Source organism: Bythopirellula goksoeyrii, assembly GCF_008065115.1.
GTDB classification, from domain to species: Bacteria; Planctomycetota; Planctomycetia; order Pirellulales; family Lacipirellulaceae; genus Bythopirellula; species Bythopirellula goksoeyrii.
In genome coordinates this window covers 412,911-470,581 of the sequence record NZ_CP042913.1, presented here as the reverse complement: position 1 = coordinate 470,581, position 57,671 = coordinate 412,911, and the positions used below count along the sequence as shown (strand labels likewise).

General features: G+C 53.5%; 45 protein-coding genes (2 of these 45 cut by a window edge). 25 read left to right on the top strand and 20 right to left on the bottom strand.

Annotated elements, in window-relative coordinates; all coding sequences use genetic code 11:
- The 3 genes from Pr1d_RS01865 to Pr1d_RS01855 form a co-directional block, all read left to right on the top strand.
- On the top strand, positions 1–897 hold the 3' portion of the coding sequence (locus tag Pr1d_RS01865; protein ID WP_148071930.1) for a YheT family hydrolase. It extends 135 nt beyond the left edge of the window; 897 of the gene's 1,032 nt are visible here — the last part of the coding sequence; its start codon lies beyond the left edge, outside the window; its stop codon occupies positions 895–897.
- Between the two features lie 199 nt (positions 898–1,096).
- Positions 1,097–2,272 (top strand): hypothetical protein, encoded by a 1,176-nt coding sequence (locus Pr1d_RS01860; RefSeq protein ID WP_148071929.1) that lies wholly within the window; start codon positions 1,097–1,099, stop codon positions 2,270–2,272.
- A 138-nt stretch (positions 2,273–2,410) separates the two neighbouring features.
- On the top strand, positions 2,411–3,778 hold the full coding sequence (locus Pr1d_RS01855; protein WP_148071928.1) for an SLC13 family permease: 1,368 nt from the start codon (positions 2,411–2,413) through the stop codon (positions 3,776–3,778).
- Between the two features lie 24 nt (positions 3,779–3,802).
- Here Pr1d_RS01855 and Pr1d_RS01850 read toward each other — a convergent pair whose 3' ends face one another.
- Together Pr1d_RS01850 and Pr1d_RS01845 are read right to left on the bottom strand one after the other, a co-directional pair.
- Positions 3,803–4,228 (bottom strand): DoxX family protein, encoded by a 426-nt coding sequence (locus Pr1d_RS01850; protein WP_148071927.1) that lies wholly within the window; start codon positions 4,226–4,228, stop codon positions 3,803–3,805.
- Positions 4,225–5,124 (bottom strand): ZIP family metal transporter, encoded by a 900-nt coding sequence (locus Pr1d_RS01845; RefSeq protein WP_148071926.1) that lies wholly within the window; start codon positions 5,122–5,124, stop codon positions 4,225–4,227. The genes Pr1d_RS01850 and Pr1d_RS01845 overlap by 4 nt, the downstream gene beginning before the upstream one ends.
- A 78-nt stretch (positions 5,125–5,202) precedes the next feature.
- Between Pr1d_RS01845 and dtd the strand changes: the two genes are divergently transcribed.
- Positions 5,203–5,649 (top strand): D-aminoacyl-tRNA deacylase, encoded by a 447-nt coding sequence (gene dtd, locus Pr1d_RS01840; RefSeq protein ID WP_148071925.1) that lies wholly within the window; start codon positions 5,203–5,205, stop codon positions 5,647–5,649.
- A 66-nt stretch (positions 5,650–5,715) separates the two neighbouring features.
- Here dtd and Pr1d_RS01835 read toward each other — a convergent pair whose 3' ends face one another.
- Positions 5,716–6,594 (bottom strand): metal-dependent hydrolase, encoded by an 879-nt coding sequence (locus tag Pr1d_RS01835; protein WP_148071924.1) that lies wholly within the window; start codon positions 6,592–6,594, stop codon positions 5,716–5,718.
- Between the two features lie 308 nt (positions 6,595–6,902).
- Between Pr1d_RS01835 and Pr1d_RS01830 the strand changes: the two genes are divergently transcribed.
- Positions 6,903–7,610, top strand: a complete 708-nt coding sequence (locus tag Pr1d_RS01830; RefSeq protein ID WP_148071923.1) for a CvpA family protein — start codon at positions 6,903–6,905, stop codon at positions 7,608–7,610.
- 303 nt (positions 7,611–7,913) lie between these two features.
- A complete protein-coding gene (locus Pr1d_RS01825; protein ID WP_238476614.1) occupies positions 7,914–9,230 on the top strand; it encodes a BNR-4 repeat-containing protein in 1,317 nt (438 codons plus the stop codon).
- 220 nt (positions 9,231–9,450) lie between these two features.
- Here Pr1d_RS01825 and Pr1d_RS01820 read toward each other — a convergent pair whose 3' ends face one another.
- From Pr1d_RS01820 to Pr1d_RS01805, 4 genes are all read right to left on the bottom strand, one after another.
- Complete coding sequence (locus tag Pr1d_RS01820) at positions 9,451–10,440, bottom strand: acetyl-CoA carboxylase carboxyltransferase subunit alpha (protein ID WP_148071921.1); 990 nt, start codon at positions 10,438–10,440, stop codon at positions 9,451–9,453.
- An 18-nt stretch (positions 10,441–10,458) separates the two neighbouring features.
- Complete coding sequence (locus Pr1d_RS01815) at positions 10,459–11,352, bottom strand: serine/threonine protein kinase (RefSeq protein ID WP_148071920.1); 894 nt, start codon at positions 11,350–11,352, stop codon at positions 10,459–10,461.
- Positions 11,353–11,449: 97 nt separating this feature from the next.
- Positions 11,450–12,196 (bottom strand): tRNA pseudouridine(38-40) synthase TruA, encoded by a 747-nt coding sequence (truA, locus tag Pr1d_RS01810; RefSeq protein WP_148071919.1) that lies wholly within the window; start codon positions 12,194–12,196, stop codon positions 11,450–11,452.
- Positions 12,197–12,298: 102 nt separating this feature from the next.
- Positions 12,299–13,312, bottom strand: a complete 1,014-nt coding sequence (locus Pr1d_RS01805; protein ID WP_148071918.1) for an aspartate-semialdehyde dehydrogenase — start codon at positions 13,310–13,312, stop codon at positions 12,299–12,301.
- A 227-nt stretch (positions 13,313–13,539) separates the two neighbouring features.
- Here Pr1d_RS01805 and Pr1d_RS01800 point away from each other — a divergent pair, with 227 nt between their 5' ends.
- Together Pr1d_RS01800 and Pr1d_RS01795 are read left to right on the top strand one after the other, a co-directional pair.
- Positions 13,540–14,175 carry a GNAT family N-acetyltransferase gene (locus tag Pr1d_RS01800; protein WP_148071917.1) on the top strand — a complete coding sequence of 212 codons (636 nt, stop codon included), beginning with the start codon at positions 13,540–13,542 and terminating at the stop codon, positions 14,173–14,175.
- Positions 14,176–14,463: 288 nt separating this feature from the next.
- Entirely contained in the window at positions 14,464–15,141 is a 678-nt protein-coding gene (locus Pr1d_RS01795) for a hypothetical protein (protein WP_148071916.1), read from the top strand.
- Between the two features lie 699 nt (positions 15,142–15,840).
- Here Pr1d_RS01795 and Pr1d_RS01790 read toward each other — a convergent pair.
- On the bottom strand, positions 15,841–16,464 hold the full coding sequence (locus tag Pr1d_RS01790) for a transposase (protein ID WP_148071915.1): 624 nt from the start codon (positions 16,462–16,464) through the stop codon (positions 15,841–15,843).
- A 1,322-nt stretch (positions 16,465–17,786) separates the two neighbouring features.
- Here Pr1d_RS01790 and Pr1d_RS01785 point away from each other — a divergent pair.
- A complete protein-coding gene (locus Pr1d_RS01785) occupies positions 17,787–19,064 on the top strand; it encodes a PQQ-dependent sugar dehydrogenase (protein WP_148071914.1) in 1,278 nt (425 codons plus the stop codon).
- A gap of 289 nt (positions 19,065–19,353) precedes the next feature.
- Here the strand turns inward: Pr1d_RS01785 and Pr1d_RS01780 are convergent, their stop codons facing one another.
- The gene (locus tag Pr1d_RS01780) at positions 19,354–20,790 is read right to left on the bottom strand and encodes a DUF1501 domain-containing protein (RefSeq protein ID WP_148071913.1); all 1,437 of its coding nucleotides are present in this window, start codon (positions 20,788–20,790) and stop codon (positions 19,354–19,356) included.
- A 10-nt stretch (positions 20,791–20,800) separates the two neighbouring features.
- Positions 20,801–23,188, bottom strand: a complete 2,388-nt coding sequence (locus tag Pr1d_RS01775; protein ID WP_210417855.1) for a PSD1 and planctomycete cytochrome C domain-containing protein — start codon at positions 23,186–23,188, stop codon at positions 20,801–20,803.
- Positions 23,189–23,500: 312 nt separating this feature from the next.
- Between Pr1d_RS01775 and Pr1d_RS01770 the strand changes: the two genes are divergently transcribed.
- The 7 genes from Pr1d_RS01770 to Pr1d_RS01740 all read left to right on the top strand — a co-directional run bounded on the left by Pr1d_RS01770 (position 23,501) and on the right by Pr1d_RS01740 (position 33,728).
- The gene (locus tag Pr1d_RS01770) at positions 23,501–25,867 is read left to right on the top strand and encodes a multiheme c-type cytochrome (RefSeq protein WP_148071912.1); all 2,367 of its coding nucleotides are present in this window, start codon (positions 23,501–23,503) and stop codon (positions 25,865–25,867) included.
- Positions 25,868–25,878: 11 nt separating this feature from the next.
- A complete protein-coding gene (locus tag Pr1d_RS01765; protein ID WP_148071911.1) occupies positions 25,879–27,834 on the top strand; it encodes a hypothetical protein in 1,956 nt (651 codons plus the stop codon).
- A 237-nt stretch (positions 27,835–28,071) separates the two neighbouring features.
- On the top strand, positions 28,072–28,518 hold the full coding sequence (locus tag Pr1d_RS01760) for a hypothetical protein (RefSeq protein WP_148071910.1): 447 nt from the start codon (positions 28,072–28,074) through the stop codon (positions 28,516–28,518).
- A 316-nt stretch (positions 28,519–28,834) separates the two neighbouring features.
- Positions 28,835–30,355 (top strand): arylsulfatase, encoded by a 1,521-nt coding sequence (locus Pr1d_RS01755; protein WP_238476613.1) that lies wholly within the window; start codon positions 28,835–28,837, stop codon positions 30,353–30,355.
- 136 nt (positions 30,356–30,491) lie between these two features.
- Entirely contained in the window at positions 30,492–31,862 is a 1,371-nt protein-coding gene (locus tag Pr1d_RS01750) for a GntP family permease (protein ID WP_148071908.1), read from the top strand.
- A 40-nt stretch (positions 31,863–31,902) separates the two neighbouring features.
- Entirely contained in the window at positions 31,903–32,934 is a 1,032-nt protein-coding gene (locus Pr1d_RS01745; RefSeq protein WP_148071907.1) for a galactitol-1-phosphate 5-dehydrogenase, read from the top strand.
- Between the two features lie 8 nt (positions 32,935–32,942).
- Positions 32,943–33,728 (top strand): SDR family NAD(P)-dependent oxidoreductase, encoded by a 786-nt coding sequence (locus tag Pr1d_RS01740; RefSeq protein WP_148071906.1) that lies wholly within the window; start codon positions 32,943–32,945, stop codon positions 33,726–33,728.
- Between the two features lie 62 nt (positions 33,729–33,790).
- On the opposite strand, the gene Pr1d_RS01735 is transcribed toward Pr1d_RS01740, so the two are convergent.
- Both Pr1d_RS01735 and Pr1d_RS01730 read right to left on the bottom strand, forming a co-directional pair.
- Positions 33,791–35,797 carry a hypothetical protein gene (locus tag Pr1d_RS01735; protein ID WP_148071905.1) on the bottom strand — a complete coding sequence of 669 codons (2,007 nt, stop codon included), beginning with the start codon at positions 35,795–35,797 and terminating at the stop codon, positions 33,791–33,793.
- Complete coding sequence (locus tag Pr1d_RS01730; protein WP_210417854.1) at positions 35,794–36,579, bottom strand: hypothetical protein; 786 nt, start codon at positions 36,577–36,579, stop codon at positions 35,794–35,796. The genes Pr1d_RS01735 and Pr1d_RS01730 overlap by 4 nt, the downstream gene beginning before the upstream one ends.
- Positions 36,580–37,222: 643 nt before the next feature.
- Between Pr1d_RS01730 and Pr1d_RS01725 the strand changes: the two genes are divergently transcribed.
- Together Pr1d_RS01725 and Pr1d_RS01720 are read left to right on the top strand one after the other, a co-directional pair.
- On the top strand, positions 37,223–38,716 hold the full coding sequence (locus tag Pr1d_RS01725) for a S41 family peptidase (RefSeq protein ID WP_148071903.1): 1,494 nt from the start codon (positions 37,223–37,225) through the stop codon (positions 38,714–38,716).
- A gap of 80 nt (positions 38,717–38,796) precedes the next feature.
- A complete protein-coding gene (locus tag Pr1d_RS01720; protein WP_148071902.1) occupies positions 38,797–39,921 on the top strand; it encodes a hypothetical protein in 1,125 nt (374 codons plus the stop codon).
- Positions 39,922–40,118: 197 nt separating this feature from the next.
- Here the strand turns inward: Pr1d_RS01720 and Pr1d_RS01715 are convergent, their stop codons facing one another.
- The 3 genes from Pr1d_RS01715 to Pr1d_RS01705 are packed head-to-tail and all read right to left on the bottom strand — an operon-like array spanning position 40,119 to position 44,153.
- Positions 40,119–41,864 carry a cyclic nucleotide-binding domain-containing protein gene (locus tag Pr1d_RS01715; protein WP_148071901.1) on the bottom strand — a complete coding sequence of 582 codons (1,746 nt, stop codon included), beginning with the start codon at positions 41,862–41,864 and terminating at the stop codon, positions 40,119–40,121.
- A 15-nt stretch (positions 41,865–41,879) separates the two neighbouring features.
- A complete protein-coding gene (locus Pr1d_RS01710) occupies positions 41,880–42,923 on the bottom strand; it encodes a cytochrome c family protein (RefSeq protein WP_148071900.1) in 1,044 nt (347 codons plus the stop codon).
- The gene (locus tag Pr1d_RS01705; protein ID WP_148071899.1) at positions 42,924–44,153 is read right to left on the bottom strand and encodes a 2Fe-2S iron-sulfur cluster-binding protein; all 1,230 of its coding nucleotides are present in this window, start codon (positions 44,151–44,153) and stop codon (positions 42,924–42,926) included.
- A gap of 327 nt (positions 44,154–44,480) precedes the next feature.
- Here Pr1d_RS01705 and Pr1d_RS01700 point away from each other — a divergent pair, with 327 nt between their 5' ends.
- Complete coding sequence (locus tag Pr1d_RS01700; RefSeq protein WP_168205002.1) at positions 44,481–45,878, top strand: adenylate/guanylate cyclase domain-containing protein; 1,398 nt, start codon at positions 44,481–44,483, stop codon at positions 45,876–45,878.
- Positions 45,879–45,980: 102 nt separating this feature from the next.
- Here Pr1d_RS01700 and Pr1d_RS01695 read toward each other — a convergent pair whose 3' ends face one another.
- Entirely contained in the window at positions 45,981–47,213 is a 1,233-nt protein-coding gene (locus Pr1d_RS01695; protein WP_148071897.1) for a hypothetical protein, read from the bottom strand.
- 55 nt (positions 47,214–47,268) lie between these two features.
- The gene (gene aroC / locus Pr1d_RS01690; protein WP_148071896.1) at positions 47,269–48,408 is read right to left on the bottom strand and encodes a chorismate synthase; all 1,140 of its coding nucleotides are present in this window, start codon (positions 48,406–48,408) and stop codon (positions 47,269–47,271) included.
- Between the two features lie 278 nt (positions 48,409–48,686).
- Here aroC and Pr1d_RS01685 point away from each other — a divergent pair, with 278 nt between their 5' ends.
- Positions 48,687–49,415, top strand: coding sequence for an ISAs1 family transposase (locus Pr1d_RS01685; RefSeq protein ID WP_168205001.1), 729 nt, complete (start codon positions 48,687–48,689; stop codon positions 49,413–49,415).
- Positions 49,406–49,816: a transposase gene (locus tag Pr1d_RS01680; RefSeq protein ID WP_168205000.1), complete on the top strand. Its 411-nt coding sequence runs from the start codon at positions 49,406–49,408 to the stop codon at positions 49,814–49,816. The genes Pr1d_RS01685 and Pr1d_RS01680 overlap by 10 nt, the downstream gene beginning before the upstream one ends.
- A gap of 92 nt (positions 49,817–49,908) precedes the next feature.
- Here the strand turns inward: Pr1d_RS01680 and Pr1d_RS01675 are convergent, their stop codons facing one another.
- Complete coding sequence (locus Pr1d_RS01675) at positions 49,909–50,799, bottom strand: phosphoribosylaminoimidazolesuccinocarboxamide synthase (RefSeq protein WP_148071893.1); 891 nt, start codon at positions 50,797–50,799, stop codon at positions 49,909–49,911.
- Positions 50,800–51,067: 268 nt separating this feature from the next.
- Between Pr1d_RS01675 and Pr1d_RS01670 the strand changes: the two genes are divergently transcribed.
- Positions 51,068–52,549, top strand: a complete 1,482-nt coding sequence (locus Pr1d_RS01670) for an endo-1,4-beta-xylanase (RefSeq protein WP_148071892.1) — start codon at positions 51,068–51,070, stop codon at positions 52,547–52,549.
- 1 nt (position 52,550) lies between these two features.
- On the opposite strand, the gene Pr1d_RS01665 is transcribed toward Pr1d_RS01670, so the two are convergent.
- Positions 52,551–53,756, bottom strand: a complete 1,206-nt coding sequence (locus Pr1d_RS01665; RefSeq protein ID WP_148071891.1) for a 2,3-bisphosphoglycerate-independent phosphoglycerate mutase — start codon at positions 53,754–53,756, stop codon at positions 52,551–52,553.
- 138 nt (positions 53,757–53,894) lie between these two features.
- A complete protein-coding gene (mobA, locus tag Pr1d_RS01660) occupies positions 53,895–54,500 on the bottom strand; it encodes a molybdenum cofactor guanylyltransferase (RefSeq protein ID WP_148071890.1) in 606 nt (201 codons plus the stop codon).
- A 160-nt stretch (positions 54,501–54,660) separates the two neighbouring features.
- Here mobA and Pr1d_RS01655 point away from each other — a divergent pair, with 160 nt between their 5' ends.
- From Pr1d_RS01655 to Pr1d_RS01645, 3 genes are all read left to right on the top strand, one after another.
- Positions 54,661–55,785, top strand: coding sequence for a C45 family autoproteolytic acyltransferase/hydolase (locus Pr1d_RS01655; protein WP_148071889.1), 1,125 nt, complete (start codon positions 54,661–54,663; stop codon positions 55,783–55,785).
- 164 nt (positions 55,786–55,949) lie between these two features.
- Positions 55,950–56,786 carry a glycosyltransferase gene (locus Pr1d_RS01650; protein ID WP_168204999.1) on the top strand — a complete coding sequence of 279 codons (837 nt, stop codon included), beginning with the start codon at positions 55,950–55,952 and terminating at the stop codon, positions 56,784–56,786.
- Between the two features lie 206 nt (positions 56,787–56,992).
- Positions 56,993–57,671: the 5' end (the start) of a sialate O-acetylesterase gene (locus Pr1d_RS01645; RefSeq protein WP_148071887.1), read on the top strand. The gene runs 845 nt beyond the window's last position; 679 of the gene's 1,524 nt are visible here — the first part of the coding sequence; the start codon lies at positions 56,993–56,995; the stop codon falls past the right edge of the window.

The window sequence follows — 57,671 nt, the reverse complement described above, 5'->3', positions numbered from 1 at the left end:
GAGGATGGCGACCAACTCGCATTGCATGAAGATGCCCCTTTCGGCGACGCGGAAGAGGCGCCCAGTATCTTGTTGTTGCATGGGCTCTCCGGAGGCTACGATAGCTCCTACATGTGTCGGCTGGTCGAAAGACTCACTCCCCGAGGGTACCGGGTTTTCCGCCTCGATATGCGAGGTTGCGGAGCAGGGGAGGGGATCGCGCGTAAACCGAACCATTGCGGTCGCTCTGAAGATGTCGCATCGGCGTTAAACTATATCGCCGAGTTGTACACCGATTCGCCGACGACTCTTATTGCGTTTTCAATGGGTGGCACACTCGCGTTGAACATGCTCGCCGAGGCAGGTGAGATGCGGGTCGGAAATTTCGAACGGGCCCTGATGATTTGCCCTCCGATCGATCTCTTTTCCGTCGAACGCCATTTCCGCACACTCCTTGGTCGACCCTACGACAAATTCTTCGTAAAGAATATTTGGGCCCAAGTGTTGAGGCGGTGGAAAGAGTTTCCAGATACGGCCCCCAAAACGATTCCATCACGCCCGAAACGGTTGCGTGACATCGACGACATGGTGATCGCACCTACCGGTGGCTTTGATTCGGCTGAGCAGTACTACACCAAAACACAACCCGGTCCCAAGCTCGAAGCGATTCGGCAGCCGGTAACGATTTTGTTTAGCAAAGATGACCCGGTGGTGCCGTTCGCCCCCCTGTTTGATTATCCTCACAGTTCCTCGGTCGAAACGATCGTTACCTCCCACGGTGGACACCTTGGGTTCTTAGGCCAACCGGGGCTTGATGCCGATATCCGCTGGATCGATTGGCGAATTCTAGAATGGCTCGAAGACCCTTCATGCTCCTTCGCAGATAGCAAAGCGATTGAACAGGCGTGTTCGCGCTGAATGCGAATAAGATGTGGAACATTGGGGCGATCATCTGGCACTACCGCTAGGACCGGTAGAATCCGGTTGCCTCAGCGAGTCATAGTGTAAAGCCATCCCTGCGCACATTCCTCTGGCAACCTATTCTAGTGTAAATACCACCAGATCTGGGCCAAGTGATTGTCGGTCCGCTCAATCTAAATCACCAGAGGTTCACTCGATGAGCTACGAAGAATTGCCCAGCGAAGAAGAGACTGCTATTAGCGTAGATACAGAGGAAACAGAAAGCGTCGATTCCTCGCTGCCATCTTGTGAAAAATGCGGTGCTCTGATTGATGCCCATGATTCGCTAGTCTGCCGGAAGTGTGGTTGGTATGCCAGTATCGGCTCGTTTGTGGAGATTGACCAGAACTGGGAAGAGAACAGCGACGGCGATGTCGAGCCAATGGTGGCAAGTGAGGACGCGTCGTCATTCCATATGCCAGAGTGGGTTTGGTTGATGATAGGGTGTGTCGCAGTAGTGATCGCTGAGAGCATCGCTGCTCGCTTCCTTACTTCCGCAGGGAGTATCGCACGTACACGTTGGTCGCTCATCCAGCTTTTGATCGGAGGGATTTCAGTAGCCGTTTGTCATTTCGCTGCATTCATATTGCTCATTCGCGACGACAGCGAAGTTGGTTTGCTCGATATCCTTCTCAAGCCAATTCGACCTTGGCTTCTACGAATCCATGAATTACCCGCCAAGCAATGGGTCTGTCACACCGCTGTGAGCGGCGTGGTGGCAGTCTTGATGTCGGTGCTGGTGATCGGGGGAATTCCCTACGAGAGACTTTGGGATTGGGGATTTGCCAAGCCCGTCGATCAAGACCTGATGGGAGCAATTGCGGAGCAAGCTCAGAAAGGCGAGGGAAAAGATCAGTCGCTCGAGGAAGCCGTGGAGGAATTGGGAGGCACTCAAAACTTGACCGATGAAGAGGGGAAAAAGAAAAAAATCACCAAAAAGCCCACCGAGCGGTCTGAAACCGATTGCGTTATCATCGGCTATCGAGCGAACGAAGCGGGAATCGTCTACTATTTGGTGCTCGCTGGGGAGAACTTCGGTCGTCTACAGCATGTGGGGCAAGTCGTTCCCCAAATGAAGGTGCGGGAACTGAAAGCATTGGGAGATCAACTCTCAGAATACAAGATCTACGAACCCTTCGTTCCCGTGCAGATGGATGATGTAACCTGGGTGAAGCCCAAACTCGCCTGTCGTGTGAGTTATTCCAGAAAGGGTAAGAAGGGCGGATTATTTGGCACCAAGCTGGAGAAGATGCTCGGTGCAATCAATGTTGCGACTGCTGAGCAAACACCGCCAGAGCAAAACGCTCAAGAGCTTACCAACGAGGATTCTTAATGACCAGTGAGTCAGTGATTTGCTGATTCAAGAATTGGTCATTGGCCATTAGAAATTGGTCCTTTCCTCTTCTAGATGGTTCAATTGCCCGCCGGCTGACGCTAGACTAGTGCAAAAAACCATCTCAGGAGGAAATCGATGAAACAATGGGCACTCTGGCTCGGACCAGTTGTCGCTGTCTTGCTCGGGTACCTGCTTTATTGGCAAGGATTGCCTTCTGCCGCTGCTTGGACGGCCGGCATTACCGCGCTCACTGCCCTATGGTGGGTTCTTGAACCGATTCCTATTCCAGCAACTTCGCTGATTCCATTGGCTATGTTCCCGTTGGTCGGTGTACTTACAGCCGACGAGGTGGGAGCCGCCTACGGTAATCCGATGATCCTACTATTAACCGGCGGCTTCATGTTGTCGTCTGCCATGGAACGCAGCGGAACACATCGCCGGATTGCCTTGGGAATGGTTTCTATCTTGGGGGGAACCAATGGCCGACGGCTGGTGCTGGGATTCATGTTGGCATCTGCATTCCTGAGTATGTGGATTTCCAATGCGGCGACGACGCTGATGCTGTTGCCTATCGTGGTTGCTGTCATTGAAAAAGTATCTGACGAACGACTCTCGCTGGCGTTGCTCTTGGGATACGCCTACGCTGCCAGTGTGGGAGGCATTGGCACGCCCATCGGAACCCCTCCCAATTTGATCTTCATGCAAAATTACGAATCGCTCGTGGGCGAAGAGATAAGTTTTCTGACGTGGATGAGTTGGACTCTGCCCATCGTGCTGATAATGATCCCCTTGATCTGGCTGTGGCTCACCAGACGGATCGAATCAACGACAAGAATCGAACTTCCTCCCGTCGGCGAGTGGCGGAAAGAGGAAATTCGTACTCTCGCCGTGTTTGCCACCACAGCCCTCTTGTGGATCACCCGCTCTGATCCGTTTGGTGGCTGGCGAGAGTTATTGAACTTGCCCGGGGCCAACGATGCCAGTATTGCCTTGCTCGCAGTCGTCGCGTTGTTTTTGATTCCAAACGGCAAGGGGGAGCAGCTGCTCGATTGGGAAACAGCGGTGAAGATTCCCTGGGGTGTCTTGTTGCTCTTCAGCAGTGGCATTGTCATCGCTCAAGCATTTATTCAGTCCGGATTGAGCCAAGAGATTGGCGACCAACTCGCTTCTTTGTCGACGTTGCCTGTTCCCCTGTTAATCGGTTTCTTGTGCTTGACGATAACCTTCATGACCGAAGTGACAAGCAACACTGCCATCGCCAGCCTCATGATGCCAATACTGGCAGCAACGGCAACTGCGACGGACATCGATCCAAAGTTGCTCATGGTCCCCGCCGCGCTGACCGCCAGTTTTGCGTTCATGCTCCCAGTCGCAACAGCGCCGAATGCAGTGGTGTTTAGTTCGGGGCGCGTGACGGTTCGTCAGATGGCAAGGGAAGGTTTTGTATTGAATCTGATGGGAGTGGTTGTAGTGACGATTTATTCTTCGTTGGTGTTTGGGTGAATTTTTTGGATCTTCAAATGCTCTTCATACAGAAGGATGCGTAGCAAGTAATAACGCGGCTGCTGCAGCGGTCCAAACAGAGTAGGACAAGGGGCCTTCTGCTCCGGTACTGAATGTCATCGATAGTGCGAAAGAGAGCAACAATAGGCAGCTGGCCAGCGCGACAAGTCGCAGCCGGTATCCGATGAGCAGTCCAATCGCCAACAGGCCTTCAAGCATCGTTGCTATCCAGGCGGAGACGATTACCAACGACTTCGGAAGAAACCAAAGCAGCATCCCTGTGTATTCGACGAATGCAGGAAAACTGCCCCAGGCAACTTCGCCGGAGCCTGCTTCACCCCACAGGCCGAACCGATCGGCTACTGCTGAGAGAAATGATGCCGCCAGGGCAATTCGTGCGAAAAGAATTGCAGGTTTAGTAAGCCTGTCTAGCTTAGTTTCGATTGTCATGGCTGGAGGATTTCAGTTGGGACATTTTGTATAGTCTCGGTCGGCAGGGCAGGGGGGTGCGAATGGGTTGTGCTCTCGAGTTGGCTGATTCCCCAGGCCAGGGCTAGGCCCAATAACAACGCTGCCGAGAGTTTGCCGCGGTCGTGGTCGTGGAATTGCAGTTCCGGCAGGAGGTCGCTCAGCGCGATACAAAGGAACGTACCTGCAGCGAAAGCCAACGCGTGAGACAAGGTTTCGCCTCCGCCCCCTTCGCTCATCATGCCGAAGCGGAATATGAGGATCCCCAGTGGGATTGCCAATGCAAATAGCCCGTTGACCACGTGTCGCCAGGTGAGCGACCAGCCGCCGTGGGCCATAAGCGTGGCGATCGTCATGGAATCAAACGGCTTGTGCAGGACTATTACTAGAAACGTACCGAATCCCGCTAGTCGCACCGACTCATGTCCGTGGGCTACGCCTGCTGCCAGGGCGATCCCTTCGATCACGCTGTGCAGCGTGAGTCCCAATGCAGCGCCGCTCCAAGAGAGATTGTGACCGTGGCTGTGATCATGGCCACTCTCAGGACCATGATGGCAGGTGACTTCACCATCTTCGACTTCATGGTGGTGAAAACAAAAAAAACGCTCGATGAAAAACATTGCCAATAGACCCGCCAAAAGCCACAGCATGACCTGCATGTTGGCTGCTGCGGGGGGCAATCCAGAGCTTGTCGCCTGCTCTAGCGCATGGGGCAGCATGTGAAGAAGTCCAATCCCCAACATCACTCCGGCCACGAAGCTGACAGCGCATTCCATCCAGCGATGGGTCAGCCGAATCCAGATGGGGATCATCCCACCGGCGATGGACACCAACAGAACCAACAGACAATAATAGGTGAGCAGTACATTGGAATTCATGGGGTGAAGTATGGCACCGGAAACCCTGTGCGACAAGCGCGACGGTGAGCTGTAAGACTTAGCGTCTGGAGATACGTTATGAGAGCATGTATTCAACGAGTTTCCCGCGCCCGAGTCGTTGTCGATTCCGAAACCGTCGGGAAGATCGGCGGGGGGGTACTCGTGCTCTTGGGAGTCGCTGCTGCAGATACCGACGCCGAACTCAACTGGCTGGCCGACAAGATCGTCGGTCTGCGTATTTTTGAGGATGCCGATGGCAAGATGAACTGCTCCCTAGCGGACGTCGAGGGTCAAGTTTTGGTGGTGAGTCAATTCACCCTCTACGGCGATTGCCGCAAGGGCCGTCGGCCCAGTTTCATCTCGGCGGCACCACCAGAAATGGCGGAGGCAATGTACGAGAAATTCGTCGCTCGATTGATTGAGCAGGGGATCTCAACTGCCATGGGCCGGTTCCGCACTCACATGGAAGTGGAACTTGTGAACGATGGACCCGTGACAATTTGGATCGATACGGAGAAGGGTTGAGGGTTGAGAGTGGGGGGTTGAGTGAAATTGCCCTCCACCATCAACTCTTATCTCTCAACTGTTTCACTATTTCGCGCCTCCCATACTGCGCCAGAATCGCCGCGCCGTATCGTAGATCGTGCGGTCAACATCGTCGGGTGGAGTTGTTTCGCCGTTGGGGGCTTGAGGATATTGGTTTTGCTGGGCGTACCCTGGTGGTACAACTCCTGCGGTCGGGAGTGTTCCTGGATACGGTGTCCCGGCCATCTCGCTCTCCGTTCGCACTCGCCACCTATCAAGGTCCACTGCGATGGAGTAGTTTGTGCCATAGCGTTCCATCACCATCGGTTCACCTAGAATCATTGCGTACACAAGGATCAGCTTGGCGTAGGTGGAGAGGTTCCCCCATGTGCTATGGCCCCACAGTTTCATCGCCGTCCCAAAGGATTTCTTGAATCGCCACCTTCCTCCGGCCCATTCAACGGAATAGATTTCATCGAGCATCAGGTGCGACATCACCCCAAGCAACAAGCCGGCGGCCTTGAAATAACGCAACTGGAGATTGTCCGAACCAGAGAATAAGAAAACCAGTCCGGCAAACGTCATTGCAGCCGGAAGACTGTGGAACATTCCACGATGGACCGTATATTTCCTAATCATTTTTCCGACGCCGAAGCGGATGAATACATACGAACTCATCACCGCCAGCACGTATTGTTCGTGGTTCAGTCCTAGCTCGGCCAACCTTGTTGAAAGTAGGACAGGAATGATGGCCGCGGCAAAACACATAGACTCGCGAAATGGGACTCCCGTGTCGCTATCGATATCAGGCAACATCCCGCCAACTCCGCACAGTCCACCAGCGATAATGGAAGACTCCCAGGGCAGCCCATAGTAAGCACCGACCGCGCCATAGCCGACGCCCAGCACCGTGCTGGTAGTGATATGTGTCTTGAATCCAGCCATAGAATATGTAAGTAGTACGAGGAGAGGAAATTCGAGAGCGGGAGAATAGGAGAAGTCTTAACTGATTGCCAGAGATACCCGATTGCTAGCACTGCTAGCAGACGAGATATGTCATCCCGAGTAACTCCTAGGGTCTCCACGGGTGACTCGCCATGGCGGGATCTGGTCAGATTTCTCGGAGTACCTCGAAATGACAGAACGTGAATAGCCGGATACGCTTCATTAATTGCCCTTCGCCGCGTCATCATCCCTCGATATACTTCCGCAGCCCGAAATCCATTGAAAACCCCGTATGCAGAATCAATCTCATGCAGATTTACGACGTCCTGATGTTGGTCGTACTCGTTGCCGCCACAATTTTTGGTATGTGGAAAGGCATGGCCTGGCAGATTGCTTCTTTGGCTTCGTTGGTGTTGAGTTACTTCGTTGCTTTGCGCTTTGCCGATCACTTGGCGCCCAAGTTCGCGGGAATTGCCCCTCCACCACTCAATAAGTTTGTTGCCATGCTGGTGATCTACATGGTGGTTTCCTTTTTGATCTGGAGTTTATTCCGAATCGTTTCGGGAGTTATCGATCGGGTGAAACTCGAAACATTCGACCGCCAAATGGGTGGGATTTTCGGCTTTGCCAAAGGTGTGCTGCTTTGCACGGCGATTACCTTCTTCGCGGTATCTCTGCTGCCTCAGCCACAAAAGGAACAGATTATTGCCTCTCAGACTGGCCGCTATATCGTCGCAATGCTGGACAAAACTGACGCGGTCGTCCCGCCGGAGATTCATGATGTGATTGGCCCTTATTTGCATCGAATCAACGAGCAACTCGACCCCGGCGGCCAACACCATCATGAGCACAGTGGGCAAGCCAATTGGCCTTCGGCGGCATTTCCCGAGTGGCCTAGCTCAACGCCCACAACGGGATCCAACCCAGTCGGCCAACCCGTCTCCACCCCCACGCAGCCCACAGCGAATTGGCCTCCGGATTCCCAGGCAGCGGGGGCTGGTGGCAGGCAATATTAATTCTGCATTTTCGTGTTGGCCATGGACGAAGAGTCTGTTCGCGCGCTCTCTTTGGGGCACACTCTTCAACGGGGAAGCTAGTGAGTCTATATTGACTCCATGCAAATCACCCTTGAGTTTAGAGATGCTCGACAGGCCAGCCTTTTGGCAAGGTATTCCGGGCAAGGTTTGATCTTTTCGTTGATTTCATTTGCTTGGTTTTTTTCAAGCCATGCTCAAGATTCTACTTTGCAATCGTCGCCTGTTCCAAAAACCGATATCACACTCAACCAAAAGGCTGATGGATATCGAGGCATATGGTATATGAACCAACCGTCGGGCGACGAATATGCTTACAAATATAGCGGCGGCATGGCAACCTATTGCGCAAAGCACCAACCATTTGCAGTCTATTGTGAACAAGCGAAGAAAACTTTCTTCTGCTACGGAGGTGCGACGAAGGATGACAATCGCCACCTGATGCACTTGGTCTCGTACTTCGATCATGAGACGAAGTCTGTTCCCCGGCCAACTATTCTACTCGACAAACATACGAATGACGCCCACGACAATCCCGTCCTTTCCGTCGATGGTGCCGGTCACATTTGGGTATTTTCAACTTCCCATGGTACGAGTCGCCCTTCTTACATTCACCGCAGCAAACTGCCCTACGATGTCACAGAATTTGAACTTGTGCAAGCTACTCGCCAGGAATCAAATGAAGAGGTTGAAATTTCGAACTTCTCCTACATGCAGGCTTGGCATGATACGAAGCGTGGGTTTGCCTGCTTCTTCACCAAATACCAATCTCCAGCGGCAAGAACTCTATGTTTCATGAGCAGTTCGGATGGATTCACCTGGAACCCGTTGCAGCGGTTGGCAGCGATTGAGGAAGGACACTATCAGATCAGTGCAATTGGAAGAGAAAAAGTAGGCTCGGCGTTCAATTACCACCCTCACGGGAAGGGGCTTAATTGGCGTACTAACCTGTATTACCTTGAAACCCCCGATTTTGGAAAATCCTGGCAATCGATCGCAGGAGATCGAGTGCAGGTGCCGCTAACCGATTCGGCCAACGTCGCACTTGTTAATGACTACGAGTCCGAAGGATTGAACGTCTATCTGAAAGACATCCGGTATGATGAAAACGACAGACCAATCATCCTGTTTCTGACCAGTGCAGGCTACGAATCGGGACCCCAGAACGACCCGAGAATTTGGAATACGGCACGTTGGACTGGTAGCGATTGGGATATTCAAGAGGCAATGCATTCCGACAATAATTACGACATGGGGTCGTTGTGGCTGAGCAAAGCTGGAATCTGGCAGATCATTGCCCCGACTGAAAGGGGACCTCAACCCTACAACCCGGGGGGCGAGATCGTCCAGTGGATTTCCCGCGATTTAGGCCACCACTGGGAGATGCAGACTTTACTTACTCACCGCAGCGCACGAAACCACGATTACGTTCGCCGTCCCGTAAACGTCCACCCTGATTTTTATGCCCTCTGGGCTGATGGCCATGGCCGAAAACCCTCGTCTTCAACACTTTACTTTTGCAACCAAGAGGGCGCCGTTTTCGCCTTGCCGAGGTCCATGAAGGCAGACAATGCACGGCCTGAGCGTGTGAGTTTAGAGTAGCTGCCAAGTGACTTCTGATACAATTGAAAAGGGTGGCGGTTTAAGCTGACCCATGCCAATTCCCGAGGAAAAACACCTCTAAAACGAACATAACAGTGATTATCGGACGTTCGTGGTAGATGCTCTGATGTCAGGATTCTCTCTACTGCTACCCTACCGGAAGCTGACGCATCCGGCTCGCCTAAGGTGTCGGATGCTGACAAATCCGGCTCGCCCAAGGTTATGCAACCGGCTCGCCAACGGCTGGCGGAGTCTCTAGAAACGGTCCGATGCGGCGAAACTTTTCATAGCGCTCGGCAAGCAGATTGTCGGTTGGCTTTCGCAGAAGTTCGCGGAGGGTTTTCAAAAGATAAACCTTCATCCGGCCCGCCATCTGGTGATGATCGCGGTGGGCTCCACCTAAGGGTTCTTCGATCACATCGTCGACGACTTTCATTTCACTCAGATGCTTGGAAGTGATCCGCAACGCCTGGGCTGCTTGCTCGGCGTAGTTATGACTTTTCCACAAGATTCCGGCACAACCCTCGGGGCTGATAACCGAATAATAAGCGTGTTGCAAAATCGCGACGCGATCTCCTACGCCGATTCCCAGTGCCCCGCCGGAGCCTCCTTCGCCGATCACAACGCAAATAATCGGAGTTTTGAATCGCGACATTTCCATCATGCTCTGGGCGATCACCATCGCCTGACCGCGTTCTTCGGCTCCAATGCCCGGATAGGCACCGGGGGTGTCGATCATTGCAATGATTGGCAGGCCGTATTTCGCGGCCAGATTCATCTTTTCCATCGCCTTGCGGTAGCCCTCAGGATGGGCACAGCCAAAATAGCACTCGTTCCGCTCTTTGAGCGTTTTTCCCTTCTCGTGGCCGACGACGAGGACCTTGTATTCGTCCAATTTGGCAAAACCGGTGCGAAGGGCACGATCGTCTCCAAAGAACCGGTCGCCGTGGAGTTCTACAAACTCATCGAATACCAAGTCGAGGTAGTCGGTGAACTTGGGACGCTCCTTGTGGCGGGCCACCTGGACGGTTTCCCAGGGATCGAGATGGTTGTAGATCGCCTTGGTTGTTTCGGTGAGTTGCTTGCGTAATTCCCGAATCCGCTCGCGCAGCTCGGGCGAGTTTGTTTCGTTGGCTTCGAGCGTATCGATCTGCTCTTGCAGTTCGAAGATGGGTTGCTCAAACGGTAGTCGGAAGTCGTATCCTGGCATGGTTGGATTATACCGCGATCAGACGCCTTCGTCGTGATCTTTCGGCGGCTTTTCTACGGGCTTTTTTGGCTTGATATGGAAGCAGCGACCTGCTTTGAGTTCGCGGTAGAACTCCATCAGGGTATCGGGGCGATCATTGGGGTCCTTTTCGAGCATACGATGCACCAGATTGGCGAACTCTGGTTGCACATTCTTCTGCAGCATGCTTATTGGTTGCGGGCGTGCCTTGAGATGCTTGTTCAAAAGTTCGGTGGAACTGCTGGCCGTGTAGGGTAGCTTCCCGGTCATCAATTCGTACACCATGCAGCCAAAACTATAGATGTCGGCCCGCTCGTCAACTTCCTTGCCGCGGATCTGCTCGGGGGCCATGTAGCTATAAGTTCCTTGCACCGGCGCCTTGTTGCCGAACAGCTTCGAGATTCCTGTCTTGATCTTCCTGGCCAAAGTGAAATCGATCAAACGTACTTCATTTTCATCGCTGACGAGAAAATTATCGGGCTTGATATCGCGATGGGTCCAACCCTGCTTGTGCATGTACTCGACCGAAAGAGCGGCTGCTCCAAGAATCTCTTCCAGTCTCCAATGAAGCTGCTCGACGCCATCATGGATCTGCTGCTTGAGGTTGGGGGTCTTGAACAGTTCCATGATCAGGTAGGTACCGTCTTTTTTCTCTGTACCGAAATCAAGGGTCTTGATCACTGAAGGATGATCCAACGTCTTGCCAACATTGTATTCGTGCTTCAACTCTCCAGAGGATTGGCGCGTATGTTTTGGCCCTGGGGGGAGCCACTTCATGGCAAATGGCTCGTCTTTGCCAATCGGCTTCACCGCCCAAATCTCGAACATCGCCCCGGCTCGGATTAAATAAAACAGCCTGTAAGGGCCAACAAATTCTTTACCGGCAGATGCCATGAATTCTCTATTTGCGGCTTGAGGATTACTGCAGGAACACTTGCTAGAAAGTGCCAGTCTAGTCACAACAGTGAGTCGGCGAAAGAGTGTTTCCCGCTCAGTAATCCACGCGCATTAGGCACAATCCCTGGGGAGGTGCCGTTCTTCCGGCCTGACGCCGATCACAAGCCTTGAGGGATGCTGCAAGCCACGCCTCGTCACGTCGGCCCAGTCCCACTTCCACTAGTGAGCCAACGATGATTCGTACCATGTTGTAGAGAAACCCATTTCCCTCGACATCGATTTCCAGCAGGGATTCATGTTCTCCTTTGACACGCCGCACTTCGATGCATGAGATCGTGCGCACAGTGGATTCCCGTTCAGAGCCTGCCGACTGAAAACTGGCGAAATCATGCGTACCGATCAGTACTTTTGCAGCTTGATGCATCGCATTGGCATCTAATACCTGCGGGACATGCCAGACGGTGTCGCGATCAAACAACGGTCGACATCGGTCATTGTGGATGCGATAGCGATAGCGTTTGCCGACGGCATTGTAAGTGGCGTGAAACCCATCCGGCACAGCGTCAACTCTTTTCACAACCGCATCTGGTGGCAGCAAGGCATTGAGTGCCCGATGGAGTTGCTCGGCGGTCAGATGCGTGGCTGAGCTGACACCTACGACCTGCCCCAGCGCATGGACTCCGGCATCGGTGCGGCTGCTGGCCGTTACCTGGACCGATTCACTCGTGATCTTCTGCCATGCATCCTGCACGGCTCCCTGAACGGTGCGACGGTCTGGTTGTGCCTGCCAGCCGGAAAACTTTGTGCCGTCGTAGGCAATTGTGAGTTTGAACGTCGGCATCGCGCGAACCCGTCTTCCCCGCGCAGGCGGGGATCCAGTATCTAGGCTGGCCAGCCGGTTTCCCGCTTACGTGGGAATGACGAAATTGGCTTCTTACTCACCTCAGACCGCGGCTTGTGAACGAACCAGCAACTCAGCGATCTGCACAGCATTTGTTGCAGCGCCTTTACGCAGATTGTCGCTCACACACCAGAATGCTAAACCATTGTCGCAAGAAAGATCCTCGCGGATGCGGCCGATGAATACTGCGTCGTCACCACTGCAATCGGCAGGCATGGGGTACTCACCGGCAGCGAGATTGTCGATCACTTTGATCCCTGGAGTGGCGGCGAACAATTCGCGGGCCTCAGCTGCCGTAATCTTCTTCTCGGTTTCGACGAGAATACTCTCGCTGTGGCAGTTTTCAACCGGCACGCGTACACATGTCGGGCAGACTTGAATGGAGTCGTCGCCAAAGATCTTCTGGGTCTCGAACACCATCTTCATCTCTTCGCTCGTGTAACCCTCATGTTTGGCCGAGCCAATCTGTGGGATGAGATTGAAAGCGATCGGATGGGCAAACACCTGATACTTATAATCTTCGTTTTCTAGAAATGCACGGCTTCCCGCGACGAGGTCTTCTTGTCCTTGTACTCCTGCCCCACTGGTAGCCTGATAGGTACTCACAATCACTCGGCGAATGATTCCCGCATCGTGCAACGGTTTCATCGCTAAGACCATCTGGGTGGTCGAGCAGTTGGGACTGGCGATGATTCCTTGATGATTGAGCGCTGCATCGGGATTGATCTCGGGAACGACCAAGGGGACTTTGGGATCCATCCGCCAATAGCCGCTTTCATCGACGACAATGCAATTCCGCTCGACCGCCCAGGGACAAAACTCCGCTGCCACAGGGTCAGGTGTACTGCCGATGGCTAAGTCGATTCCCTCAAATGCTTCAGGACGGAGTAGCTCGACCGTGTGATCTTCACCCTTAAAAGTGATTTTAGTGCCGGCAGATCGCTCGGATGCCAAGAACGTGATTTTCTCGTAGGGAAAATTCCGCTCTTCTAACATTTGTCGTATCAAAGTGCCTACGGCACCAGTAGCACCCACGATGGCGATCGAATCAAACACGTTCTGGCTCCAAAAATTTAAGGGAATAACGAGGGTCAAATTGTCTGGTAGACCCGAATCCACCCAGGCTGGTTCAGTCTCCAGGCGATTGGCCCCTCATTATAATCAGTCAACCCAGCCCTCGACAACTTCGCGAAAGAGATAAAAGTTGCATTTACAGGTCTCAAGGTAAGCTAAATTTGAATTGACTAGTCGTCCAACGTCCTGTCACTCAAGGAACCTGCAAAGTGGCAAATGCTATCGCCCCTGCGACACATCGAGTCCTGGATAGGCAACCAAATCGCAGCGAGATCTCGGCAATTTCGAGGCTCTTGGCCGCAGCACTAGCAAATGATCCATTGCAGCGTTGGCTTTTCCCCGACGAGCGACTACGGCTTGCCGCTAGCGAGAGGCTCTTTCGCCGATTGGTTGCTCCGCGGATTGCACCAGGTTTGGTCTCCGTGAGCCGAACCTGTCAGGGCCAGTTGGCGAGCGTGGCAGTCTGGACCCCGCCCTACCCCCCTGCCCCGAACCGCTGGGAGAGATTGGCGGAGTCCCTTGCTATGCGACTCGCCCACGGCAAGCGAATTCATGAAGTTCGGCAAGGATTCACAGACCTAGCGGAGCGCCATCCTCAGCAACCGTATTGGTATCTGCTAGCCTTGGCAACTACCGAGTCGGAGCGTGGACAAGGGCATGCAGCAGGTCTGCTAAAATCTAAAATTGAAGAGTGCGACGCGACTGGCCGGAAGATAGCACTGGAGACTTCATTGCCCGAGAATATATCCTACTACGAACACTTCGGATTTCAGATAGAAAACGAAGTTGATCTGAAAGACGGTCCTACGGTCTGGTTAATGTGCCGCGAGTCACGTTCGACCTAAAAACATTGCAATAAATGCCTATGGTTCATCTCTCGTCGATAGGGGCTCATCATAAGCGAACTGGGAATTCACTTGCAGATCGCTCACTTGTTCTAGTGCATCTAGTTTTCAGAAACCCCCTATACGTTTTCATTGGACTTTCAGAGGAATTTCACCAATCGTGGATGAATAGATCGCCTTGCAATCTATCCTGGAGTACTTTCCTCTTAGTTGTTATTATAGAGTGGTCGAGTCATCGCCCCTCATGAATGCCCTACTCACCACCAACAATAATTGGGAGACGAAACCATGAACCGCATCCTTTCTATATCTGTTTGCGCTGCAATTGTATTGTTTGGCCTGGCGACGGCCGCCATCAGCCAAAACGCGAATTCTCGCCGTCCCAGCGGTACCAATCAGGCGAGTTCGGCCACTACGATCAATACTGCCGCTGAACGTGAAAAGATTTGGAACAGCCCGACGATGCTCAAGGCCCGCGCCTGGGTGCAAGAGTACTGTCAGCGGTCGGCCAAGATCACTCCTGCCGAAGCCAAGCAGTACATGACAGAACTAGAAAACCTATCGCCCGTTCAGATGAAACTGTGGCTGCTTAAGTTTGATCACCAGGAAGAAATGAATCGCAAACGAGAGGAGGACTTTGAAATCGCTCGAAGGGCTCATCTCAAGCAGGCTGAAGCGATCAATAATGCCACACAAAAATCTTACGCCGATATCAATCGCGACGAAAACGAGGCAGCCTCGACCGAAGAGCGTTCTCTACAGATCCAAGCTCAAAATGATGCCGAACGAGGTCTGGCCAAACAAGAGGAAACGTCTCTCGACGCTTCCAACGTCGACAGTTTTTACAACGGATATGGTGGACTGTACGGTGATTATGGCTACGGCTTCAGCTACCGCCCCTTGGATGGTATTGGAGTGGCACCACATATCCACATTCATGTTCATCCACCCGTCGACGCCGACTAACAATCCACCTCGTCCCCACGCTCCGCGTGGGGACGCTTTCTCTATCGCTCTGCGATGTGTCTCTCATTAACCACAGAGTTTCCTTTTCTTTGAGTGGCGGACTCGCCGTCACTCGCCAACTGGTGGGCGGCCTGGTCGTCGGAGACTTCATCCTGGCCTGCTCCCCAAAAAGAGATCCATATGTTATGAGAGTCTTAAGCGCCCATGAGGGCAAGGAGACTCAGGTGGGAGAAAAGGGGACGCAGCCAATACTGTTCGGCACGCGATTTGCGATTAACTTAGTCAATCAAAGACTCCCGACCCCTTTGACCCCTTTTTGAGATCCTTGACGGTCACGATGTGTCGGAATTCCTTGAAGACCTGGTTGACTTACAGCTGTGCCATACATCCGACTTGACCCGACGGATAGACGACACTGGCGGGTCGGTAACGGTATTCACTGGAGTGTTCGCAGTTGGACTCTGTGACTTCGAAATTTCAGCATCCACATTGCGTCGCCTTGGCAACGCTGGCATATCTGTCCGTCTCGACTATTACAGCGTTGAAAACGGAAACAGAAGCGTCACGGCAGAACGCGAGCCGGACTAGGCAGGCGGGTTCGTTCGGTCGGCAGAGTTGAATCCCGGTCCCGTTACCAAGAACCTTGACTGCCACCGGCGTGAAAATTCGAACAGCGTCGGCGTGCCAAACGAATGTCGCTTAGATCTCGTTATGTCTCTTCACTAGCAGCATTTTTTCTTCTTTTCTTGGTTTGGTAAGCCAATCATAGGATCCATATCGGCGTTTAACTTTCCGTGGTTCAAACCGGTCGGGTCGATTGCCGACTCGATGACTTGCGACGCAATCAAGTAACTGTTCGTAGAGCTGCCTGCAGCATGCAGGGTCGTTTTGGCCCATGCTCGCAATGACTGGTTGAAAGGCGTCTAGTGTTTGGATCGTGCCTTTGAAACTTATCGATCGCGGTTCGATGTCGTGTTTGGTAGCCGCTTGTGCCATGATCGTGCGAATGAGATTGTAGGCGAGGATGTGTGTCCAGATTTCCTTGTGAACAAGCTCTGGGGTCTTGCAACGCAAGACGTCCATCTTCATAACCGTTTTTAATGATCTTAGATCAAGTTCTGCATGCCACCGCGCACGATAGAGCAAGGCTAAATCGTTCACCGAAAACTCGTCGGCATCTAACAGAGTCGTTGCGAGGACGATCTTTTTGCAGCGAAAGCCTGCCTGTTCGACTTGAAAACAGCATTCACGAATCGTCAGAGATTCTGGAAGTGCATTGTAACTCTTTCTATCAATCGAAAGGACGACAAAAAGGACATGCACATTTCGATCATTGCAAAACGCCGAGAGAGCTTAGAACCTGTGGTCTCTAAAGCGCTTACGATGATACAGGGTCTTATCAGAGCCCCAATTATATCTGCTCTTTTTTCCCTTTCCCGCTACTTTTGCGGAGCAAAAGGCGACTCTGCGGGAACGCGGTGCGAATGGCAGGCGGAGCCTCGCAGATAGTGTATTCCAAACCGGAGAATGGGAACCAGGGGAATAGGTTTTCAACGACTCGAGAGCGACTTGCTAGTTGCATCTACTCTGGCACAAGTCACCAGTGACCTCGCCGGAACTGCCGCGATTCGCGGCCCGCATGGATTCCCTCGCCCGCAGCCCCCAGTATCCCGATCTCCTCCGGTCACTCACGTTTACGGCTAACCAACTCAAAGTGAAAAGCAAGACTACGGTAACCACGGATAACAAGGATTTCTCGGATAGAGCAAGTCCCACGAAAACGGGACGAAACTCATTCGATGGTTCAAAATCACACCCACCATCTGCTCAAACCTACTCGATGAATATATGTACGGTTTCGTCTCCATTTATCCGTGAAATTCGTGCAATCCGTGGTTCTCCTTTTCAGTTTGAGTAACCAATCGTTGCTGCGCGGCTGTTTTCCGCTTGGCACAAAAATCGTTGTGGAATTTCTCCCCGGCATCTTGATAATGGTACGTGCGATAAGTAATCGGAACGCACTATCGCCCGTATGGACTTACGGGTTTGCTCGTGACAGGTCCGCGCGCTAAACGAGTTTGGCGATTTGGACGAGCAGGAAGAGGCTAGATTCGTAGGGTTTAGTTTTCAAAACCCTACCGCCCCCGAGGCAGCGTGATTCGCGTAAGTCTTGATCGGCCAACGAGTTGAAGCCCACCGGACCGAGAGATTGAGAGGGGGTTTTGTTTTGTAGAGAAGGTTTGCGACAAAATGTGCGGCGACAAAACCCCTCCTTCGGTGCGCAGGATCGAAAAAGAATCGTGAACTTTACACCGCTCGTGCGGCCTAACACGTCTGGCTCTCGACTCTCCCATGGCCCAAGAATCGTTGTAGAGATTCTTTTCCCAATCGCGACAATGAAACCTTCCACCAAGAAAGAACAAATTCCGATGACCAACGACCAACGACCAATGACCAAGACAGTCAAGATTCCTGCCGAAATTGGTCATTGAAAATTGTACATTGGTCATTTTCCTATCAATGCCGACGTACTTTGCAGTTCTCCTGCCACACGCCCTTCTACTCCTTGCTGGGAGAACGCGTGGTCAATAGTATGCTATCTGGTCCAAGTACAAATTGCCGCTCAACAAGAATGAGGTTTCTCGATGACAGAGTGTTTCAAGAAGGTGTTTCTAGGAGTCTGTTGGCTTGGTCTGATCACTTGTGAGCTGCGGGCTGAATTAGATGAGTCACCGCTACCAGTCGAAGTGGCTCCTGCGTTTCCAGAACTGCAGTGGCCGGACTGGATCACTGGAATCGACACGGGAAAGCCTATCAAGCCACGGCCTTTAATAATCACGGGTTCCGGTGATGGATCGAATCGACTCTTTGTGGCGACCCAATACGGCACAATCCACTCCTTTGAAAACGACCCCAACACTTCAGAGATGCAATTGTTTCTCGACATTCGTGATCGCGTTGTGCCTTTCAAGGAGTGGGAGGGCGAGGAAGGATTTTTGGGACTCGCATTTCATCCACGGTTTAAGGAGAACGGAGAATTCTTCGTTTACTACACCCCTACTCCTTCAAAAGACAATCCACATAGTTCTCGTATCTCTAGGTTTCGCACCAAGAAGGATAACCCTGAAGAGGCGGATCCCGACAGTGAAGAAATCCTGCTAGAAATTAAAGAGCCGTATTGGAATCATAATGGTGGTACTGTGGCATTCGGTCCCGATGGTTTTCTTTACATCGTGGTTGGAGATGGGGGAGCATGGAATGATCCCCACATGAATGGGCAAAATACACATACTCTTTTAGGTGCTCTCTTGCGAATCGACGTAGACCACAAGGACGAAGGTTTGGCCTACGCGATTCCCAAGGACAATCCTTTCTATGGGCAACCGGCTCCCCCCAAAGATGGCCCCTTTGCTGGTGCGAACTGTTTTCCACGGGGGGAAATCTGGGCCTACGGACTACGCAATCCTTGGCGAGTAACCTTTGACCGCAAGACCGGGGCCTGTTGGGCAGCTGATGTTGGGCAGGATACATGGGAAGAAATCGACATCATTCAACGCGGTGGCAACTACGGCTGGAACCTTCGAGAGGGCCAACATCCCTTTGGTCCTGCTGGATTCCCAGAGTGCGAAACTCTGATTGAGCCCATATGGGAATACCATCACGATGTGGGAAAGTCGATTACAGGAGGGCATGTCTATCGAGGCAGGAAGGTTCCTGAATTGGAGGGAGCCTATCTGTATGCTGATTACGTGAGCGGAAAAGTTTGGGCCTTGTGGTACGACTTCCAGAATGAGGTGGTTACGGCTAATCGCCTGATCCAAGAGAAGGGCTTCCCCGTCATGACTTTCGGAGAAGACGACCAGGGAGAAGTTTACTTCACCACCGAACAGGACATTTACAAGTTTGCGCCTGCCGAGAAATAAGCGAGTGATTTCTTAAAGGTATTTCTCAAGATGAAATGAGGAGCCCGCGAATCACGCGAATAATCGCAGATAGGAAGAAGCTAGTGCTTTGACAATATCGAAATTTAGGGTGGGTGACGACAGAAGTATTGTCCCAGTAGGTGGTTCTGTCGTCACCCACCCTAATTCTTGGCAATGACAAAGCACTAGGAATGAAGAATCTATTTTTTCCGGTGTGAATTAGCCTCGCGACAAATCCGATTATATCCGCGTGATTCGCGGGTATTCTTGCTATGATTTTCACTTTGATTTACACCAGAATGTCGTGCAACACTTTGGCTTCTTCCACACCCGTGAGCCGCATGTCGAGTCCTTGGAACTTGACCGTAAAATGTTTGTGGTCAATTCCCAATAGATGGAGCATTGTAGCGTGCAGATCGCGAACATGGACGGGATTCTCCACAGCGTTGTAGCCTAGCTCGTCGGTAGCACCATAAGAGATCCCGGGTCGAATATTACCACCGGCCACCCACATGGAAAAACCTTTGATGTGGTGATCGCGTCCCGGGCCCCCTTTGCCCTGGAACATCGGTGTGCGACCGAATTCGCCTCCCCACACGATCAACGTATCCTCAAGCATGCCTCGTGCCTTGAGATCCATCACTAGGGCCGCTGTCGGCTTATCGGTCAATCCGCTACAGGTATTCATGTGCTGGACCAAGTCGCCGTGATGATCCCAACCTCGGTGGTAAAGATGAATAAAGCGAACGCCACGTTCGGCTAGGCGGCGCGCCAAGAGGCAATTCGACGCATACGAACCATCGCCAGGTACGGCACCATACATATCGAGGATGTGTTGTGGTTCATCGGACATATCGACCAGATCTGGCACTGAGGTTTGCATGCGGAACGCTGTTTCGTATGCTGCGAGACGGGCTGTCAGATCAGGATCATGAAGGTGGTCTTGTCGATGGCCATCGAGTGCCAACACACTATCGACGACGCGTCGTTGCAAATCGCCGGATACCCCTGGTGGATTGTTGATGTAATGGACCGGATCACCGGTGGAATTGAAAGGGACACCTTGATATTGGCTGGGCAAAAAACCCGCCGACCATTGTCTTGAGGCAATCGGCTGCGGGTTGCGACCTCCCTGAGAGACGAGCACGACAAAACCAGGAAGCGACTTATTTTCACATCCCAGACCATAGTTAACCCACGATCCCATCGAAGGTCGGCCACTGATCACAGTACCAGTGTTCATGAAAGTGTGTGCTGGATCATGATTGATCTGCTCGGTAACCATCGATTTGATAATGCAAATGTCGTCCGCGATTTCCCGGTGGTAGGGGAAAAAGTCGCTCATGGTTTGGCCGCTCTTGCCGTAGCGACCAAACTTGGTCATCGGTCCCTGGGCAATCAGTTCCTGCCCTTGTAGTTGGGCGATCTGTTGTCCTTTCGTATAGGACTCCGGCATCGGCTGGCCACTGATCTCTTCCAGAGCAGGTTTGTAGTCAAACGTCTCTAGATGCGAAGGTCCTCCTGCCATGCAGAGAAAGATGACTCGTTTCACCTTCTGAGGCAGATTGGGCAACGTCGGAAGTCCTATGCTCTGGTTCGAAGCAGCTTGTGATTCACCGCCCAACAACGTCGACAACGCGGCGGTCCCTAATCCCAACCCTGTCTGAGCAAGGAATGTTCGCCGGCAGAGTTGGCGCTGGAAAGAAGTTGTCGAGGATTCGTTCATAGTAGTGATTCTAGTTGCGGGTAGTGGTTTCACTCATGTTGAGTACCGCTCGGGAGACGGTGGTCCAAGCTGCAAGCTCTGCCTCGGGTAATTCCTTTCCTGTTAGCGATGATCCAACTTCCAGTAGTTTTTTCCTGTCGGCTGAGTTTGTGGCGAAATAGGATCGACTATCGCTGAGCAAGTCCACAAGAATTTGTCGTTGGCGGACATCTGGTTGCTGAGATACTGCCAGGCGGAATGCGCGTTGAATCCTTTCATTGTCCGTGTGAGCCACTTCATCAGTCAAGATTCTCGCAGCAAGTGCTCGGGCAGCCTCCACACTATTGGGATCGTTCAGTAGCACCAGCGCAGCAAGGGCCGTATTGGATCGAGGTCTGTTGGCCGTACATTCTTCACGAGTTGGTGCATCGAGCGCTTTGAGCATCGGATGCAAAAACGTGCGTTGCCAGTGCATATAGACTCCTCGTCGCCACTGTTCGGCACCGGTATCTGGTTCGTATTCACGTTCGGGGAAATTCAGATTCTTGTAGTAGTGGGCAGGCTGGGCAGGTTTCACACTGCGACCTCCGAGCTTGTCCACTAAGAGTCCACTCACTGCCAAAGTCGTATCACGTACCATTTCAGCAGGCAATCGAAAGCGGTTCTGCCGTGCGAGCAATCGGTTCAATGGATCGCGAGTCCGCAATTTCTCGTCGGCCATAGAAGACTGCCGATAAGCGCTGCTCAATGCGATCAGTTTCATTAAGTGTTTGGTATCCCAGCCACTCTCGATGTACTCCACAGCCAGGTTGTCGAGCAGCTCGGGGTGAGAAGGAGGCTCGCCCTGGCCCCCAAAGTCGTCGAGCACTCGGGCTAATCCTTCTCCAAACATGAGTGCCCAGTAGCGATTGACCATCACCCGCGCGGTCAACCCCCCTACCCCGTTCTCTGGGTCTGTGAGCCAATTGGATAGATCCAACCGATTCGCTCGCCGATTCACACGACTGATATCGCCGAGGAATTTCGGAACGGCAGCGGTGACAGTTTCACCGCTCTCATCCTGCCAATCACCACGGGCGAGAACACGAACGACGCGAGGTTCCGTAGATTCCGTAATCATAGTTGGCGATGTGATGTTTGCCAAATTATCCCTTTGCTCACGCAACTTGGCAATTTGCTTTGACTCTTTTTCCGAATCGAGCTTGGTAAGCAGTTTTTCCAATTCAGCAATTTCTTCTCGTTGATAGACGCTAAGCACTTCCTTCTCTGGTTTGCGTACAGTGGGATCGGTATTGCCAACCTCGCCACTCTCATTCCGGAGGTGCCACTCATCATCGATATCCGCGAAGAAAGCCCCCATAGCGTAGAAATCTTGCGCTGTGTAGGGATCGTATTTATGATCGTGGCATTGGCAGCAGCCCATCGTGGCTCCCATCCACACTTGGGACACGTTGCGTACCCGGTCGGCAAGGTAAATGGCACGATACTCCTTGAGTTGGAGCCCTCCTTCATGGGAAGTCTGCAATAAACGGTTGTAGCCCGAAGCGATTAGTTGGTCTACGTCGTTGTTCGGTAACAAGTCCCCTGCGAGTTGTTCGCGGGTGAATTGATCGAAGGGCATGTTTTCATTGAAAGCATGGATCACATAATCGCGATACGGCCAAATGTTGTGCCCTTGATCACCGTGATAGCCCACCGAGTCGGCAAACCGGACGAGATCGAGCCACTTGATTGCCATGCGTTCGCCAAAATGGGGCGAAGCCAAGAACTCATCGACAAGTCGCTCGTAGGCCTCATCGCTGGGATCGGCCATAAACGTATCAACAACTTCTGGCGTGGGAGGAAGTCCGGTCAGGTCAAACGACAGACGACGTATCAAAGTCACGGCGTCGGCTTCGGGGCTTGGGCTCAGATTTTCTTCCTCCAACCTGGCTAGTACAAACTGGTCAATCCAATTCTGTTTCCAATTAGTTGCTTTAGTGGCTGGTGGCTCCCACCACTTCGGGGGAACGTAGGACCAGGCCGGTGACCAGACTGCACCTTCAGTGATCCATCGTTTTAGGAGAACAACTTGATCGTCCGTGATATGCTTTTTCATCTCGGGAGGGGGCATCTGCTCGTCTTTGTCGTCGCTCTCGATGCGGCGTACTAATTCACTTAGTGAGACATCTCCTGCAACGACCGCTGCATATCCACCACGATCTTCAAGGGCTGATTCCTCCTGATCCAGACGGAGATCTGCCTCACGGGTCTCTGCATCAGGGCCGTGACATGCGAAGCAATTTTCAGAGAGAATCGGGCGAATATCTCTGTTGAAATCGACAGCAGAATGCTCGCCGCGACAATTCGTGTAGCCAAAGTGGTAAGCGACTATGGCTACAGTGAGTCCGAGCCTTGCTAGCAAACTGCTATTGAGCACTTAAGGTCTCCAATTCAGGCGATTCGAAGGCAGAAATGCCGATCCGCTGCAAACTTGTACACCGTCAGAGGCAAACGGGAGTTGCGATCACGCTATTCTACACGACCGGTGGGCCAAGAGCTAGCAGCGAGAGCGTTAAGATATAGCGGTTAAACGCGTGGTTCTCAATGTGCCGAACGGATCGGTTCGATCAGTTGAAGGGCCAGTTGTGCTCGCCATTTCTGGCTAGCTGAATTGGAATTCTCCAGTATCTAGGAGGAGCTGGCCTGTTATCCGAGACAAGCATCACTGCAGAACAAGGACGTTCGCAGCATGAAGGGGAAACAGCTTGGTTTGAACGTATGGCCATGGCTCGGGGGAGCCATGGTGGTGGTAATCGGTACGCTGGTGGGCTATTGGCATGCGGAGCCGCAACCCCCCCCTGAATCGAATCGCTACACGGATATCAAACTTGTCGATCATACCGAAGACCGGATGGAGAAGATCGAGCAGGCCTTGGCCCAGGCGGGTTGCCCGGGGTGGATGGCTTTGGCCAGCGAGGGCCCCAGCGCTTTGGGACCTGAAGTCATTCCACCTGAGATTCGCACCATTTCTGCGAGGGTGCCCCGGGTAAAGTATCCCCAGCCACTGCGTGTAGCAAGCCGGGTCCTGAAAGACAGTTCTTCAGACAAGGCCGTAGTGTCACCGGACTCTTCAGGTGATCCGGATGATTTGCTCGATGGCACAGCTGACCTCTTGTGGAAAGACGCTGCCCCTGCCGAAGAGACCCCTTCTGAATTACCTGCAGTTGAGGTTCCGGATGAATCAGCACCCGTGAGCGAGCCAAGCTATCCAGCCAACGAGCCAGAAGATCCATCAGCACAAACCGAGGAACTTGATTCAGAGTCTGTTCCGGTTCCACTGCCCGCACCTGCAGAGGAGATCGGCCACCCTACAGAGAGCCCTTTCGCCCCACCCCCAATTCCGACGGGAGCTGCTCCTCACTCCCTACCCACCCAGACGACTGCGGATTCTAACCCGAACAGAAAATCGTATTGCGACTACGTTGCCGACTCCCTGTATCCTTCTGCCTTTGCTTGTGCAACATGTCACGAAAAGTTATTCGAGGAATGGAGCGTTTCCAGCCATGCCTATGCGGCTGTTTCGCCGATGTTCCAAAAATTTGAGCAGAAGATTAACGACATCTCACAGGCAACTGTTGGTTACTTTTGCTACCGCTGCCATTCCCCGGCGGGTGTCAGTTTGGGAATTTCACGGGCAGCACCATTGTGGGATATGCCTCAGGTTGCCCGCGAAGGGGTTACCTGTGTTGCCTGCCATCGTGTGAATCAGCGTTACGGCAAAGTTAACGGTGAGCGTCGCATTGAACCTGGCGATATTTTCGCCCCCGTTTATGGTTCAATCGGTGGCAGCGGTGTCGCGGAAGTCATTGCTCACAAAAATGAGTTCAAAGTCAAAACTTCGCCCTCTGAGCAAGGTCCGGGGCAGGACATCCACATCGCGGGATGCTATTTTGATCAACTCTCGAAGCCCGAGTTCTGTGTTTCCTGTCATCAGGTGGCCGTACAGCCGGGGATCAAGTTAGAAGTGGTGTGGGAGCAATATCGTGCCTCCCCTGCCTGCAAGAAGGGAATATCTTGTCAGGACTGCCACATGGGGCGTCTGCCAGGCGTAGCGAGTGGTTATGAAACAGGCCCGGCGGCGGTCGTCAACGGCAAGACGGTTAATGACCACCGCAAACATGCCAACCATGTGTTCTATGGCCCGGGTTACTCGATCGCTCACCCCGGTGTGTTCCCTTTCAACAAGGACGCGCTGCGATGGTCAATGCTCGAATGGCTCCAGTTCGACTACCGCGCAGGGTGGGGAACTGAGGCGTTTGAGGAGGCGGTTGAACAGGGCAACCTCTATGTGAATTTCCCGCCAGTATGGGCAAATGTGGATGATCGCTACGATGCCCGCGATGTAATCGACGACAACCAAAAGAAACTCGGCAAGAAGGACATCAGTCGACACCAGATCATGGAGAATGGCTCCCACGTGGATGGACCATTCTTCGACAAGCCGCTCGTACGCGGACAGGACTTGCGATTCCACTATATTGTGACCAACAGAAACGATGGTCACAACATGCCCAGCGGTTCGTTGGGTGCTCAACCGCAGCTATGGGCCAACGTGGTACTGATTGGGCCGCGTGGGCAACGAGTATGGGAATCGGGTTACACGGATCGATGGGGGGACGTAGCGGACATTCACTCCGAAGATGTCCGCAACAAACGGATTCCCTACGATTGGCAATTATTCAATCTACAGACGATGTTCCTCATCACGGGAGCCACAGGTACTGATCGTGAATTCTTCTTGCCCGTGAATGTCGACATCGACCAGTTGCCCTACTTGCGTCCGGGGGCGCAGCCGATTTCCGTGATGAATCATCCTCCCTTTATTCGTATGGAAGGTCGGTCGCTCGCACCGCTCGGTTCGCGTCGGGCTCCCTACAAAATCCCAGCCGAGTTAATCAAGGAGCCTGGTTACTATCGGCTCTCTTTCCGGTTGCGGATGCGGACGCAGCCCATCTACTTCATGCGGTTTTGCGGTGCGACGATGGAGATGCAGCGGGCGATGAACGAAGGGATCACCGATTTCCATCACAGTTCCTATGAGTTTGAGATTCAATAGCCAGCTACTCGATGATTCACCACCGTTCCAACTTGAAATTTACATCGACATTCCGCGCTTGCTGTGCGGTGTTGCTGGTGATTGCGTTGGGAGGCTGGCAGAACGCGAAGGCAGAGGAACTCTTTGCTGCGCCGGAATCGGTGGCGACACCCTCACCAGCTGTTCGGCCACTGCCGGCTATTGAACCCGTGACGGGCAAGAGTGCACAACCTACGACTGTTGCCAGACCCGATGAATTTTGGGCTTTGCCACCGGTTGGCAACATCGCGGGGCATCGTTCTTCGATTTTTCCATGGTGGACGTATTCGCCATTGCAATCTTCCCTCTTTCTCGACTTCCCTGCAGTGACTCGGCCAATCGTTGGTCCGCCGCTACTTTTCCATGGACCGCAGTGCCAACCGGCACCTGGCTTTTCGCCTCCTCCGAGTGCACCTGGTTATATGCGCGGACCGACACGCTATGGCATTACCTCACCGATTGCCCCTGCAGTGGTCTCGGCGCATGCACCTCCGTGGGAGCGATTGCCGACCCCGGCGGAGCTCGACGGTGGCATCATGGTAGTTGGCAAGCAGTGTCACGACCCACGTAGCTGCAGGGCTCAGTACAACAGCGGCGACTTCTCGCCGGACCCCTATTATGGCCAATTCGGTTGGGATTCGTGCGGCGAGTTGGCCATCTATGGCGGAAAATACATGAACCCTATTCAACGTCCCGCGATTGAATGGGGCCTACCCTTCTACGAAACGGGCCCCCTGCCCCGCTCCGGGACGGCATTTGGCTGCACGAATCTGACGCAACAGAAGTTCTATGTGTATGGCGACTATCGTTCCGCTCTTGCTTACAACCAAAACGTTGCCAACGAACAAACGATCTGGGCGAACCGACTCAATCTCGAATTCGACTGGGCCATCACCGCCACCGAGCGAATCCACATGTTCATGGGACCGTTGGATGAGGGGAACGAATTCAACAGCATCATCTATGACAATGGCCAGTTATCCACCAACGACGCCTGGGACTTTTGGGATCAACGCACGGACACACTCTTCTTTGAAGGAGATCTGGGCTATATCATCGGCGGATTCACCGACCAATATGCCTCGTTCAATTTGCCGTTTGCCGTGGGACTGATGCCACTGTTGTTTCAGAATGGTGTCTGGATGGAAGACGCCTTTCTCGGTGTTGCCGCCACGATCCCGGCACGCAATAATCCTCTGCTCGATTGGTCCAACTTTGACACCACTTTGTTCGTCGGCCTGGACGAAATTACCAGCAACATCGCATTCGATGGAGACAACCGGGCAGCGAACATGGTGGGACTCACCACCTTTATCGAAAGCAAAGGTGGTTACGCTGAGATTGGTTACGCCTTTCTCGACGACACCGAAAATCTGGGCCGCAGTTATCACAACCTTGGCGCGAGCTATACGCGTCGCTATGCGAATCTTGTCTCCAACTCGCTGCGGATGATTGTCAACGTGGGGCAAGATCTGCCGCAGGAGGATCGCACGGCTGATGGCTTGCTGCTGTTGGTCGAGAATAGTTTCCTAACTCGAAATCCATACAACGTGATTCCCTATGCAAACTTTTTTGCTGGCTTTGGACATCCCCAATCAGTCGCACGTCTGCAGGGACCACTCAAGAACACCGGCATCAACTTTGAGAGCGATCTGTTGACTGGCTATCCCACCCTCGATGCCACCGGCAACAACACCTTTGGCGGCGCGGTGGGTATCGATCTCTTGGGCAACTGCTTCGAACAGCAATTAATCCTCGAAGCCGCCACCGTGCAGGTGATGGATTCGCCAGATACCCGCGTCGCCGTCGGTGACCAGTATTCCGTGGGACTGCGGTTCCAAAAGCCGCTGAGCCATACGCTCATTTTCCGCACCGACGCGATGTATGGCGTGTTTGAAGACAGTCCCGACATTGCCGGGGCACGAATGGAGCTGCGGCGGAAATTCTGATTTAGCGGTTTGCTAGCCAACGGCTGAGAATAGTTGGCGGTTGGAAGCTGCTGTAATATGCGGAATCCCATCATAGGACGACATCTATTTGCACTCCTGATTGCCAAATTTGGAAAAATCGGTTCCGCAAGGACCGTTTTTCTTGCTCCCCTTGCATCTCGTGACTAGGCTGTAAGGAGGGCGCGTCTCGGGCGCTCTTCAGCTCTTGTCTTTATCTGCAACTCTCGAGGCTTCACGATGATTCACACCGATATCTTGGAACTGGCGATGGAAGGGTATATTGAGACAGCGATCGAAGCTGCCGATGCGCGAAATAGCGACTTTGCAGCAATGGTGGGTTGCCAGGCGAGGCCGGATCAAGATGGAGTAGCAGGGTTTCGAGAACAGTGCGAACAGTTCGGAGAGTTGGCCGGCCGACTACGACAATGGCAATCACGGCTAGCCGAAGACCAGGAATTGGATCGCAACGACAAGCAGCTTCTTTTGGCGGATTTGCGACTGGTACTGGTCGGAGTTCGCATCGCTGCCTTCGACGTGGGACTCTATGCCCGCGGGGCAGGAATGACCGATACCGAAATTGCCGACGAGCTTGGTAAGTACGCCCGCTTAGATAGTCAGCTTCGCCAGACTATTCTGCCGCAACTCAAAAATGATCTGGGTGTGAGCGATACGCAGGTGTTGTAACTCGGCTATTCTTGTGTTTCTTCACTCTGCTTTGTAGACTCTTCGCGCTCCATTGTGCATTGCTGCCAATGTGAGAGGCGCTCCCCTTCGGGTTGCGGCCGAACCTATTTTTTAGGCTGCACTTTACAATGGGGCCTACCCTGGAGGAGCGGTCCCTGCGATGCTGCGGTGGAGTTGCTATACTCTTGCCATCTCGCTTTGCAAAACCTCAAATGGAGGCAGTTTCGTGATCTGCTATTTGTCTAGAGCGTACTTCTTGGTTTCGGTCCTATTTGCTACAAGTGTCAATGCCTGGGCTGCCAAGCAACCAAATTTTTTGGTTATCCTAGCAGATGACCTGGGGTATTCCGATCTGGGCTGCTACGGTAGCGAGATTTCGACTCCGAATCTGGACGCACTTGCTGAGAATGGATTGAAGTTCACTCAGTTCTATAATTGCGGCCGCTGCTGGCCTACCAGAGCTAGTTTGCTATCAGGCTATTATCCCCAACAAGTAGGACGGGATGCCTTGCCGGGCGTTGACAACAATGCACGTAGTCGAGGAAAGCGTCCTTCCTGGGCACGGTTGCTTCCCCACATGTTGAAACCTAGGGGATATCGCTCTTATCACTCCGGCAAGTGGCACATCGACGGGAGTCCAATGGGGGGAGGATTTGACCATTCGTATTACTTCAACGACTACGATCACTATTTCACACCAACACTGCACTACTTGGATGACAGGCAGTTGCCTGCCAAATCGCTCACCGACAATTTCTACGCGACCACCGTGATTGCCGACTATGCGATTGAGTTTCTGAAGCAGCATGAAGAGCAGCATCCCGATCAGCCATTCTTTGAATATTTGGCTTTCATCGCACCCCATTTCCCCTTGCAAGCGCCGGCAGAGGACATTGCCCGGTACCAAGGTCGCTACGGTTCGGGATGGGACGAACTACGCAAGGAGCGTTGGGTTAAGATTCAGAAACTGCTGGGGTTGCCGGGTGAGCTTTCGTCGCTAGAGCCGGAGATTGGGCCTCCTTATGATTTCCCCGAAGCCATCGAACAGTTAGGGGCGGGTGAGGTTAATCGTGAATTGGCATGGGATAGCTTGACCACAGAGCAACAGGAGTTTCAGGCTGCTAAGATGGAAATTCATGCCGCGATGGTTGATCGTATGGACCGCGAGATAGGGCGCGTGATCGATCAAATTCGTGAGATGGGCCAACTGGACAACACGGTGATCCTGTTCTTCTCCGACAACGGGGGAAGCGCGGAGATCATGGTGCGCGGGGATGGGCATGATCCAGAAGCGATGCCGGGTTCGCAGGATTCGTTCTTGTGTTTAGGTCCTGGTTGGTCCAGCGCATCGAATACCCCGTTTCGACGGCACAAGACTTGGGTTCATGAGGGAGGAATTGCCACCCCGCTCGTCGTACACTGGCCAGATGGAATTCATGCTTCGGGTGAGTTACGCCACACACCCGCCCATGTAATCGACTTGGCTCCTACCATAGTTGGGCTAGCAGGAGGTGAGTGGCCCAGCGAGTATGCTGATGAGCATCTTCCACCAAATCCCGGGCGAAACTTGGCTGCCGCGTTGGGTACCGATGTGATTATCCCGCGAGACGCCCTCTGGTGGTATCACGAAGGGAATCGGGCTCTGCGAAAGGACAATTGGAAAATCGTGGCTGCCAAAGGGGATCCATGGGAATTGTATGATCTTGGCACTGATCGCGCGGAGAATCATGACCTGGCTGAAGAGAATCCCGAGATGGTCAAAAAACTGAAGGCCAAGTGGATTGAGGTGAGGGAGGAATTTACTAACTTGCTGCAAGCGCCCAATACAAAGAAGTAGCAGAATACAGAAAAAGTAAAGCAAGATATCGCTTCCGTTCGGAGTGCGGCTTAACGAGGAGATGGGTTTCTGAGTTGGAGTTGGTGCGCTATACTGGGCGGACTTTTTGCCAACTTCTTCTTTTATTCATTTACACATGCCTCTTCTTTCGCCGCTGTGGATTCTCGTGCTGGGTATTGCAATCGTCGTGGGGATGATTGTCGTCCTGAGGCTCCATGCCTTCTTTGCCATGGTGACAGCGGCCATCGTCGTGAGTTTGCTGGCTCCTGGCGAGGCAGTCGAGAGGATCAGTCGGGTGGCGGAAGCGTTTGGAGTGACTGCGGGGAAGATAGGCATCCCGATCGCGATGGCTGTGGTGATCGGCAAGTGCATGCTTGACAGTGGAGCGGCAGACCGACTTGCACTAGCGTGCCTGCGATTGTTTGGACAACAGCGGGGGGGCCTTTCTCTCACTGCCAGTGGGTTCGTGCTTTCGATCCCCGTGTTCTTCGATACGGTGTTCTATCTGCTGTTTCCGATTGCCAAGTCGATGCATGAACGGACCCAGAAGAACTATCTGAAGTATCTGCTGGCAATCGGGGCGGGTGGCACAGCGACGCATACCTTGGTGCCTCCGACGCCGGGTCCGCTGGCTGTGGCAGATAATCTAGGTGTGGATATGGGGCTCATGATTCTCATCGGCATGTTGGTAGGAATGGTGGTTGCTCTGGTGAGCCTCCTGTATGCCCACTGGATTGATCGAAGATTGATTTTAGGCAATGCCGCTGATCAGGGGCCACTGGGGCACGATCATGCAGAACCGGATACGCCCAAACCAAGTTTGTGGACCGCATCGCTACCGATCACGTTGCCGATTCTGTTGATCACGGCGAATACCGTTGTTAGTCGTGCGGAGTGGGATTCAGAAAACATGCTTGTTCAAGTGTCTGCGATCTTGGGCAATCCTCTACTGGCCATGATGTTGGCCGCGACTGCGGCAATGTGGGTGTTCCGCCGTCAGACAGGTGCCGATTCGAAAAGGGTTTCAGAACTTTTAGAGACTTCGCTGATGGATGCGGGACCGATCATCTTAATCACCGCGGCTGGCGGGGCTTTTGGAGCAATGCTCAAAGAGGCCAACGTCGCTGAAGCGATCCAGACATTGGCTTCGGGGGACAGTCAACCCGTAACAGGAATCGCCCTCTTGTGGCTCGCTTTTGGAATCACCAGCATGCTGAAAATCGCTCAGGGTTCTACGACGGTGGCCATGATTACTGCCAGTGGCATGCTGGCAGCGATGACCGTCGATATGGAACTGGCCTACGACAAGGTGTACTTGGCAGCTGCGATCGGTTGTGGTTCGATGGTAGGGGTGTGGATGAACGATAGCGGCTTTTGGGTTTTTTCTCGTATGGGAGGACTAACACCACGAGAGGCGCTGAAATCATGGTCTCCTATGCTGGCCCTGGCGGGGATCTCGGGAATGTTGTTTACCGTGTTGCTGGCGAATGTGATGCCTTTGGTGTGATAATTGCTGAGAACTTAGAGTCGAGAGTCGAGAGCCAGTCATGAAAGCGCTACTGCTTACTGAGCCGGGGAAGTTGGAAATTTCGGAGTTGGCAGATCCGGTGGCAGGCGCTGATGAGGTGTTGGTGCGGGTGGCGGCTTGTGGGATTTGTGGAAGTGATATCCATGGTTTTGATGGCTCGACGGGAAGACGAATTCCGCCGCTGGTGATGGGACATGAGGCGGCGGGGACGATCTCTGCAGTTGGATCGGCGGTGTCTGACTTTCGCGAAGGGGATCGGGTTACTTTTGATTCGACGATCTCCTGTGGGAAGTGTGCCTACTGCCAGCAGGGAAAAATAAATCTGTGCGACGATCGGCAGGTGCTCGGAGTATCGTGCGGAGAGTACCGGCGACATGGGGCTTTTGCCGAGATGGTGGCGGTGCCGGCGCGGATTCTTTACCGGTTGCCTGATGATTTGGTGATGGAGCATGCTGCCTTGCTGGAAGCTGTGTCGGTCGCAGTACATGCGGTGCGGCGTTCGGAATTGGTGCGAGGCGAAACGGCAGTCGTGGTTGGCACGGGCATGATCGGATTGCTGGTCGTGCAAGTGCTCAAACACTACGGATGCAGTCAGGTGTATGCCGTGGATCAAGATCAACGGAGGTTGGAATTGGCCCTCGCACTGGGTGCTGACGAAACTATCTTGGCAAGCGAGGATGATCTCGTGGACCGACTCATTGAGGCCCACGACGGCCAGGGATTGGACCATGCGTTTGAGGTGGTGGGGATCACAGCAACGGTGCAAACGGCAGTGCAGGCAGTGCGCCGCGGGGGGACAGTGACCTTGGTGGGAAATCTCGCCCCGGAGGTTGCCTTGCCTTTGCAAGCCGTGGTGACGCGTGAACTCACACTGCGTGGCACGTGTGCCTCGAGTGGCGAATACCCGGAGTGTCTGGAACTGATCGTATCGGGTGCAGTACAAGTTGCTCCACTAATCTCAGCGACAGCAAATCTCGATGAGGGCCCGGAGTGGTTCGAACGATTGTTCAATGGTGAACCTGGACTGATGAAGGTGGTGTTGAAACCATGAGTGATGCGATGACAACAAATCTGTTTGATCTGACTGGCAAAGTAGCCATCGTCACAGGTGCCAGCAGAGGATTGGGGCAATACTTCGCTCGAGCGCTGGCTGGTGCGGGGGCTGACCTGCTGATTACCAGTCGACAGCTTTCATCTCTAAGTATTTTTCAAAGTGAGTTAGTGACATCAGGTTGTCGTGCGGTTCCCCTGGAACTTGATGTAACTGAGTACGGCAGCATCGAAAACATGGCGAGCGCTGCATTCGACGCTTTTGGCAAGATTGACATCTTAGTGAACAACGCCGGCTGTAATATTCGCAAGCCGGCGCTCGATATCACATGGGAAGAATGGAACACGGTTCTCGACACCAACCTGCGTGGGCCGTTCTTCGTCGCGCAAGCGGTCGCCAGGCACATGATTCCCCAGCAGTCGGGGCGGATCATCAATATCGGGTCGGTCACTTCCGTGGCCGGCTACGCTGGGCTGGGACCCTACTGTGCGAGTCGCGGCGGCATCAAACAACTCACAATGAGTCTGGCCGACGATTGGGGACGCCACGGGGTTACTGTGAATTGCCTCGCGCCGGGGTGGTTCAAGACGAAGCAGAATGAAGTGCTCTACGAAGACCCCGAGTGGGTGGAATACCTCGTGGACCGCATCCCACTCAAACGACCGGGCGAGCCGCACGACTTGGATGGGGCACTCTTGTTTCTTGCTTCAGATGCGAGCCAGTATGTGACGGGACAGACGCTGCTGGTCGATGGCGGGATATCGACCGGGGCGACACGTGCGACGAGAAAGTGATCATTGGTGCTAGAATATCCGCGCCTTGCTTCATCGAGCAGGACTCGACTGCCGCATCGCGGTTAACGCACGTGATAGCGGTGACATTGCGTGCAGCTATCGCCTGCGGCATTGGGAGTGTGGCATTCGGCGCAGTCTTGGCGGGTTAACTCGTGGAACTCGGGAGTGAACTTGTCGGGATCAGTTTGGGTGTAGGTGTCCATCACCTTGGCCGATGCATTCATTCGGTGACAGGCGGTGCAGTCAGCCAATTCGGCTTGCATAACATGCGGGGCGTGGGAGAAGACGGTGAACGGGGTACCGTGTTCGTTTGATTGCTTGGCAAACCAATTGACTTTCAACTGGCCTGAATCTGAGCGATCGATGCTGTGGCAACTGCCGCACATGCCGACGGCAGTTGGTTTCATCGCTTGGTCAAGCAATTTATTCGCGGCAGTATTGTGCTCGCCTCCGCTGGCTTCTGCCAGAATGTCGATCCAGGCAGTTAGAAAAGCGTCGGCATGTCCCGTGGGGCGATAGCGGAGACTGAGCGTTATGGGATCAGTATACCAACCTCCTGCAGTAACTCGCTCGGGGTTATTGCCTTCTGAGGAATCGCCGTTTTCTCCGCCTAGCCAATCCTCGGCGACGACCGCAATGCTGGCGGGCGAGAGATGCGCTGTGGCGGCCGCTAGTTCGGTGGGAGTGACGGATCGACCTAGTAGTCTCTCCAGTCGTGTGCCGATAGCCGCTTGGCCTTTGGTTTGTAGATCGGCAATTAACTGTTTGGTGGCGTCGATGAGGTTTGCTGCTGCCGTCAATTGTACGGGGTCATTGGGATCGATGTCGTAGAAATCAAAGTCGGCTCCTAGCGTGTCTATTGCCTCGGCGGCTTGAGCATCAACTAGTAACAAGAGTTTCGTGAACAGGGGAAGTGCGCCGTCGAAATCTCCCATTGCGTTCTCGGGCCAAGGTCCAATGTCGTGTTCTGCTGCTTCCAATGAGTCAACGTCAATCATAGGCAGCGAGATTGCGGGTACACCCGTAGCCCAACTTGCTTGGATCTTACTGTCGTGACACTTTGAACAGGTAGATTCGTAGTCAAGCGTTTCCTGGAACCCTCCGCTGGGATCCTGACGATGGCAGTCGCTGCAGGAGAAGGAATGTTTCTCTGCGGGGAAATGCTTTGCTTCGTGGAGAGCATGATCGAAGGCGATTCGCGTGCGTCGATGTTCTGGCCAATTGTGGAACTCGGGATGGTCGGTGGCAAAGCTATGGAATTGATTGCGGTGGCATGCCTGGCATGAACGGTCGCTGATCGCAGTTAGGTTGTGCTGTGGGCCAAGGTGTTCTTGATGGCAAGTGCTGCATGCGATGGCGGTGGTAGGATCGCGGCAACGGGTGAAATTCGTCTCGAAGGAACCCTTATTAGCCGTGGGCGGTAGCCCTGGGTCGTGATGATCGGGCTCCGACTCGCTCTGGGCGAGCAAGATGAGAGGATCGATATTATGTGCCCAAAGCGCCGCCTCGAGAGGGAAGTCGTTCTTGTGGCATTCCATGCAAAGCATGCTTTGTGTTGGAGTGGCGAGAGCGGGGTCGGCTATATGGGCCAGCCACTCGCTCATCGTTTGGTTTCCGGCGGCGTGGCAACTGGCGCAACGGTTCGTCTTGTCTTCGCCCCGCTCCAATAATTGGGCATGATGCACGGAGAGCTTTCCTGGCGCAATCATTTCGTTCCGCTTGTTGCTGCTCAGCAGAAGAAAGAGCGCACCGAAGGTCGCCACTAGACAGCCAACGACGAATCGACCCCGCTTTGCTCGGAGCGAACGCACCGGATGACACTCATAGCGAAGGCAACACCCGCCCTCAGGAGTTGGTCCCCTTTCACATTCTCCACCGCGGAGCGGCGAGCGATTACAATGCCAGCGGTCTCCGTCACGAAGTGGATGGCAGGCGGCTGACTGGGGACAATGTCCGTTCCCACCGGGACCCAACGGACATGAGGGGCCCACTTCGGCCAGACCGCAGACCCACTTTTGATTGGGGCGTTCGTAGTTGTCTCCCTGTTCGAGGGTGAGCGGTTCTCTCACAACGCTCCCCCGTAGAACAAATGGGCAAGCCAACCATGAAGACAGGCAATCAAAAGTAGTGGATACGTGAGGCCGATATGCACAAAGAGCCAGGCCTTGAGACGCCACTGCATAGCGGCGTGGAAATCCAAATCATCGCGGCGACGGATCAGAGCGAAAAGTTTCTCGCTAGCTTTTCGCTCAGGTTCTGAGAGATAGCGAGTGACCTCGGTCAATTCTGCAAGTAATCTCTTTCGTACACTGCTGGTGGGCCGAAGCCAGTAGTAGAGGCCACGTGGTTTTTCTAAATAGCCTTGGACACGCTGTGTGTAAAAGTCGCCTAGGGTCTCGCTGCCGGTGCTGCGGACCGTTTCCAGAACCGCCTCCTGGGCACGTGTTTGAACCTCCGTGCGCAATGCAGGGATACGCTCGTAGAGAAACTCTTCACTCACGCGCGCTAGCTTTGGCGGGATGGTACGTGTCCAATAGAGCCCTATGAGGCCACTTACAAACGTCACCACGTACATAAGAGAAAGCGTGGTTTCCAGGTAGCCACTGGGGAATCGCCAAACGATATGAGTGCCAAACACTATGGCCGAAAAGAGAGCGATGTAAATGTGTGCTTGCAACCAGCCTGCCGAGGTAGTCCAGGCAAGCACGGGGAGTTTCTTGCGGGTGTTGTACAGTGCGAGAAACGCAATGCATCCCAGCAATAGATAGCCGGTCGCAAATCCTGGACTTTCCAGCCGCCCTGCACTCCACCAGGCGTACCCCACGACCGCCATGGCAGCGACTAGCGTCAAGACGCTGTTTCGTAGTCTCCGACTAGCGAACGAATTCATGGCACTCTGGAATATAAAACTGTGAGTCGATCTTCCCAGCCGGAGGGCCACGCCCTACGGGTTCCCGGACTGCGTGGCAGTCCGGCTAAGCAGGATCGACTAGCAACGTCCTCTGGAGTTTCTAAGGTACCTTGTCGCGGTAGAACTGCGAAGAGTGGTGCGGTTGAGTTAGCAGCTGACCCAGTCGGAAAGTTGACCTAAGTTACCCAAATGTTTGTCGTTGCCCCAATGTGCTGTAATGCAGTGAATTCAAACGCAGTAGGAGGTCAAATTGTGGCCCGACTGTATGATTGCTCGTGGGTATCGTCCTGTATCCTTCCTAGGGGGCGATTGCGATGATTTCGGCAAATCATCGATCTGTAACAATTGCACTGTAAGGGATTTTCGAAGTGTCGGCGGATTTTAGCCAACTACTGTAAGTACAGCGGATTGGGCCGCCGCCGCAATGAATCAAATAGAGTAGGTGGCAGCCCCATCCCAAGCTTTTCTCGATACTTGGAACGGATAACGCCTATGCGCGACGGCGTTACCCCTTAGCAATTGGAGTCTGATGCATCGACGGCAGACTCCAAAGAGATTACAATAATAGAGGAAGAGCTTTGCGATGTTTCATTCAAGATCAGAATCTGTGATTAGCGAGCGCAATGGCGTTCGGGATTGTAAGCCACAGACTCTTCCTCTCTTTCTTAAGGCGGGAACCCTCCTAATTCTCTCTAGTTGTCTGGGTGTGCCACCAGCCGTATCGTCGCAGCTGGAGACGTCAACCAACACCGAGACTGAAGTGCTCGTCTATGGCAAGGAGCAGGAGATTGTCGAGGCGATAGAGAGGAGTCGAGATGCTCAGGTCGTTGATACTTTTCCTAACGCTCTTGACTACACACTCTCGGTTCTCTTGGCTCACGCGTATCCAGTGCAGAAGACGGAGGAACTTGTGCGACATACCATTGACGCGGTTTGCAAGGAAATCGAATCGCTGGGGCATACCAACATCCCCGCTTCTCAACGCAACTCCTGGGTAGATACTGCTTCTCAGACCAAGAGCTTCGAACTAGTCCTCAACGAGATTGAGGCGATTGCCGACGGTGAGGTGAAGCGAGACCAACTGGTCAACGCGGGCCTGCCTGCGATGCTCAGTGCCACTGGATCAAAGGTTGCGGGAGTACTCGGCGTACCTCAAGCGGAATGGCTTACGAACTTGATTGAGGCGCGCAGCAAGCCGAGTGAAGAGCGTGGATTGCTCGGTATAGATGCCAGCGACTGGCCAACCATCAAGGTCTTGCCTGACACCCTCGCTGCTGAGGCGGGGTTACGGGATGGCGATGTGGTTCTGCGGGTGAATACCAAAGACGTCGCCGAAATAAAAACAATTGCAGATGCTTTGAGGTCCTTAAGAGGTGCTACTGGGACTAACTTGAGCATGACGATCGAGCGAGGTGCCCAAACGCTCACATTTAACATCCGCAGAGAGTCCGCTGCGGAAAGGATCAAGGCGAGTGTGATCGACCCAGGAATTGTCTACATCAAGATTCCCGATTTCGAAGGATCCGGAATTGCAATGCGGGTAAAGAATCTTGTTCGCGAACATGTGACTCTTACAACGCCAGCCATCATACTCGACCTACGAGACAATAGTGCTGGTCGCCCCGAAGAAACAAACGGCGTGGCTGATATCTTTCTCGACGAAAAGTACCTCCAGATTTTTCAGTTCAAAAACGGTAGGCGGGTTGCGTTCAAGTCAAAGCCAGGATCTTTAATCGTTCGAGTCATTCTGCTGACGAACCAAAACACGGCAAGCTGTGCTGAGATGCTAGCGCTGGCCCTGCATGACAATCGGCGGGCCACAGTGATTGGCCAGACTACGGCAGGGGCTCTTTGCGGCAAGGAATTTGAGAAACTCGCCGATGGTCGGATGATCACCTTTCGAGGCGAACCGACCGTGCTATCTCCAACGGGCCAAGACTATTCAGAAATCGGATTTCCTCCAGATATCGTGGTTGATGTTTCGGAAGATTCAAACGAAGATGAAATTCTCGCGCGTGCTATCGAGTTTGTTCGCTCTGCTGAACGGAAGGACTTATCCCAGAAGCCCACACGTTGAGTTAGACTCATCTATATCGGCATCTTAGGAATCGATAGAATATCACCTTGCTTATTCCAAATATACTAGAAGAATAAGAAATGGCACGACTTAAATCAGGTCAAAGATACGCATTGTTCTGGTGCTATTCCCTTGCCATCACTCTCGTGCCGACTTTCTCATTCCCTGTCGAAACAGCCACTTCGGCTGACGATGTTGCGGCTCCCGAAACCAAGCCAATCATTGCTCGCATCGAGACTTTTGGTTTGCGTTCAGTATCACAGCAGGCGGTCATCAAAGCTTCGGAGTTGGAAGTTGGAGACAATCTCGCGAACATTGCCGGTGATGAGATAAACGTGGCTGAGGTGATTCGTCGAATCGAAGCTGTCCCCGGTGTACACAAAGCGAGTTTTGCAGCAATCTACGGCATGTTGCTCAAAGGTGACAAGCTTGGCATGGTTGTGTATCTGGGCATAGTAGAACCGGGGATTCAGCAATTGGAGTACAAGCAGGCACCAAGTGGAGCCGCAACTCTTCCTTCTGAAATACTGGCAGCGAATAGCAGAATGCAACAGGCATTTGCAAAGGCAGCAGCGAGCGGCCTGTTTGGCGAAGACCGAACGATGGGACATTCTTTATCTGAAGACTCTGACCTTCGAGCTGCTCAGCAAGCATTTGTTCCACTCGCTCAGAAACATTGGAGCCGATTGGTTGATGTCTTGCACACCTCACATGACGGAAAGCAAAGAGCAATCGCTGCTCAAGTGATCGCCTATGCACCAGATAAGTTGCAAGTAGTTCACGAACTCGTCGCGGCCATGAGCGACTCTAATTCGACAGTGCGTAACAACTCAACACGTGCCTTGTCTATAATTTTCGAAATTGCTGCATCTCACCCGGAGGTATCGCTGAATCCTCCAATAGAGCTGGTGCGAAATGCAGTTAACTTGCTCGACTCCGTGGATTGGTCTGATAGGAACAAAGCGGTTGGCTTACTCTTGAACCTAGATGGAAGCCAAGTTGTCTTGCGGCAAGTAAGGAAGAATTCCATACCGAGCCTGATTGAAATGTCGAATTGGCAAACGGTACACGGGTCTATGGCATTCATGCTGCTAGGTCGGTTGGCAGATTTGACGCACGAGGAATCTCAGCAAGTTTGGAATGACAATAAACAGGCCAGTGTCTTTGCTCGTGTTCACAGTCTCACGACGAGCAGCAGGGAATAAGGACCGCCAATGGGGTGTAAACCTCCTATGCCATCTACTTTCGGAGTTACCTAGCGCGACACCTGGCCGCAACCCAAAAGTGCCATTGTGTACGCCGAAGGTGTTAAACTCCACAGCCAGAGGCGCGCAGCGCATCCTGGGTTAGCGATTTAACACCGAGCCCCCAACCCCAGCGGGGCTGCGCACATGCTCCAAGATCAGCGGCCCACCCAGTCGGAAAGTTGACCTAAGTTACCCAAATCCATGCGCACCAAGGCATCATGGGGGCAGGCCCGCTGACAGGCGGGGCCGCCAGACTGATCGGCGCAGAGATCGCACTTGGTCGCCTTGTGAATTGGCTGATGGGTGTTTTGATCGACGAGAATCGCGCCGCTGCGGTCGCGGACTTCGACCATGTTGATGTTGTCGTAGGGGCAGCTATTGGCACAGGTGCTGCAACCGATGCAGGTGAGGTCGTTGATACGGACGATTCCGGTAGCCATGTCGCGACCGATCGCGCCGGTGGGGCAGCCGATCATGCAAACCGGGTCTGCGCAGTGCATGCAAGCCTGAGCAATCATGAATGGGCCATGGCGCTCGCCTTGCCGAACAAAACGAGGATTATTGTTGTGGGTGGCGGCACAAGCTCGCACGCAATCGTCGCAGCGCGTGCAGCGATCTAGGTCGATAAGCATCGCCTGCTGGCCGTTGATGAGCCTTCGCTCCACCAAGAATTCCAACAGTGGCGTATCGATTCGTGGTTGTTCGCCGCCATGCTGTCCGTTCGACGGTTCGCATTGCTCGGTGGTGCAGGAGATGGCGTGCTTCTTGGCAATCTCGGCTAAGGCCTCACGTGAGAAATGGGGAAATACATGTTCATTGAGCACTCGCTGAGGAATCCGTAGTACGTCTACGTATCCCAGAGCTCGCAGGGAATGGGTTAGTGTAACCGGCAGAGTACCCAAGGCCGATCCAATCGCCTCGTTCAAGCCGAATACCTGCCCCTTCCCTAGATAGGCAACCGTGCGTTGGCCACTGCCAAAGTGGTGGCTGAGTCGTGCAAAACCAGAACGCACGAGCAAGATGCCATCGCACAGCGAGCCTTCCTCGGCTATGAGCGGTTCGGTGATGATTGCCTCACCGTGTCTCTGACTAGTTTTATCAAACGTGGCGTGCCATTCAAAGTTGCCGTGAGATTCAAAGTCGGTTTCCGCGACGACTTTTTCCAGTACTTCGGCAGGTAGTTGTGACAAAAGCGGTGTCTCGCGGAGATGGACTCGCAGGCTGTTCTGGCGGTAAAGTTGCTCAACGTGCTGGCGGAGAGAGTCGGTGTGACGCATCAAGTCGCGTAAGCCTTGCCAGCGGATTTCCAAGAGCCAAGCGTCACCCTCGGCCAGCACCGTGGCCGAGCGCGGAGTTCGTGTGAGTGCGGCCAATTCACCAAAGAGTTCGCCCGGCTTGAGAGTCACTGTCCGAGAGTCCCCCAATACACGGGGAATATCCTGTAGAAATACACGAGTCTGGGATAGATCGGCCACTTCATCACTATCATTGACGATGAGGTCTTGCCGAGCACGGATTTGCTCGCGAACTTCTGGCAGATTCGGATTACGCCACATGCGGGCGAGTGATTTGAGAAACCCTTGTTTCCGGATGGGTTGCCGACCAAGCAACTCAGGATCGAGACCCGAGAGTACAACCTGCACTTTACCTCGTAAAACGAGAAACGCACTGTTGCCGTAGTCACCTTCTCTAACGATGATCCCGCCAACGGGGTAGTAGTTGATCCGGGTATCATTCTTGAGTATTTCGCGTAGTGGAAGCGCCGCCGGAAACGACGTCGGGTCCATCTCGTAAAATGGGTCGAGTTCCAAAAGTTGATCGACCTCAGCTTCCCCCATGGCATCGCCAAAGGGGACATCCCAGCGTTGCGGGCGCTCGACGGCTAGTTCTAGGAGTGACATGAAATTAATTTCACTCTATTGATTCTTGAAATGGTTTGGTGTTGGCAAGAGCGGATCGATTGCAGCAAGTTTACTGCCGTCGGCCTCGGCGGCGAAGTCGTAGGCAGACTTACCGATGGTATCGGCGGCGGCGTTGAGTTCGGCGCTGTGGTTGAGTTTTAGTGGCACGCCCAGTGCTGCATCGAGGGCATCATTGATATAGGTATCGGTGACGAGCTGGTCGATTTCGTACAGCTTGTGCTTTAGTCCTGCCGCACGTTGGGCGGCGGCTATGCCGAAGGGGGATTTTGAGGTAGCTGCAGCGGTGGCGCGGAGGCTTGCTTCGAGATCGGCCAGGATACCGACAACATACATTACTCGAAGTTGTTCGGGCGTCGACTCGGCGTTTAATGCGCTGCCGGTTCGGAGGAAATTGTGCCGTACCATCCCCTGTGACCAAGAGACGAGCTCAAAGTCTTTGCTCCCGGCGGCATGACCACCGACGTTGACCAGTGCTTCATCGGGAGTTGTATGGCATGCAAGGCATTGCCGGGCGATAAGGTAGAGATTCGCGGGATTGTTCATGCCGGCTTGGACGCTTGTTTCAATCCGCTGTTGGCGGTGTTCAGGGGTTTCGCTCTCCTTGGTGATGTTTGGGCCGCCATAGTCGTTGTGCAGTGCGATCCAATCCTGCGCAGCGCCATGACACGACTCGCACGAGACACCAGCAACAACACGGACTCGCTCGCCGACTTGCTGCTCGGTGTAGTGACAAGCGACGCAGGTGTCATTTCGCTTGATGCTCGCAAGTCCCAGTCGGTCCGCAATGGCTCTTGCCTCGGGCTTGCGATGTAGCGAGTCGAAGGTTGAGAAGTGAGGCGTGCCGTGCCAGGATTGCATCTCCTTCTCATGGCATTTGGTGCAGGAGTCGGGACCGAGAATCTTGCTGGGGTCGTGGATGATTGGGTTCAAGCCAACCTCGTGTTCGACGGCTTTGGCAGATAGTGCGCAGCTCGCCCCCAGGGCAATCAGGAAATACCTTCCGACAAGACTCCACAAATTATCGGTTCGCCAATTCATTCAGGCATCCAGCACAACTTCGCCTTGGGGCTGGCCAATACAAGTAAGACACTCATCATCGCCAAGTGGTACTCCAGGTGTTTTACTGTGAATGATCTTTCCATTGCGGACCTTCACAAGGCATTGTCCACAGTTGCCCGCGCGGCAGCCGGAATCGAGAGCAATCCCGGCACTTTCAGCCAAGTCCAGCAATGCGGCAAAATCTCCTGACCAAAGAAGATCGGTTTCTGATCTGGCAAATTCGACACGACAAGGATCGCAGGACGCGTTGCTTGGCTTTCTCATCCGTCTAACAGTTGCAGGGCCGAAAGCTTCGAAGTGTATGTGCTTTTCGGGAACACCCCAATTCAAGAGTCCTGGAACAAGTTGCTCCATCATGGCGCCCGGGCCACAAAGGTAAAAACGAAAGTTGCTTGACGGCAGTACCTGCCTCAGTCGGACGATATTAACATGACCTTGGTATTGATAGTCGCGCCCTATTAAGTCTTCCGCGCTTGGACGCGAATAAGTGATGTCGTAGTGGATGTTTTCGTGTTCTGTCAGTGCAGAAAGTTGTTCCTGAAATGGGTGTTCGCTGCTATTGCGGAAACCGGCGAAGAGGAACACGCCCCGAGGACTCTGCTCGTGGGCGATGGAACTTGCCATGCTCAGTAGGGGCGTGATCCCGACACCCCCCGCGATCAGTACAACGGGCAATTGGTCTGTGGGGTCGAGGAAAAAGGCTCCCTGGGGTGCCTGCACATTGAGCACGCTGCCGACTTTCACCCTGCTATGGAAATAGCTACTCCCCTGCCCTGCCCCGGTGTGTTTGATGGTTACGCGGTAGTAATCTTCTCTTGGGCGCTCGGAGAGAGAGTAGCACCGCACGATTGGCTTGAGTTGAGGATCAACGCGAAGGCTGAAGGTCAGGTACTGTCCCGGCTCAAAGTGGGGCAAGGCCCGGCCATCGGCGGCGACCAGATAGAAACTCTTGTAGCCGACGGCTTCATCGACAACCGCCGCGACACGCAACGGTCGTTCTCCTGCCCAGGCACGGAAAATCGGCTTGCTGGCACGGGCAAATTTTAGTTCGCTCGCAAGCTGTTGTTGGAAACGTGCCCGTTGGTCCTGGTAACGGTGACGGAGGCGGGTTTTCCGTGAGCCGTTCGCGATTGTGGCAGCAAGCGACTGAAGCCCGCTCACCCCCAAAAGAGCCGCGCCTGAAATCATGCCTAGCGATTGCCAATCCACATTGCATCCTTGCAAGAACTCAAACTATCGCCTTCCCGCGCCAGCAGTAGGCCAAAGAACGGCATTATTTCGCAACCTCGAGTATGTGTCGAGAACAAATCGCAGTCACTGCTAGCGGTCGGTGGTATGGGTTTTGAGGGAGGTATCGCCATCGAAGCAGTGCCAAATAACCTATCTTCTGATAACGGCAAGGAATACAGACCCCTTTAGTTTCCAGATCCAGCACGACAACTCGATGCTCAATGCTGCGTACCCCCATTCTTACACGAATAGGTCCCCCCATTGGATAACTCTGCGCTCACAGATTTGATGCAACCCGAGGAGCACGTGACCCTTACTGATGGGCCTTCGTCACGTACCTGGAGCAGGTGGCTGTCGGCCATCGCCCAGTTGCAACGGGCGTCTGCTGACTCGCCAGCTTTCTTTGCTGACGCTGCACGCTTTGCTGTAGACACAATCGGTTTCGATTTTACCTGGGTATTGAGTTGTGAAAATCAGTCAGAAGGTGGGAGTTGGATAGAGCTTGCTACTGACGGTATCGATTCCTCGCAGGAGGTGGAGACTGATCCAACAATCTTGGCGATGCTCGTAGAAAACCCTGTCACTCATTTTCAAACAAATTCTGAGGATGAATCAGGAGGCAGCGAATCGCATTCTATTGCCATCGCGCCAGTACTTGATTCTTCAGGTGGGTTGATAGGGTGTGTCTATGGCTTGCGCCACCATTCCGGAGAAAACCGGCGGAGGGGTATACGGCCATTCGAAGCGCGGATGCTCCAGGTGCTGGCCGAATCGCTTGCGGTGGGAATTTCACGTATCAAGCAAGAGACTGCCGCTGCACGCAGCCTTGCGTTGTTGGAACAGGCCTTCTCACCGACAGTTGCGGGGCATATTCAACGCCATCCGGAGTGTCTTGCTGGCCAACTACGAGAAGTAACGCTGCTGTTTTCCGATTTACGCGGATTTACTTCTTTGGCGGAGAGTCTGCCACCGGACAAGTGCTATCGGCTGCTCGGCGATGTGATGGAAGTTTTCACCGCAGCGGTGATTGAGCATGCAGGCATTATAGTGGACTACTTCGGCGACGGACTGCTGGCGATGTGGAATGCACCACTCGACCAATCCGAACAGGCAGACTTGGCATGTGGGACGGCACTTGCAATGTCTGATACCTTGACACACGTCTCTGAGAAGTGGCTACCCACGATTCAAGCTCCCTTGGAATTGGGCATTGGCATACACACGGGGGAAGTGTTGGTAGGCAACGCGGGGACTCAGAGTCGCTTGAAGTACGGGCCACGAGGAAGCAACGTCAACCTAGCCAGTCGAGTTCAGGGTGCAACAAAGCAGCTTGAGACACCAGTGCTCATCACGGGAGCCACACAGAAGAAACTGACGAACAAATTCCTTACCCTACGGGTTTGTACGGCTCGGCTACCCGGACTGGAGAAACCGGTGGAATTATTTGCAGTCTATCCACCAAGTTCTTTGGCGGAACGTATGAGGCATCTCGAGCAATATACCCAAGCACTGCAAAACTACGAAGCGGGTGAATTCGCACAGGTCGAGGCGCTATTATCTGAACTCGTGAAACTTGATTCAAGCTTACCGGCACGTTTTTTGGCGAATCAAGCTACGGCAATGCGCCAAGCAGAAATCGGTCGGAGAGCTTCAGATAATGGTACCGGGAATAGAGATTCAGTAGTTGATATTCTTGAAAAATGAACTCGTTGTTGTGAAGGTTTTACCTAGCCGGACCATGACTTTTGTCTGAGACTGCCCGGCGGACGTTGTCCACCGGCCAGGTGATCGAGAAGTCTAGAAGAACTATTTCTTGATCGCATGTTCTGGCTCCGGCAAGAGTTCTGCCAGATCTACTGCCCTACGCATTCCGGGAAGCCAATATTTTTCTAGTGGGCAGAAGACCTGCACAAAGTAAGGCAAAGGCACATGAGGACACGTCGGTTGTACGAGCAGAGGTCTACTGTCACTAATCAAGAGACATCCAGCCATTTCAGGCGAGGGAGCGAGACAATTGCCGGTGACCGTCAGCCCGGCCGCATTCAAGCTAAAACTACAGGCGAGTTTTTCAAAAGATAGTATCTCGTCCGACAAAGAGCCTGTAAAACTCTTACCCAATTCACAATACGGTGAGTTTGCTAGTGCTGAGATGAGCGAGTGACCAATCTGACCGGGCTCTGATTTAAGCGATCCTTGCACCTCAACGACTCGATGGTTGACCCACGAGCATTTATCCAGTTGCAGATTGGCTGTGCCACGAAGCTTATGAGGGGAATCTTCGCCGAGCCATGTTTGAAGATCTACTGAAGTAAAAGTACCCTCCAAGGAGCCTTCCACATTGTTATTCTCGCAATGCAACCGCACTGTTCCGCCGAAGCGTGCATTATTCCATCGAGTTGCTCCGGGAAGAAAGTCCGTGAAGTACCAAGCTGGTATCTGGCATTCTCGGCAGTCCAGAAAGACATCCCAGTAGCCAGCGGTATCTCGCTCGCCTTGAATTCGTACACAGGCTTGTCTGGACTGCTCAGTATTCAAGTTGGCTTGAAAAGACAACTTGCGGTTTTGCGTAGTGGCACCGTCGATGGATAATTGGACATTCGTTAGTACGCAAACCTCGTCCTCGCCACGAGAAAGCAATAGTCTATCCGCTGTGAAATCGGCTGAGGCAGGCTCATCTGCTCCGAACCAATTTTGCACAATTCTCGCAAGTTCGTTCAACTCTTGGAAAGTCAATTCGACTTGTCCAGAATGAACAGAACCATCAGAAAGCAGTTGTAGCTTGTCGATCGAAGCGATTTTTTTACGCGACGACAGGTCAGCGAGACGGATGTCGTAGAGATCTCGTCCACCAGGGCGAGGGGCTGTCACTTGAGAGACACTGGCGCGAACGTGGAGGTTGTTCTCAAGCCGTTGCTGCCAATCACGCTCCTGCCAGGGGCGGTGAAAGTAGAGCACGAAGGCCACCGCAAGAACGGTGGGCACTATGCTCACCAGAACGTATACGACGCGACAAATCCGGCGCTGAGTTCTTTCATGCATCGAGAACATCCGTGTTCCCTAGTGGTTGATGATTGGTATCTGGAGGAGAAACTGATTATCGATCGCGGGCCATTTTCAAAAACAGTTCGTAGCGGCCTAACATTTCAGGCAAGTTGTCACCGCCGAATTTATCGACGACGGCACAGGCGACCTCAAAGGCCACAACATTTTCGACGATTACGCTTGCAGCGGAGATTGCACAGACGTCGCTCCGTTCGTAGCTAGCTTCTTCGGGTTCTTTGGTGTCGAGGTTGATTGACTCAAGCGGCTTGGCCAGAGTGCTGATCGGTTTCTTGGCTGCTCGAATCACGATCGGCTGTCCGTTGGTCATGCCAGCTTCCAAACCGCCGGCATTGTTCGTGGGACGCGTGTAGCCAAGACTGGATGTCTCTTTCTTACTGGCGTCATAATGAATGGGATCATGCACTTGGGAACCAGGACGACGAGCGGCTTCAAAACCCATGCCGATTTCGACCCCTTTGATCGCCTGGACGGCCATCACTGCTTGAGCTAGTCGGCCATCAAGCTTGCGGTCCCACTGAGCATGCGTTCCCAAGCCGAAGGGAACACCATCGACCCGCACTTCGATGATGCCGCCGAGCGTGTCCCCGTCCTTGCCGGCGCGGTCGATGAGTGCCTTGATTGCGGGATCGCGTTCCAGGTTCAAACCATACAATTCACTCTTATCGCGGATCGCGCGCAATTCGTCCAGCGTTCCCTCGACTGGTTTGATTTCTTCTCCCCCCACCTCGGTAACGTAGCCGAAGACTGTGATATCGAACGCGGAGAGCAATTGTTTAGCAAGTGCACCAGCTGCTACCCGAACAGCCGTTTCGCGCGCCGATGCCCGTTCCAGGATTCCACGGATGCTACCGAGAAACTTGATCGCACCGGTGAGATCGCCGTGACCTGGTCGAGGGCGCGGCAGATCGTCGAGTCGTTCGAGCTTGTAGTCGCGGTTAACTACTTCCAGCGCAATCGGGCTGCCCAGGGTCATGCCGTGCCAGACACCCGTCCGCACGTCAACCTTATCGGTCTCGATCCGTTGTCGACCTCCGCGACCATAGCCACCCTGACGACGTTTGAGTTCCACGTCGATTACATCGGTGTCGATCGTCACCCCTGCGGGGAAACCATCCACCAGGGCAATCAATGTTTTGCCGTGGGATTCACCGGCGGTCCAATAACGGAGCATAGGAGTTTGAGGCTAGAGGTTAGTGGCTAGAAAACAGATAGGGTCCGGGCGGGAGAGTACTTTCTCGCTAGCTTTCCTGCAAGTCGAAGCAAGGAGTCATTCTACAATGAATGGCGAATTATGAAAGGATAGGCAAAGCTGCAGGCGGGGTGCTAGCTGTAGGCGAGCCAGGAATGTTAGTCAGAAGAACTGCAAAGTCTTTTTAGCCGAACCTAAGCCGTATTCACCCCGTAGATAGGCATATCAGGGGGGCTCTTTTCTTGGAAGGAGCCTTTACGGTGCATACTGAAACTCTTCTCGACGCGTTTTCTCAACTCGACGATCCCTGTTGCCCACGGGGCGTGCGACATCCGTTTGCTGGCATCGTTACTCTCATGTTGCTGGGAATGCTGGCTCGGATTCGCGAAATGGAAGTGCTCGTTCGCTGGGCCGGCATTCACTGGAATGAACTCAAGGAGCCGCTAGGATTTGATCGAGATGAACCCCCTTGTGCCACCACGCTTAGCCGCACGTTGGCCCAATGTAGTGTGTCTGAGTTTCAAGCAGCGTTGGACGTCTGGTTGCGGAACTGTTTAACGGAAACGCCCAGCGAAGGAGTGGTTGCCGTCGACGGGAAAACGGCTAAGCAAGGACTTGACGACAACGGTCGTCCGCTGCATATGCTCAACGCGTTTGTGCATGACCTGCAAGCAGTTGTTGGCCAATGGTCGACTGGGGCCGAGAAAACCAACGAACCGACCCTCTTGCGTCGTCATCTGCAAACACTGCTCGACACCTATCCGATGTTACAGCTAATCACTGGTGACGCGATGTTCGCCCAGCGTCCGTTGGCCGAGCTGATCTGCAAAAAGAATCGCGACTATTTGTTACAGATCGAGGCCAACCAGGGGGATACGCTTGACGCTTTAGAACACTGCTTCGCCCAAGCTGCCGAGCGAATGCCGGCAGCCAAGACGACCGAAAAAAAGGGGCCTTGCAGGAAACCCGTCGTTTATGGGTGGATTTAGACAACGCGGATTATATCCGGGAGACGCTCGATCTGTCCGGTTGTCAAATTGCTCTGCGTGTAGATCGTGAGTTACGTGCTGATGATGGCAAAATCGTTCTGCATGATACTCGCTACTATGTGAGCAGCCTTGATCCCAATCAGGTCACCGCCGCCGATCTCTTGCGGCACGTTCGCCAGCACTGGCGAATAGAAAACAGCTTGCACTTTCTGAAAGACCGCTGGTGGGACGAGGATCGTCACCATACCCGTCGGCCAGGTCTCTCTGCTTGCATGGCGGCGATCAACAACGCCGCCCTCTCGATCCATCGGCTACGATCCGACCCCAACTTACCCGTTCGAGCTGCGGCGGACTACATTGCCTGGTGCCCCGCCAACGGGCTCCAGCTGCTCAATTCCTGACTTTGCAGTTCTCCTAGAATGTTAGTGCCCCGAGTTGCCGAGTGTCGATGGAGTAAGGTCTAGAACTCCTGGCAATACCGCTTCGGGCTCGCTTATTTCCACGCGAACGGTTCGCCGGTGATTCGCTCGTAGGCCTCGATGTATTTTTCGCGAGTTCGTGCGACTACATTTTCGGGGAGTTCGGGGGGGGGGCTGTCTTTGTCCCAGCCACTCTCAGAGAGCCAATCGCGCACGAATTGTTTGTCGAACGAAGGTTGCGCGTGGCCCGGTTCATAAAGATCGGCTGGCCAGAATCGGGAGCTATCAGGTGTCAATACTTCGTCGACAAGGATGATTTCTCCGCCGACTACGCCGAATTCAAATTTGGTGTCGGCGACGATGATTCCTTTCTCATGCGCGTGTGCGGCACCCTGTTGGTAGGTTTCGATACTCAAGTGTCTTAGCCTATCGGCGAGATCAACCCCCACTCGATCACACATCTCAGCGAACGTGATGTTCTCGTCATGCTCCCCTTTTGCTGCCTTGGTGGCGGGTGAGAAAATCATGGAGGGTAGCCGGGCAGATTCTTCAAGCCCCGTGGGTAGTTCGATCCCGCACACTTTGCCCGTATTATAATATTCTTGCCAAGCCGAACCCGAGATAAACCCACGGACTACGCACTCGATCGGCACGACTTCGGTCTTGCGCACGAGGATCGTGCGACCAGAAAGAGATTCCAAGTCTGAGTCGGCCGGCAGGTTCATCGCTTCGACTTCGGTTTCGAGCAGATGGTTAGGGATATTGAGATGCTTGAACCAGAAGTTGCTGAGTTGGGTCAGTACGCGCCCCTTGTCGGGGATTCCCGTGGGCAAAACCCAATCAAATGCACTGATCCGGTCGGTGCTCACCAAAAGGAGATTCTCGCCCAAGTCGTACACATCGCGGACCTTTCCGCGGGTGACTGGGAGACCGGACAATTCGGTTTGTAAGAGTGGTGAAGTCATATTAAGTTTCCAGATGCAGGCACTTGCTAGAATTCGAGTGTAGTGAAGTCCACCGGGAGTTAGACTTCAAATATAGCGGAATAGTTTGTCTGCGGGCACCCCTTTCCGCGATGCAGCTACGAGTTGCCACCGACGGCTAGAAAATTCCGTTTGCAGAAAAAATCGTTGGCATTCCCCCTCCATAAGATTAGGTGTTAGACTATCGGTTTAAGCACGCAAGTCGCCCACACACCTTGGGCAAGTGTGGACGTACCAGGAAACTTACTACATGGGACAATTGCGATTTCGACTACAGGATCCAAGTCGCATACCGGAAGGTGGCCTGGAACGCATCTATGTTGCGGGAGCTGAAGAAATCCCTTGGGCAACTCGTACTCGCTGGCAAGATGATGAGCTGGTAGTCGAACGATCCAACAACGAGTCGGGGAGCCTCTACGTCCCCTGGGTAGTCGATGGCCAGGGACAATGTTTTCTGGCGACTGCCACGCTGATGGAGCGTGAATTGCCCTATCAGCTCGAAGTGGAATTGGCTCGGGGCCTGATCCAAAGGATTCGCAATCGACTCTTCATCTGGCAGTGGCTGGGGATGCAGACACCGGCACTCTTGGAAGAACAACTCTCTGACGCCACGCTACTGTTCTCCCGAGCCGCTACAAATCAAAGTAATCCTGCTTTGGCTGCTGAGAAGGCCGAAGCTGCAATTGATCTGGCACTTAGAACTTCGGAAGAGTTGGTGGCCGAGTATTCTCGCCAGGCAACCGCCTCTCGATTGCAGCAAACTCCCGTATCGACGCTTATGGGAGTTAACCTGGGCCCTAAGTTGCCCAACGTCGAAATCCGCCGCAAGCTCGTCGAGGCCTGCAATATTATTCAACTCCCCATTTCTTGGAGAGCCATCGAACAGAGTGAGGGAAAGCGCAATTGGAAACAGACAGACGACCAACTCGCTTGGTGTCAGAAGGCAGGCCTCAAAGTCTCGGCGGGACCTTTGCTGCAACTGGATGATCGAGGTATTCCTGATTGGATGGTGCTATGGGATGGAGACTTCGATAATTTGATGCAGTTGCTTCTCGACCATGTCCGTGCCGTCGTTTCTCGGTACGCCGGACGTGTGCATTTGTGGGTCGTGGCATCACGAATTAATACTGGGAAGATGCTTTCTCTCGAAGAAGAACAGCGATTGCACTTGGTAGCAAATGCACTGGATCTGGTTCGCCGCCTTGATCCTCGTACTCCAACCGTTGTGTCGTTCGACCAACCATGGGGAGAGTATCTGGCCGTTCAAAGTGATGATCTTGCTCCTTCTCACTATGCAGATGCGTTGGTGAGGGCCGACTTGGGGATTTCAGGTTTTGCTCTGGAAATCAATGCCGGGTACGATCCGGGTGGTAGCTTTCATCGGCCTACCATCGAGTGGGGCAAGCTGCTCGATCAGTGGAGTATGTGGGGATTGCCGCTCATGGTATGTATTTCTACAGCGAGCGATAGCAGTCGCGATCCGGCTGCAAGAAAGAATATTGAAGTCAACATGCCCGCTGGATCGCATCAATCGGATCAAGACCCCCAACGCTATTGGGCGGGTTCTGTGCTTCCGCTGTTGCTAGCGCGTTCGGCTGTGCAGGTAGTGCTCTGGAACCAACTCACCGATGCGGAGCCCCATGAGTTCCCTCATGCCGGGCTGTTCGATGCGAAGCAAAAGGGCAAGCCTACTCTGGACCTGATGCGCGACTTGCGCAAATCGCTCCTTTAGGCTAAGCCCCGAATTTGTTCAGGCGACCAGCGTTAGAGAGCGCAAGCGGCATCAAATACTTCGCCTCGAATTGGCCCAGGCCACCACGAAGGCATTCTTGTTCTCCAAAGCTCTCGCACGAATCGGTACGGCAATGCTCGGCAACAAGGAGAGTTGGCACCGGGTGCCAACTGTGACTTGCCAACATGCTCGGTGTGCTGTGGTCTCCAGTGCAGATAAATACATCGGGCTTGAGCGCCATTATTCGTGGAACACATCCGTCGACTTCTTCGGTGCGCTTCACCTTGGCGTCAAAATTACCATCTTCGCCGGTGCTGTCGGTGTATTTAAAGTGGATGAAAAAGAAATCGTACTTTGCCCAGTTTTCTTCGAGTACGGCCATCTGCTCGTCGAGAGTTTGGGCCTGGCCGACGATGTCCATCCCCACCAGACGAGCCAAACCTTTGTACATGGGATAGACGGCAATCGCGCAGGCGCGCAGGCCGTACACTTCTTCATAGCTGGGAAGATTCGGCTTAGCCGAAACACCTCTCAGAGTGCAGCAGTTTGCCTTCGGCTGTCCGGCGAGAATCTCTTTCGCCTGCTTGATAAACTCAGCAGCAACTTCGGCCGTCTTCTCGCTGTCGGGGTTCGTGGCACGAGGCGCCAGCGGCGGCACGCCGGTTGCCTGTGGATCGGTATCCGCCACGTTGCCGCCAAGTCCCGACCCACGCAGCACAACGACAAAACGATGCTCTTTCACGGGCTCGACAAACACCTCAACTCCTGGAATCGAAACCTCGCGCAACTTAATTGCCAGAGGAGCACTTTCTTCTGTGGGGATGCGGCCAGCACGACGGTCGGTGATGTTACCAGTGGAATCAATTGTGCAAAAGTTGGCGCGAATAGCGACATCGTTTTCTCCGAGCGCGAAACCGATGCCGGTGGCCTCCAGGGCTCCACGGCCAATGAGGTATTGAAGTGGATCGTAGCCGAAGAGTCCCAAATGGCCAGGACCACTACCGGGGCTGATGCCAGGCTTCACCGGTATGCTCCCGCCGCAGACCCCCTGCTTCGCTAGTGCGTCTAAGTTCGGCGTCTTGGCCGTCTCCAATTCGGTCTGCCCTCCAGGCTTCTGCGGCAGTCCGCCGAGGCCATCGGCGACGAGCAACACAATCTTCGAATCGTTCTTGACTTGGAGCTGGCGAGTAAGTTGATGCATATCCATAGGTAGCGGCTAGTTGTTAGAGGCTGGGGGCGAGCCGGGGCGTCCTCGCCCCCGGCCAAAAGAACGATTCTCTCGGAAAGTCGTGCTGGCGCAAAGGATCAATTTTGAGCAAATTTCTGTACATCCAGAACCACTGCTTCAAGGAGTTTTCTTTGCCAACAATGCTTCGTAGTCTGTCTGTGTGTTGATATTCACAAAGGAAGCAAGCCGCGGATCGGCTGCGCGAAAGCACTCTAGAGGGATGCGATGAGCAGAAACCTCCTTCACGAGTCCATGCAGCGAACGTCCTCCGGTGACAAGTTGGCGCTGAGCCTCGGCAAGAATTGCCATGCTGTAGACTGCCGAGAGTGGGTAGAACCGCTCTGTATCCTGGGGGACGACCACGGCAAACTCGCCGAGTTCGGCGAAGAGCTGGTCGATCACAGCTGGCTCGAGGAGCGGTGTGTCGCAACCAGTGGCGAAGACTGCCGCTGTGCGACCCTCCAGCTTGCGCATGCCCGCAGCAAGTGCGGCGAGGGGTCCTTCAAATGACTGTTGGTCGCGGACAAGGGATACCTCTCGAGGAAGCTCAGGGAGTTGCTGACCGGTAGCCGCCACCACGACGATGTGGTGTGGGTCAACAGCTTTGCTGACCAATCGAACGACGCGCTCTAGCAGGGTTTCGTCACCGAAAGGTAACAAGGCCTTGTCAGTGCCCATTCGCTCCGACTGGCCTCCACAGAGAATGATGGCACCACGGTTCATACTATTAGTTGCCTTTCACACTGCGAAGGAATCGCTGTTCTCGCGGAGCGAAATGCGAGCATTCCAGAGATGACATTGGTTGTCTGTACAACACTGTTATAATGCAAAAAGTCGTTTTCAACATCATCGAGACGAGAAATCAAAAAGGGACGAAGCGAAAATGTGGGCCCGAAAAAACTTGTTCTTAATAGTGGCGCTCCTCTCCTGCGGTAGTCTCCATGCGGAAGGTGTTTATCAGCCTACCCGCTTTGGCCAGGGTGAACTGCGAATTGTCGACTCGATTCCCGTTGTCATTCTACAGGGGACACCTGCCGAGATCGGCCAGCAACATTCCGGCATATTGGCGAAGCCGGGGGCCGAACTATTTGGCTTCCCCAGGCGGATGTTGGCAGAATGCGGCTACGAGTTCCTTTGGCCTTTTGCCGTATCGGCGGGGAAGACTTTGATGAAGAACTCTCCTGCGGATTATCTCCAAGAGATCGGAGGAGCAACAAATCAGGCAGAGCTCGATGATGACATCCTTGCTGTAGCTAACACTCTACTTGAGCTACGGCGAGTCGGCTGCTCATCATTAATCGTAGAGCCTGAACGGAGTGCGACTGGTGGACCGCTCTTTGGTCGGAACTTTGATTTTCCGGCGTTTGGATTGCTTGATCGCTACGGTGTGGTCATGGTGATCCGGCCCACCGATAAACATGCATTTGCTGCTGTGGGATTTCCCGGCTTGATGGGCGTACTTTCGGGAATGAACGATGCGGGGCTCTGCGTGGCGACACTAGATGTAGAAGACGCGGCAGATGGTTCCGTTCGGTTTGAACCAACGGGCGTGCCGATGATGCTAGTATTTCGCCAGATCCTCGAAGAGTGTACGACCATCGCCGAAGCGGAAGCGCTTCTGAGTCGTACTCAAGCAACCACGCGAGCCAACTTGGCCGTGTGTGATCGCAATTCGGGCGCCGTGTTTGAAATCACCCCCAAACAAACGCTCCGCCGTGATTCTGCTAACGCCCTGCTCCCCTGTACGAATCATTTTTGCATGCCGGGGCTTGCGACCGATCGGGAGTGCTGGCGCTATGATGTTTTGAACCGTGCGCAAGACAATGTGACACTCGGTGTTAGTGACATTCAAAGCTATCTGCATCAAGCGAATCAAGGAGAGTTGACTCTTCAAACGATGGTGTTCGAGCCACGTGAGTTAGTACTGCACTTGTCGCTGGGAACCCCGCCGAGCTCAGGACATCAATTGCATCGACTGGAGTTGAAAGACCTTTTGTCTCCTCGGTAGCAATTGGCCTTATTTCCCACGCAGGCCGGGAAATACGCGAGGGTCATCCTGGCAGTCTGCGTAGCCTTTGCTGCCTTGGCAGTCTAGCAAAGTGTCCCAAGCACTAGCGTTTGTCAGCAAAATACTCATCCTGCTGATCTTATTGGGCGATGTTCAAAGAAGGAATGCCCCGTAGTACGGGGCGACCCATCTATGCATTTTTCTTCAAATTCGCAGGTGTCACTGTGGCTGCTTCCGATCTGGCAAAATTGACGGCAATTATTCGCACCTTTGATCGACCTCGTGCTATTGGCAGATTGCTGAAAAGCATTCGCCGCTATCATCCCACCATGAAAGTCCTCGTAGCAGATGATGGAGTGGAGCCAACGCCGTACAACAATGCTGAAATCCTGCGATTGCCGAGTGAAAAAGGTCAGGCGGCATGCCTGAACGCTTTGCTAGCACGCGTGCGGACTCCTCAGTTCCTGGTGATCAATGAGCAAGCCGAGATGCATAAGGCAGTTCAGCTGGAGAGTCTTGTAGATTTAGTTGCGAACAACCAACTCGACATCGCGGGCGGTAATGTCGTTACGTGCCGAAAGCGGCTCTGGTTTTTTGTTTCGCGTACTCCGCAGAGCAAGCACGGACTGATGGAGATCGCCGGCGATCGGCTCACTTTGCTGCCTGGTTCGCGCTCGCAAGGTAGTGGTTTCTGGTGGTGCGATTTGGTGCCATCGTTTTATGTTGCTCGTACTGATCGAGTGCGAGCAATGGGTGGTTGGGATCCAGAACTACGGGACGATTGCCACGAAGAGTTTTTCTTCCGTGCCCATCGTCATGGTATCCGAGTTGGGATACATCCTGAGGCCTCCATCTGGGAATGGAGCGAAGTGACCAAACAGCCGACTGACGTCTCGCATCGACGAGATCTGGCCCTGAGCGTTGCCAAGATGGGACTTGCCGAGATGACCGATCTTGAAGGCCACACCATCCGTCCACCCCGACTTTCGCGGGCAGCCTAAGCGCCTATCACAGTACCGTAGATTGGGATCACTTCCCGTTCAGCAACAATCGGTAATTCTTGGGTCGGGGACGGAGCCATATATTGGCAATATCCTTTCTGGATTAAGCACGATTTCTGTTCAGCCTCTTCGCCAATCGGGGGTGCTTCTGCTACCATAGGGCACCTAAGATTCTCCAATTCTATTCCAACCGGCGAGGTAACCTGATGAAATTGTTCCGATCTCTCTCAGCAGTTTGCTTTTTCATGGGCGCTGTTTCTTGTGCGGCACTTGTCAGTCGTGCCGAGGTTTCAGTCCCCAATATCTTTAGTGAGCACATGGTACTGCAGCAGAAGCAGCAAAACAAAGTGTGGGGCAAGGCAGAACCTGGCGAAAAGGTTTCCGTCAAGATTGATGGCCAGACTGTGGATACGACGGCGGGAGAGGATGGCACTTGGAGTGTGATGTTGGATCCACTAGAGGCAGGTGGACCTCACGAATTGGTCATTGCCGGAAAGAACACCATTACGATTGGCGACGTCCTAGTGGGTGAGGTTTGGATCTGCTCTGGACAATCGAACATGGAATGGGCTGTAAACAATTGCTTCGATGCCGACCTCGTGAAGACGACGGCGAACTACCCCAACATTCGCATGGTTAACTTCCCCAACACGGGAAGTCAGGAGCCTGTCTGGACTCATCCCGATGCGCGGTGGCAAGTCTGTTCTCCCTCCACCGTTGGAAGTTACTCAGCGGTGGGATATTTCTTTGGACGCGAACTTGAACAGGCCCTCGACGTGCCCATTGGCTTGATTAACAATTCCTGGGGTGGTTCTGCGGCGGACGCCTGGGTTAATCGAGAGTTGCTGGAAGCAAGTGACGAGTATCAACCGTCTCTCGAGCGTT

Coding starts and splice junctions, on each gene's coding strand:
- Pr1d_RS01770 (WP_148071912.1), top strand. CDS start 23,501: ATGAAGGGGAAACAGCTTGGTTTGAACGTATGGCCATGGCTCGGGGGA.
- Pr1d_RS01820 (WP_148071921.1), bottom strand. CDS start 10,440: ATGCCAGGATACGACTTCCGACTACCGTTTGAGCAACCCATCTTCGAA.
- Pr1d_RS01670 (WP_148071892.1), top strand. CDS start 51,068: ATGGGACAATTGCGATTTCGACTACAGGATCCAAGTCGCATACCGGAA.
- Pr1d_RS01725 (WP_148071903.1), top strand. CDS start 37,223: ATGTTTCATTCAAGATCAGAATCTGTGATTAGCGAGCGCAATGGCGTT.
- Pr1d_RS01855 (WP_148071928.1), top strand. CDS start 2,411: ATGAAACAATGGGCACTCTGGCTCGGACCAGTTGTCGCTGTCTTGCTC.
- Pr1d_RS01675 (WP_148071893.1), bottom strand. CDS start 50,799: ATGACTTCACCACTCTTACAAACCGAATTGTCCGGTCTCCCAGTCACC.
- Pr1d_RS01825 (WP_238476614.1), top strand. CDS start 7,914: ATGAACCAACCGTCGGGCGACGAATATGCTTACAAATATAGCGGCGGC.
- Pr1d_RS01695 (WP_148071897.1), bottom strand. CDS start 47,213: ATGCATGAAAGAACTCAGCGCCGGATTTGTCGCGTCGTATACGTTCTG.
- Pr1d_RS01715 (WP_148071901.1), bottom strand. CDS start 41,864: ATGTCACTCCTAGAACTAGCCGTCGAGCGCCCGCAACGCTGGGATGTC.
- Pr1d_RS01760 (WP_148071910.1), top strand. CDS start 28,072: ATGATTCACACCGATATCTTGGAACTGGCGATGGAAGGGTATATTGAG.
- truA (WP_148071919.1), bottom strand. CDS start 12,196: ATGCCGACGTTCAAACTCACAATTGCCTACGACGGCACAAAGTTTTCC.
- Pr1d_RS01860 (WP_148071929.1), top strand. CDS start 1,097: ATGAGCTACGAAGAATTGCCCAGCGAAGAAGAGACTGCTATTAGCGTA.
- Pr1d_RS01850 (WP_148071927.1), bottom strand. CDS start 4,228: ATGACAATCGAAACTAAGCTAGACAGGCTTACTAAACCTGCAATTCTT.
- Pr1d_RS01655 (WP_148071889.1), top strand. CDS start 54,661: ATGTGGGCCCGAAAAAACTTGTTCTTAATAGTGGCGCTCCTCTCCTGC.
- Pr1d_RS01780 (WP_148071913.1), bottom strand. CDS start 20,790: ATGAACGAATCCTCGACAACTTCTTTCCAGCGCCAACTCTGCCGGCGA.
- Pr1d_RS01710 (WP_148071900.1), bottom strand. CDS start 42,923: ATGAATTGGCGAACCGATAATTTGTGGAGTCTTGTCGGAAGGTATTTC.
- Pr1d_RS01745 (WP_148071907.1), top strand. CDS start 31,903: ATGAAAGCGCTACTGCTTACTGAGCCGGGGAAGTTGGAAATTTCGGAG.
- Pr1d_RS01650 (WP_168204999.1), top strand. CDS start 55,950: ATGCCCCGTAGTACGGGGCGACCCATCTATGCATTTTTCTTCAAATTC.
- Pr1d_RS01785 (WP_148071914.1), top strand. CDS start 17,787: ATGACAGAGTGTTTCAAGAAGGTGTTTCTAGGAGTCTGTTGGCTTGGT.
- Pr1d_RS01815 (WP_148071920.1), bottom strand. CDS start 11,352: ATGGCATCTGCCGGTAAAGAATTTGTTGGCCCTTACAGGCTGTTTTAT.
- Pr1d_RS01845 (WP_148071926.1), bottom strand. CDS start 5,124: ATGAATTCCAATGTACTGCTCACCTATTATTGTCTGTTGGTTCTGTTG.
- dtd (WP_148071925.1), top strand. CDS start 5,203: ATGAGAGCATGTATTCAACGAGTTTCCCGCGCCCGAGTCGTTGTCGAT.
- Pr1d_RS01665 (WP_148071891.1), bottom strand. CDS start 53,756: ATGGATATGCATCAACTTACTCGCCAGCTCCAAGTCAAGAACGATTCG.
- Pr1d_RS01720 (WP_148071902.1), top strand. CDS start 38,797: ATGGCACGACTTAAATCAGGTCAAAGATACGCATTGTTCTGGTGCTAT.
- Pr1d_RS01795 (WP_148071916.1), top strand. CDS start 14,464: ATGAACCGCATCCTTTCTATATCTGTTTGCGCTGCAATTGTATTGTTT.
- Pr1d_RS01835 (WP_148071924.1), bottom strand. CDS start 6,594: ATGGCTGGATTCAAGACACATATCACTACCAGCACGGTGCTGGGCGTC.
- mobA (WP_148071890.1), bottom strand. CDS start 54,500: ATGAACCGTGGTGCCATCATTCTCTGTGGAGGCCAGTCGGAGCGAATG.
- Pr1d_RS01750 (WP_148071908.1), top strand. CDS start 30,492: ATGCCTCTTCTTTCGCCGCTGTGGATTCTCGTGCTGGGTATTGCAATC.
- Pr1d_RS01830 (WP_148071923.1), top strand. CDS start 6,903: ATGCAGATTTACGACGTCCTGATGTTGGTCGTACTCGTTGCCGCCACA.
- aroC (WP_148071896.1), bottom strand. CDS start 48,408: ATGCTCCGTTATTGGACCGCCGGTGAATCCCACGGCAAAACATTGATT.
- Pr1d_RS01740 (WP_148071906.1), top strand. CDS start 32,943: ATGACAACAAATCTGTTTGATCTGACTGGCAAAGTAGCCATCGTCACA.
- Pr1d_RS01765 (WP_148071911.1), top strand. CDS start 25,879: ATGATTCACCACCGTTCCAACTTGAAATTTACATCGACATTCCGCGCT.